Annotated in this window: 36 protein-coding genes, 2 tRNA genes and 1 pseudogene (1 of these 39 cut by a window edge); 11 read left to right on the top strand and 28 right to left on the bottom strand. The window is 64.0% G+C overall.

Annotation, left to right across the window (positions count from 1 at the left end):
• Positions 1-132: 132 nt before the first annotated feature.
• From D5687_RS11235 to clpA, 5 genes are all read left to right on the top strand, one after another.
• Complete coding sequence (locus tag D5687_RS11235) at positions 133-297, top strand: hypothetical protein (RefSeq protein WP_158611707.1); 165 nt, start codon at positions 133-135, stop codon at positions 295-297.
• Between the two features lie 8 nt (positions 298-305).
• Positions 306-1,064, top strand: a complete 759-nt coding sequence (locus D5687_RS01450) for an HAD-IA family hydrolase (protein WP_125197959.1) — start codon at positions 306-308, stop codon at positions 1,062-1,064.
• Positions 1,065-1,192: 128 nt separating this feature from the next.
• The gene (locus D5687_RS01445) at positions 1,193-2,260 is read left to right on the top strand and encodes a S49 family peptidase (RefSeq protein ID WP_125197958.1); all 1,068 of its coding nucleotides are present in this window, start codon (positions 1,193-1,195) and stop codon (positions 2,258-2,260) included.
• 126 nt (positions 2,261-2,386) lie between these two features.
• Positions 2,387-2,755 carry an ATP-dependent Clp protease adapter ClpS gene (gene clpS / locus D5687_RS01440; RefSeq protein WP_125197957.1) on the top strand — a complete coding sequence of 123 codons (369 nt, stop codon included), beginning with the start codon at positions 2,387-2,389 and terminating at the stop codon, positions 2,753-2,755.
• 151 nt (positions 2,756-2,906) lie between these two features.
• Entirely contained in the window at positions 2,907-5,195 is a 2,289-nt protein-coding gene (clpA, locus tag D5687_RS01435; RefSeq protein WP_125197956.1) for an ATP-dependent Clp protease ATP-binding subunit ClpA, read from the top strand.
• Positions 5,196-5,369: 174 nt separating this feature from the next.
• Here clpA and infA read toward each other — a convergent pair whose 3' ends face one another.
• Positions 5,370-5,588: a translation initiation factor IF-1 gene (gene infA, locus D5687_RS01430; RefSeq protein ID WP_058574334.1), complete on the bottom strand. Its 219-nt coding sequence runs from the start codon at positions 5,586-5,588 to the stop codon at positions 5,370-5,372.
• Between the two features lie 189 nt (positions 5,589-5,777).
• Here infA and D5687_RS01425 point away from each other — a divergent pair, with 189 nt between their 5' ends.
• On the top strand, positions 5,778-6,359 hold the full coding sequence (locus D5687_RS01425) for a nitroreductase (protein ID WP_125197955.1): 582 nt from the start codon (positions 5,778-5,780) through the stop codon (positions 6,357-6,359).
• Positions 6,360-6,461: 102 nt separating this feature from the next.
• Positions 6,462-8,177: a glutamine--tRNA ligase/YqeY domain fusion protein gene (locus D5687_RS01420; RefSeq protein ID WP_125197954.1), complete on the top strand. Its 1,716-nt coding sequence runs from the start codon at positions 6,462-6,464 to the stop codon at positions 8,175-8,177.
• Between the two features lie 220 nt (positions 8,178-8,397).
• Here D5687_RS01420 and D5687_RS01415 read toward each other — a convergent pair whose 3' ends face one another.
• A complete protein-coding gene (locus D5687_RS01415; protein WP_240031381.1) occupies positions 8,398-8,742 on the bottom strand; it encodes a high-potential iron-sulfur protein in 345 nt (114 codons plus the stop codon).
• A gap of 132 nt (positions 8,743-8,874) precedes the next feature.
• Entirely contained in the window at positions 8,875-9,219 is a 345-nt protein-coding gene (locus D5687_RS01410; RefSeq protein ID WP_125197953.1) for a DUF2007 domain-containing protein, read from the bottom strand.
• 114 nt (positions 9,220-9,333) lie between these two features.
• On the opposite strand from D5687_RS01410, the gene purM reads away from it, so the two are divergent.
• Both purM and purN read left to right on the top strand, forming a co-directional pair.
• Complete coding sequence (gene purM, locus D5687_RS01405) at positions 9,334-10,383, top strand: phosphoribosylformylglycinamidine cyclo-ligase (RefSeq protein ID WP_125197952.1); 1,050 nt, start codon at positions 9,334-9,336, stop codon at positions 10,381-10,383.
• The gene (gene purN / locus D5687_RS01400; RefSeq protein WP_125197951.1) at positions 10,383-11,048 is read left to right on the top strand and encodes a phosphoribosylglycinamide formyltransferase; all 666 of its coding nucleotides are present in this window, start codon (positions 10,383-10,385) and stop codon (positions 11,046-11,048) included. The genes purM and purN overlap by 1 nt, the downstream gene beginning before the upstream one ends.
• 111 nt (positions 11,049-11,159) lie before the next feature.
• On the opposite strand, the gene D5687_RS01395 is transcribed toward purN, so the two are convergent.
• The 16 genes from D5687_RS01395 to D5687_RS01325 all read right to left on the bottom strand — a co-directional run bounded on the left by D5687_RS01395 (position 11,160) and on the right by D5687_RS01325 (position 28,787).
• Complete coding sequence (locus tag D5687_RS01395; protein ID WP_125197950.1) at positions 11,160-11,555, bottom strand: hypothetical protein; 396 nt, start codon at positions 11,553-11,555, stop codon at positions 11,160-11,162.
• 83 nt (positions 11,556-11,638) lie between these two features.
• A complete protein-coding gene (locus D5687_RS01390; RefSeq protein WP_125197949.1) occupies positions 11,639-11,875 on the bottom strand; it encodes a YdcH family protein in 237 nt (78 codons plus the stop codon).
• Between the two features lie 126 nt (positions 11,876-12,001).
• A complete protein-coding gene (locus D5687_RS01385; RefSeq protein ID WP_158611706.1) occupies positions 12,002-13,441 on the bottom strand; it encodes an OmpP1/FadL family transporter in 1,440 nt (479 codons plus the stop codon).
• 87 nt (positions 13,442-13,528) lie between these two features.
• Positions 13,529-15,334 (bottom strand): long-chain fatty acid--CoA ligase, encoded by a 1,806-nt coding sequence (locus tag D5687_RS01380; RefSeq protein ID WP_125197986.1) that lies wholly within the window; start codon positions 15,332-15,334, stop codon positions 13,529-13,531.
• 540 nt (positions 15,335-15,874) lie between these two features.
• Positions 15,875-16,174, bottom strand: coding sequence for a HigA family addiction module antitoxin (locus tag D5687_RS01375; RefSeq protein ID WP_125197947.1), 300 nt, complete (start codon positions 16,172-16,174; stop codon positions 15,875-15,877).
• 19 nt (positions 16,175-16,193) lie between these two features.
• Positions 16,194-16,433: a DUF2442 domain-containing protein gene (locus D5687_RS01370; protein ID WP_125197946.1), complete on the bottom strand. Its 240-nt coding sequence runs from the start codon at positions 16,431-16,433 to the stop codon at positions 16,194-16,196.
• The gene (locus D5687_RS01365) at positions 16,414-16,650 is read right to left on the bottom strand and encodes a DUF4160 domain-containing protein (RefSeq protein WP_125197945.1); all 237 of its coding nucleotides are present in this window, start codon (positions 16,648-16,650) and stop codon (positions 16,414-16,416) included. The genes D5687_RS01370 and D5687_RS01365 overlap by 20 nt, the downstream gene beginning before the upstream one ends.
• Positions 16,651-17,667: 1,017 nt before the next feature.
• Positions 17,668-17,779, bottom strand: a tRNA-Ser gene (locus D5687_RS11230).
• Positions 17,780-17,954: 175 nt separating this feature from the next.
• Positions 17,955-18,587, bottom strand: coding sequence for a hypothetical protein (locus D5687_RS01360; RefSeq protein ID WP_125197944.1), 633 nt, complete (start codon positions 18,585-18,587; stop codon positions 17,955-17,957).
• Between the two features lie 155 nt (positions 18,588-18,742).
• Positions 18,743-22,270, bottom strand: coding sequence for a DNA polymerase III subunit alpha (dnaE, locus tag D5687_RS01355; protein ID WP_125197943.1), 3,528 nt, complete (start codon positions 22,268-22,270; stop codon positions 18,743-18,745).
• Between the two features lie 244 nt (positions 22,271-22,514).
• On the bottom strand, positions 22,515-23,351 hold the full coding sequence (locus tag D5687_RS01350; protein ID WP_125197942.1) for a ferritin-like domain-containing protein: 837 nt from the start codon (positions 23,349-23,351) through the stop codon (positions 22,515-22,517).
• On the bottom strand, positions 23,348-23,746 hold the full coding sequence (locus tag D5687_RS01345; RefSeq protein WP_125197941.1) for a winged helix-turn-helix domain-containing protein: 399 nt from the start codon (positions 23,744-23,746) through the stop codon (positions 23,348-23,350). The genes D5687_RS01350 and D5687_RS01345 overlap by 4 nt, the downstream gene beginning before the upstream one ends.
• Positions 23,747-23,989: 243 nt before the next feature.
• Positions 23,990-25,063 carry an ABC transporter permease gene (locus tag D5687_RS01340; protein ID WP_125197940.1) on the bottom strand — a complete coding sequence of 358 codons (1,074 nt, stop codon included), beginning with the start codon at positions 25,061-25,063 and terminating at the stop codon, positions 23,990-23,992.
• A 20-nt stretch (positions 25,064-25,083) separates the two neighbouring features.
• Positions 25,084-26,142, bottom strand: a complete 1,059-nt coding sequence (locus tag D5687_RS01335) for a microcin C ABC transporter permease YejB (protein WP_125197939.1) — start codon at positions 26,140-26,142, stop codon at positions 25,084-25,086.
• A complete protein-coding gene (locus D5687_RS01330) occupies positions 26,143-26,823 on the bottom strand; it encodes a hypothetical protein (RefSeq protein WP_125197938.1) in 681 nt (226 codons plus the stop codon). It abuts the gene before it with no gap.
• The gene (locus D5687_RS01325) at positions 26,820-28,787 is read right to left on the bottom strand and encodes an extracellular solute-binding protein (RefSeq protein ID WP_125197937.1); all 1,968 of its coding nucleotides are present in this window, start codon (positions 28,785-28,787) and stop codon (positions 26,820-26,822) included. Before D5687_RS01325 ends, D5687_RS01330 begins: the two co-directional genes overlap by 4 nt.
• A 109-nt stretch (positions 28,788-28,896) precedes the next feature.
• On the opposite strand from D5687_RS01325, the gene D5687_RS01320 reads away from it, so the two are divergent.
• Both D5687_RS01320 and D5687_RS01315 read left to right on the top strand, forming a co-directional pair.
• A complete protein-coding gene (locus D5687_RS01320; protein ID WP_125197936.1) occupies positions 28,897-29,688 on the top strand; it encodes an enoyl-ACP reductase in 792 nt (263 codons plus the stop codon).
• Positions 29,689-29,856: 168 nt separating this feature from the next.
• Entirely contained in the window at positions 29,857-30,576 is a 720-nt protein-coding gene (locus D5687_RS01315) for a DUF4395 domain-containing protein (RefSeq protein ID WP_125197935.1), read from the top strand.
• Positions 30,577-30,655: 79 nt separating this feature from the next.
• Here the strand turns inward: D5687_RS01315 and D5687_RS01310 are convergent, their stop codons facing one another.
• The 9 genes and pseudogenes from D5687_RS01310 to ffh all read right to left on the bottom strand — a co-directional run.
• The gene (locus D5687_RS01310) at positions 30,656-31,966 is read right to left on the bottom strand and encodes a dicarboxylate/amino acid:cation symporter (RefSeq protein WP_125197934.1); all 1,311 of its coding nucleotides are present in this window, start codon (positions 31,964-31,966) and stop codon (positions 30,656-30,658) included.
• Positions 31,967-32,018: 52 nt separating this feature from the next.
• On the bottom strand, positions 32,019-33,947 hold the full coding sequence (locus D5687_RS01305) for a SurA N-terminal domain-containing protein (RefSeq protein WP_125197933.1): 1,929 nt from the start codon (positions 33,945-33,947) through the stop codon (positions 32,019-32,021).
• A gap of 325 nt (positions 33,948-34,272) precedes the next feature.
• Entirely contained in the window at positions 34,273-34,545 is a 273-nt protein-coding gene (locus D5687_RS01300) for an HU family DNA-binding protein (RefSeq protein ID WP_125197932.1), read from the bottom strand.
• 451 nt (positions 34,546-34,996) lie between these two features.
• Positions 34,997-37,340: pseudogene (lon, locus tag D5687_RS01295) on the bottom strand (endopeptidase La); the annotation flags it as partial.
• Positions 37,341-37,567: 227 nt separating this feature from the next.
• On the bottom strand, positions 37,568-38,896 hold the full coding sequence (gene clpX, locus D5687_RS01290; RefSeq protein ID WP_125197930.1) for an ATP-dependent Clp protease ATP-binding subunit ClpX: 1,329 nt from the start codon (positions 38,894-38,896) through the stop codon (positions 37,568-37,570).
• A 115-nt stretch (positions 38,897-39,011) separates the two neighbouring features.
• A complete protein-coding gene (gene clpP, locus D5687_RS01285) occupies positions 39,012-39,659 on the bottom strand; it encodes an ATP-dependent Clp endopeptidase proteolytic subunit ClpP (protein ID WP_125197929.1) in 648 nt (215 codons plus the stop codon).
• Between the two features lie 79 nt (positions 39,660-39,738).
• Complete coding sequence (gene tig, locus D5687_RS01280) at positions 39,739-41,031, bottom strand: trigger factor (RefSeq protein WP_125197928.1); 1,293 nt, start codon at positions 41,029-41,031, stop codon at positions 39,739-39,741.
• 80 nt (positions 41,032-41,111) lie between these two features.
• Positions 41,112-41,196 (bottom strand) — tRNA-Leu (locus D5687_RS01275).
• Positions 41,197-41,305: 109 nt separating this feature from the next.
• Positions 41,306-41,557, bottom strand: partial view of a signal recognition particle protein gene (gene ffh, locus D5687_RS01270; RefSeq protein WP_125197927.1) — the final stretch only. The gene runs 1,104 nt beyond the window's last position; 252 of the gene's 1,356 nt are visible here — the last part of the coding sequence; its start codon lies beyond the right edge, outside the window; the stop codon is at positions 41,306-41,308.

The raw sequence follows: 41,557 nt of genomic DNA, 5'->3' as shown, positions 1-41,557 counted from the left end.
CCGGTCTGTCTCACTCTCATGCAAAGGTAAGATCAACCATTTAATCCGCTTACCCTCCGTGTGCACTGCCGGCATGCGGGCCATCCCATCGTCGGTGACAGCAAATACGGCGAACGCGCCCTGGACCGACCGTTGGCACGCCGCCGGCCCGAGCTGATGCTGCACGCCTACCGCCTCACCCTCACCCACCCGACCCACGGCGGCCGTCTGACCATCACCAGCAACCCGCCGGAGACCTGGCAGCCATTGCTGGACACCGCCGGACTAGCCTTGAAAAACCACCAGCCGCCCCGATAACCGCCTCCATGATCGACATCAGCAAACTCCTGACCCGCCCGGAACACCTGGCCGTCCCGCCCCGACTGGTCGTGTTCGACTGGGACGGCACGCTAGCCGACTCCACCGGCCGGATCGTCACCGCCTTTCAGGAAGCACTGACCTCGGTGAGCCACCCGCCCCTGCCCGACGAATCGATTCGCGGCATCATCGGCCTGTCGCTGGCCAACGCCATTATCGAACTGTTCCCCGAGGCCGAGCTGCGCTTCCGCGAGGCACTCGCCCAGGCCTATCACCGCTGCTACTTCGCCAATGAAGAACCGGTCGCACTCTACCCGGAGGCCGAGGCATTGCTCGAGGCCCTGACCAAGACCGGCTGCCTGCTGGCCGTGGCCACGGGCAAGTCGCGCCGCGGTCTTGATCGCGCCCTTGCGCAGACGGGAACGGCGGACTACTTTCACCACACGCTTACCGCCGAGGAGACGCGCTCGAAACCGCATCCGGAGATGCTCGAGGGTATCCTTGACTACACGGGCAGCGGTCCGACCGAGACCTGGATGGTGGGCGACACCGACTTCGATCTGCTGATGGCACGAAACGCCGGCACGCACGCGATCGGCATTACCCACGGCGCGCACCCACGTGAGCGACTGGCCGCGGCACGACCGGACTGGTTGATCGACCGGCTGGCCCAACTGCACGAAGGGCAAGGCCATGACGACCAACGCCCCGGGAAAACGGACGACACCGGCAACGCCGGGGAACCTGAGGCCCGTCCAGCCGTCTGATTCGGTCGTCGGGCTGCCAACTCACCCGGCCCACCTCCCCATAACGGCGAGGCGCCCGTACGTTTGATGCCACGATCTAGCGATCGCTTCGGGCAACCACCTTGGATGACAACGCAGGCAAGACCCGCATGAACCAGAACACACCGCCAGACGACGTGCGCATCGAGCCACCCGGAGGCCCGGACTTCGACCCCGGTGAGCCGCGGACCGAGGAAAGACCGCCGCGGCGCTCAAGGGCCGAGCCCTCGCCGGACTGGGCGCGCGACGCCCTGCTCGACATGGCCCGCCACGGGCTGGTCGAGCAGCGTCGGGCACGGCGGTGGAAGGTGTTCTTCCGCTTTGTCTCCGTCGCGCTGGTGGTCTGGTCACTGACCCTGATCACCCTGCTGTTCACGGCCGGGGATCGCAGCGCGCCCGGCCTCGCGAAACCCACCGCGGCGGTGATCGATATCAGCGGCCTGATCGCGGCGGGCGAGACCACCGAGGCCCGTCGTGTGATCCCGCAGCTGGAAAAGGCGTTCGAGGAAGATAACGTTAAAGGCATTGTCCTGCGTCTGAACACGCCCGGCGGCAGCCCGGTCCAGTCCAGCGCGATCTTCAATGCCATCCGTGAGCTCAAGCAGGAGTACCCGGACAAGCCGGTCTACGCGGTGGCCGAGGACATGGCAGCCTCGGGCGGCTACTTCATCGCCGCTGCCGCCGACGAGATATACGCCAACCCCTCCTCGATCGTCGGCTCGATCGGGGTGCGCATGGACAGCTTCGGCTTCGTCGATGCCATGGAGAAGCTCGGCATCGAGCGCCGTCTGCTCACCGCCGGCGAGAACAAGGCGCTCGGCGACCCGTTCAGCCCGAGCGATCCCGAGGAGACCGAGTATCTCCAGGGTGTCCTCGGCGAGATCCACGAACAGTTCATCGAGGCGGTGAAGACCGGCCGTGGTGACCGACTCGATGACGACGAGACGATCTTCACCGGGCTCTTCTACACCGGCGAGACCGCCCTGGAAATTGGCTTGATCGACGGCATCGACAGTGTGCGCGGCGTGATTCGCGACCGCATCGGCGTCGAGCACCAGATCGATCTCACCCCGCGCAGCAATCGTCTGGAAAAACTGCTGGGCGCGACGGCCGAGGAATTCGGCTCGGCACTGACGGGCGTCAAGAGCGAGCCGGCGCGACCGATGATGCTGCCCTGAGACACAGGAAGGTCTGCACGAATCCGATACCGCTCTGCGCGCCTTGATCACGAACGACTCACCAAGCCAGAGTGGCATCGGATTCGTGCAGACCTTCCTGCCCGCCGCTCGGGTTAGACTGTGGGCATGACTCAGACCCGCCAGACCCGCGTACCGTTTACTGCCGGCATCAGCGCCGGCCCGCAGACCACCTACCGCCCGCTGGAGACCGAGGAAGCCTCGGAACAGGCGGTCAGCGACGAGCCCCCCATGTACCGGGTGCTCTTGTTGAACGACGACTTCACCCCCATGGATTTCGTGGTGCAGATCCTGATGCAACTGTTCGGCATGACCTTTGATCAGGCCAACGCCGTCATGCTGGAAGTGCACCACTATGGGCGCGGGGTCTGCGGCGAATTCACCCGCGAGATCGCCGAGACGCGCGTCAGCCAGGTGAACCAGATCGCGCGTGAGCACGAATACCCGTTGATGTGCGTGATGGAACGCGCCGATTGAACGAGACGAAACTGGAAATTCCTCACCCCGTTGGCAACGCCGCAATCCGGCGTATCATCGGGACATGGGCAACGGCCCGGCTGCTAGCTGATGCCAGGCCACCCCAGGGAACCGCTGACTGGTTCCCTCACCAGACCGGAGGAGAGGATCGGTGCTGAGCAAATCCCTCGAAACCACTTTGAGCCGCGTGTTCGATCGAGCCCGGCGCCAGAACTACGAATTTGTCACCCTCGAGAGCCTGTTGCACACGCTGCTCGAGGATCCCGACGCGCGCATGGTGCTGGAGGGCTGCAACGCCAACATCTCCCAGCTCGCCATGGACCTCGAGGCGCACATCCGCCGCACCACCCCGCGCATCCCGGAAAACGACCCGCGCGAGACCCAGCCGACACTGGGCTTCCAGCGCGTGCTCCAGCGCGCGGTGATGCAGGTGCAGGCCGCCCAGCGCAGCGAGGTCTCCGGCGCGCATGTGCTCGCCGCGATCTTCGGCGAGCAGGACGCGCATGCCGTGCACCTGCTGCACAAGGCCGGCGTCACGCGCCTCGACGTGATCAACTTCATCTCGCACGGCCCCGAGGCCGACGACGAGGGTGTCGATGACGAGGAGCCCGAGATCAACCAGGCCGACGTCGAGGCTGTCGAAGAGCAGCCGACCGACGAGAACGCCTTCGAGAACTTCGCGATCAACCTCAACAAGCAGTCGGCCGAAGGCAAGATCGACCCTCTGATCGGCCGCAGCGCCGAGCTCGAACGCGTCCAGCAGGTCCTCTCGCGTCGGCGCAAGAACAACCCGCTGCTGGTCGGCGAGGCCGGCGTGGGCAAGACCGCCATCGCCGAGGGCCTGGCACGCAAGATCGTCGACGGCGAGGTGCCCGAGGCGTTGTCCGAGGCGACTATCTACGCGCTCGACCTCGGCGCGCTGGTCGCGGGCACCAAGTACCGCGGCGACTTCGAGAAGCGCCTGAAGATCGTGCTCAAGAAGGTCCGCTCGGTGCCCGACGCGATCCTGTTCATCGACGAGATCCACACCCTGATCGGCGCGGGCTCGGCCTCCGGCGGCTCGATGGATGCCTCCAACCTGATCAAGCCGGCGCTGGCCTCGGGTGAACTGCGCTGCATCGGCTCGACCACGCACCAGGAATACCGCAGCATCTTCGAGAAGGATGCCGCGCTGACCCGTCGCTTCCAGAAGATCGACGTCCCCGAACCCACCGAGGACGAGACCGTCGACATCATTCGCGGCCTGCGCGAGGGCTACGAGAAGCACCACCACGTGGTCTATACCGACGAGGCAATCGAGGCGGCGGTCAAACTCTCGACGCGCCACATCAACGACCGCCACCTGCCGGACAAGGCGATCGACGTCATCGACGAGGTCGGCGCGCAGTATCGCCTGCTCCACCCGCGCCCCGAGGACAACCGCATCACCGCCAGCGACATCGAGCGCGTGGTCGCCCGCATGGCGCGCATCCCGGAGCGCAGCGTCTCCACCTCGGATCGCGAGGTCCTGCGCCACCTCGACCGCAACCTCAAGATGGTGGTCTTCGGCCAGGACGAGGCGATCGCACAGATCACCACCGCGATCCGCCTGGCTCGTTCGGGCCTGCGCCCGGACAACAAGCCGATCGGCTCGTACCTGTTCGCCGGGCCGACCGGCGTGGGCAAGACCGAGGTCTCAAAGCAGCTTGCCAGACTGCTGGGCATCGAGTTGGTGCGCTTCGACATGTCCGAGTACATGGAGCGTCACAGCGTCTCGCGCCTGATCGGCGCGCCGCCGGGCTACGTCGGTTTCGACGAAGGCGGTCTGCTCACCGAGAAGATTCACAAGAACCCGCACTGCGTGCTGCTGCTCGACGAGATCGAGAAGGCGCACCCGGACGTATTCAATGTGTTGCTGCAGGTGATGGACAACGGCTCGCTGACCGATACCAACGGCCGCAGTATCGACTTCCGCCACGTCATCCTGATCATGACCTCGAACATGGGCGCCGAGGAAATGGCCAAGAACAGCATGGGCTTCGTCGCCCAGGACATCGGTTCGTCCGGAATGGAAGCGATCAAGCGCGGCTTCACGCCGGAGTTCCGCAACCGGCTGGACGCGATCATCCAGTTCAGCTCGCTCGGCACCCGGCAGATCGCCAACGTGGTCGACAAGCTATTGCTGGAGCTCGAGCAGCAGCTCGAGGCGAACCACGTCACCCTGCAGGTCGACGACGAGGTACGCCACTGGTTGGGCGAGCATGGCTACGACGTGGTGCTCGGCGCCCGGCCGATGGCCCGCCTGATCCAGGACAAGCTCAAGCGGCCGCTGGCCGAGCAGATGCTTTTCGGCGATCTTGCCGATGGCGGCAAGGCACGCTTCACCATGGACGAGGACGAGCCGGCCCTGATCGCCACACCCGCCGCCGAGTCCGTGACCGAGGAATCCTCCACGGCCTGAGGTCGGCAAATGGCCTGATTAACGACCAACGGCGCCCCATGGTGGGCGCCGTTTCTTTTGGTGGGTATTTTTTTCGAGCGCACAACCGCGCTCGCCCGGCTCACGCAAGGCGTGGCCGGGTGGCTCTGGGCCGTCGGGATCGGTGGCGACCGGCTCTTTAGAGCCGTCGCGGGATCAGCGGGAGCGGAAGGAGATGCGACCCTTGGTCAGGTCGTAGGGAGTCAGCTGCACCGTGACCTTGTCGCCGGTCAGGATGCGGATGTAGTTCTTACGCATGCGCCCGGAGATGTGGGCGGTCACCACGTGGCCGTTTTCCAGCTCGACCCGGAACATGGTGTTCGGCAGGGTGTCGATCACCACGCCCTGCATCTCGATGTAATCTTCTTTTGCCATAAATCCTCTAGCAGGTTGAAATGGGGCGTGATTATCGACGAAAACCGAGCTCGCGCCAAGAAAACGCCCCTTTCGAGCCACGCCCTATTTCAGAATGTTGAGACAGGTGGCCCGTTCGATGGCCAATCAAGTCGACCGGGCGCCATTATGAACGAAAATCGCCCAACCGGATATCGAGATCCCAATCCCATGACCGAACAGCATGATCTGGTGGACGCCCTGATTCACCGCCACTCCACGCCGCCGACCTGTCTGACCGGGCCGGCGCCCGACGACGACACACTCCAGCGCATCCTGCAGGCCGCCGAAAGCGCTCCGGATCATGGCGGACTTCACCCGTGGCGTTTCCTGGTAATCGACGGTCCGGCCCTCGATCGTCTCGGCGAAACCTTCGTTGAGGCGATGCGCCAGAAGGACCCCGACGCCAAGGAGGAAACCCTGGAGCGTGAGCGGGTGCGTGCCCAGCGCGCGCCGATGATCATCGCCGCGATCGCCCGTGAGGAACCGGGGCACGCCAAGATCCCCGAGATCGAGCAACTGCTCTCTGCCGGCATCGCGACCCACCAGGTACTGCTCGCCGCCCAGGCGTTGGGGGTCGGCGCCATCTGGCTAACCGGCCTGCGGGTCTACGACGAAAACGTCATGCGGGCCTTGGGCCTGGCCGAGAACGAGCGCCTGATCGGGCTGATCAATATCGGCCAGGTCAAGGAAGGCGCCCCGACGCGCGGCAAGCGCCGACGCAAGGCCGAGATCGAGCGCTGGGACGGCTGAACGACCCGCATTCGTCCCGGGACCGCGGCGGGCGGCCCGATTTTTCGTACAATGCCCGCTTCCTCAACATCCACCCGAGCCAGCCGAGGCCATCGAGCAAGCATGTCCGAATCCAACGAGCCGATCAGCCACTTCATCCGCAACCGCATCGACGCCGACCAGGAGAAGGGCACCTACGGCGGCAAGGTGACCACGCGCTTCCCGCCAGAGCCCAACGGCTACCTGCACTTCGGGCACGCCAAGAGCATCTTTCTCAACTTCGGCCTGGCGCGGGACTACGACGGCATCTGCCACCTGCGCTTCGATGACACCAACCCGGTGAAAGAAGAGCAGGCGTACGTCGATGCGATCCGCGAAGATATCGAGTGGCTGGGCTTTCGTGACCCGGCGCACGAGCACTTCGCCTCGGACTACTTCGAGACGCTCTACCAGGGCGCGGTCGCGCTGGTAAAAGCCGGGCTGGCCTACGTCGATTCCCAGTCGGCCGACGAGATGCGCGCCAACCGCGGCACGCTGACCGAGCCGGGCAGCAACAGCCCCTATCGGGATCGCTCGATCGAAGAGAACCTGGATCTTTTCACCCGCATGCGCGCGGGCGAGTTCAAGGATGGCGAGCACATCCTGCGGGCGAAGATCGACATGGCCGCGGCGAACCTCAACATGCGCGACCCGGCGATCTACCGGATTCGCCACGCGCATCACCACCGCACTGGCGACGACTGGCCGATCTACCCGATGTACGACTACGCCCACTGCGTGTCGGACGCCATCGAGGGGGTCACGCACTCGCTGTGCACGCTGGAGTTCGAGGACCACCGCCCGCTGTACGACTGGTTCATCGACAAGCTCGCCGATCTGGGCTTCTTCGAGCGCCCGCTGCCGCAGCAGATCGAGTTCTCGCGCCTCAATCTCACCTACATGCCGCTCTCCAAGCGCAAACTGATCCAGCTGGTCGAGGGCGGCCATGTCGACGGCTGGGACGACCCGCGCATGCCGACGCTCAAGGGCGCGCGTCGTCGCGGCTTTACCCCGTCCGGCTTTAAGCTGTTCACCGATCGCATCGGCGTGTCCAAGTCCGACAGCCTGATCGACTTCGGCGTGCTCGAGGACTGCATGCGCGAGACGCTCAACGAGTCGGCCGAGCGCCGCATCGGCGTGCTCGACCCATTGAAGCTCGTGCTGGTGAACTTCCCCGAGGATCACGAGGAAACCTGCTTTGCCCCCAACCACCCACAGAAGCCGGACTGGGGCAAGCGCGAGGTCACGCTCACCCGCGAGCTGTGGATCGAACACGGTGACTTCGCCCTCGACCCGCCGAAGAAGTACTTCCGCCTCAAGCCCGACGGCGAGGTGCGCCTGCGCTACGGTTTCATCATCAAGCACGTCGGCCACGACCTGGACGACGACGGCAACGTCACCTGCGTCTACGCCGAGTACGACCCGGACACCAAGTCCGGCACGCCGGGCGCGGACGCGCGCAAGGTCAAGGGCAACATCCACTGGCTATCGGCACGCGATGCGGTCGAGACGGAAATCCGCCAGTACGACCGGCTGTTCAACGTGCCCGCCCCGGGCGCCCGGCGCGAAGGTGACGAGCCGGACGTCGAGCGCGACTTCCTCGACGATCTCAACCCCGACTCGATCCACACCTTGTCGGTTTATCTCGAGGCACGCGCGGCGAACGCCGAGCCGGAATCAATCTACCAGTTCGAGCGTCATGGCTACTTCGTCGCCGACCAGAAGGAACACGCGCCCGGCCAGCGCCCGGTATTCAACCGGGCCGTGACGTTGCGCGATTCCTGGGGCCAGGGGAAGTAAGGCCGCCGGGCGGACGTGACGAACCGAAGGAGCGCCTTCAGGCGCGAAAGGCTCGGGCGGCAATTTGCGTGGTTTCGCGGCTGAAGCCGCTCCTACGAACCGCATCGTGATCGGTGCCTCAGGAGCGAAGATGCCCGTTTAGCACACAAAAAAAACGGCCCGGGACTCCCGGGCCGTTTTCTCGTTGCGCGGCCAGATCAGATGACCTGATCCGTCGAACTCACCCTTTCACGTAGGAACTGCACCAGCCGGTGCCCTTGACCGCCTTGTCGCGGAAGATGGAACAACCGCCCCAGCCGTCGCCCGCCGCATCGGCCCGGTAGAGTGCGCAATTCGCGCAGGTCTGACCATCCTTGTACGACGAGTGCTCGACATCGCTGGCCTCATGCTTGTAGTCCAGCGACTTGGCCATGGCGTCGTCCTCGGACAACTGCTCGAGCTCCTGCGCCTGTGCCGGGGCGATCGCCATCAGCGGGATCACGGCCGAAGCCACTGCCCCACCCACGAATCGCCGGCGCGATCGATCCATCGGCACGTCAAACTCCGATGATTGCTTATCCGTCATGTTTCCTCTCCCTTGGCTGGATTGACAGCACCTCGACTGTAGCGCGCTTCCCACCAGCAGGGAAACCATTTAGATAACGTTAACTTGTTAATATAAAAACGGTTCTCATTCTCCCGCCCATTCGTGTTTACTTCACGACATCCCCCAGCTCACCACCAGCATCACCACGGCGGCAATCACCAACCACCAGGCCAGCCGTGACGACTCCTCCGGTTCGTGCATCGCCTCATCGCTCGCCTGCTCCCGCTCACTTGACGGGGCGGGTTCTCGTTGTTCGTATTCGGCGATCACGCGCTCGGCACGGTCCTCATCACGCTCGTCGAGCAGCATCACCCGCGCGAAATCCTGCGGAGCCAACTGCCCCACCGCGCCCTGCTGATAGAAACCGGCCACCTCGGCCTCGATGCCCTCGGCATTCAGCATGCCGCAGACGATATGTGCCTCGAGGATGTCCGCTGCCCGATAGATGGTTTTCATTGTCGCTCCATTCAATGCGATTCGCACCCTTTCGACACCCGCCGAAGGGGGCGCCGGATGCCGAGATTGATGTAGACTACGCGCCATCTCAATCCAAGCGTCCAGCCTACCGCCATGTCCCAGGAAACTCCCCCGGAAAACACCCCCCTCACCTACCGCGATGCGGGCGTCGACATCGATGCCGGCAACAGCCTGGTCGAACGCATCAAGCCGGCGGTCAAGCGCACCCAGCGCCCCGAGGTCATGGGTGGCCTGGGCGGCTTCGGCGGCCTGTTCGCGCTGGACACCAGCAAATTCAAGCAACCGGTACTGGTCTCGGGCACCGACGGGGTCGGCACCAAGCTGCGCCTGGCGATCGATCTGGGCAAGCATGACGCCATCGGCATCGACCTGGTCGCCATGTGCGTCAACGACATCCTGGTCACCGGCGCCGAACCGCTGTTCTTCCTCGACTACTACGCCACCGGCCGGCTCGACGTCGACGTCGCCGCCCAGGTGGTCGAGGGCATCGCCAATGGCTGCGAGCAGGCTGGCTGCGCCCTGATCGGCGGCGAGACCGCCGAGATGCCCTCGATGTACGAGGAAGGCGACTACGATCTGGCCGGCTTTGCCGTCGGCGCGGTGGAGAAGGACCAGTTGATCGACGGCAGCAAGGTCGCCGCCGGCGACAAGCTGATCGCCCTGCCCGCTTCCGGCCCGCACGCCAACGGCTACTCGCTGATCCGCAAGATCATCGAACGCGCCCAGCCGGACTGGAACAGCGCCGAGGGCAAGCAACTGATCAAGCAACTGCTCGCCCCGACCCGCATCTACGCACGTGCCGTGCAGGCACTTGGCGAGCAGGTCGACATCCACGCGATGAGCCACATCACCGGCGGCGGACTGACCGAGAACCTGCCGCGCGTCTACCCGGATCACCTGGCCGCGGCCATCGACTGGTCGAGCTGGCAGCGTCCGACCGTATTCGACTGGCTGGCCGAGCAGGGCAACGTCGAGATCGCGGAGATGCGCCGCACCTTCAACAACGGCGTGGGCATGGTGGTCATCGTCGCCGCCGACCAGGCCGAGAAGGCCGTCTCGGCCATGCAGACGGCCGGCGAGAACGCCTGGGTGATCGGCGAGATCGTCGAGCGGGGTAACGGCGAGCCCGTCACCTACCGCTGATGGCAGCGGCGAACAAAGCGAGGCTGGTGGTACTGGCCTCCGGCAACGGCTCGAACTTCCAGGCGATCATCGATGCCTGCGAGAGCGGCCGGCTGGATGCGGAGATCGTGCTGCTGGTGGTCAACCGTCCCGGCGCCTACGCCCTCGAGCGCGCCGCCAGCCACGGCATCCCCAGCCGGCTGATCGACCACAAGGCCTATGCCGACCGCGAGGCCTTCGATGCCGCCATGGCCGAGGCCATCGACGAGGCGCGGCCCGACTGGGTCATCATGGCCGGCTTCATGCGCATCCTCACCGATGGCTTCGTCGACCGTTTCCGCGGACAGCTGATCAACATCCACCCGTCGCTCTTGCCGAAATACCCGGGCATGAACACCCATGCCCGGGCGCTGGAGGCCGGCGACCTGAAACATGGTGCGACCGTCCACTTCGTCACCCCGACGGTGGATGCCGGTCCACCGATCGTGCAGGGGCGCCTCGAGATACTCGACAACGACGACGTCGAGTCCCTCAAGCAGCGCATCCATGGCGTCGAGCACCGCATCTATCCGCTCGCCATCGACTGGCTGGTCAAGGGCAAGATCGACTTCGACCGCGCCGCCGCCCAGAAGAGCCCCGCAGTGGTCGATGCCTCCGGCGCGCTGATCGTCCCGCCGAGTTCGTAGGCCGCGTTCCCGGCGAACGACGGTAAAGAATCCTCGTAGGAGCGGCTTTAGCCGCGATAGGGCTCGGCCAATGCCCCTTTTCGCGGCTAAAGCCGCTCCTACAGTGGATCATCAGCGCCCTGCCCGGCCGACCAACCACGGCATCGCCGCCATCAGGAGCAGGCTGAGTGCGTAGACCGTTCCGGCCAACGGGTCACGTCCGCCCAGGTATTCCGCCAGCGTCAGTCCGCGCAGGCCGAGCACCAACGCAACCTCTGCGAGCAACAACCAGCCCACGGCCAGCAGGCCGGTCGCCAACCGTGTCGGCAGCGTCGCGGAGAGCGCGAACCGGCGCACCGTCCAGCGGGCAGCCAGCACGATCACCAGCCACATCACCGGCATCTCCGCCAGTTCCGCTGCCCTTGTACCCAGCCACGGGGCCAGCCAAAGCTCCCGCAACACGCCAAGGGCGAATCCGGCGGCGAACACCCACAGGAAATAGACCGTGCCTGCCTTGAGTACCCTCATCGCTTTCCTGCCCTGTGGCCGTCAAAAGAAAAGGGCCCACCTGAACCAGGCGGACCCTTCGGCATGGCCATCGATCGGTTCGATCAACCCTTGAGCATGCCGTAGAGCTCGTCCTTGAGCGCCAGGCGCTGCTTCTTGAGCTCTTCCATGTGTTCGTCGGTGACCGGCTCGTCCTGCTTCTCCAGCCGCTCGATTTCCTTGGTCAGCTCGTCGTAACGCTCGAACTGCTTGTGGAAATGATTGTCGCTGGTCTTGAGCTCGTGAATCCGGTCTTTAAATTCCGGGAATTCATGTGCCAGATCGTGATGGTCTACCTGCATCGGTCACCTCTATGTCGGGGTAAAAAGACGGGCCGGAACGCCCGGCCGTCACAAGCCTAGATCATAGCGCTGAATGCGACAGGCGTCCTCCCAGCCGTTCGCTCGGAGATCGCCTGCCGGCCGCATTTAGAATCGCGCGTTGACCTGCAGGCCGAGGATGTCGACCTCCGCCTCGTACTGCCCCTGCAACGTGTCCGGAATACTCGATTCCGTGGTGTTGTTTATCGAGCTATCGTTCAGCCAGATGTGGGTGTAACCGACATCCACCGACCAATGACGGTTGATCGCGTAACCAAGCCCGATTGACCCCCAGGTACGGTCGGCATCCGGCAGGCGGGCGGTGCGAAATTCGGCACTGGGCACTGGGGTGGGGTCATAGGCGGCGCCGGCACGCAGCGTCCACCGCGGAGCGAACTCCCATTCACCGCCCATGGCGACGCGCAGGGTGTCATCCCAGTTTTCGGTCGTGACGGATTCGCGCCCTCCGCTCTGCTCAACACGCAATTCGTCGAAGCTCGACCAACCAGTCCAGAGCAAGCCGAGCGAACCGGTCACCGTGTCGCTGAACTGATGAGTCAGACTGGCCGACAGGCTGGCCGGGAGATCCAAACCGGCCTCGGCCGGGCTATCGGCAAATGCCGGATTGGCAGCGAGGGCGGCAGGCACGGTGTAATCCACATCGCCCTCGAGCTCATGATCGATGCCGGAGTGATAACTCAGGCCGACACGAGTGCGCTCGGTCGGCTGCCACAAGGCACCAATGGTGTACCCGACGGACCAGTCATCACCCTCGATTTCGACATGACCATCACTGCTGGGTTGCCCGGGGATAAGGCCAATTCCGGCACAAGTCTGCCCGGCGTTGGTCGGTGTGTCCCCTTGAGCGATGCGCCCACCCACGCAAGCCGCCCCACCATTAATGGCGGAAGTCAGCTTCGCCTCGGCCCGCTGGATATTCAGCGCCCCACCGATGGTCCACTCCGGCGTGACGTCGAAACTGATCGACGGGCTGATATCGATCACCTCGATCCGGCTTTCAATGCCGTGATACCGGCCGAGCCACTCCTCGTCATACTCGGTGGCGAGGCCAAACGGCACCGTCAGCGCCAGCCCCACACGGGTGCGCTCATTCATCTGATGAACAATCGACGCATTTGGGATAGCCGCCGACTCGCCCGCATCGCCCCCCAGACCACCAACGGTCGGCCCAAAGGCACTCTGTGAGCTTGCCCCGGCCTTTAGTTCAAACGACGGACGGATGTAATTGATACCACCGGACACGGCAGTCCCATCGATCTGCGTCATCGCCGCCGGGTTGCCGATCATCCCGCTCGCCTCACCATTGCCCGTGGCGAGGTTCGCGTAGGCCTGACCGAGATCGGTGGCGTTCTTCTCCATCAGCGCAAAGCCGGCGCCCTGGGCCTGACCGGCCATCATGGCCATCGACAGCGACACGGCGGTCGCGAGCGTCGTCTTGTGGATACGGTTCACGGTGTGACTCCTCTCTTTCCTTTGGTTTTTTCTATTAGATTTTTGTGACGGACAGGTCGCTTCTAGCGAGCGCACCGTAGGAGCGCCTTCAGGCGCGATAGGCTGAATTTTCCCCGCGGTTGTCGCGGAGCAATCGCGGCTAAAGCCGCCCCTACCATGACGCTAGCGCCCGGCGAACAGCTCGGCGATGTCCTCGGCGTGTTCCTTCTCGATCAGCGGTCGCTTGAGCTTCTGCGTGGGCGTCATCAGCCCGTCCTCGATCGTCCACGGCTCGGTGAGGATCTTCACGCGGCGGATCTGGGCATACCCGGGAAAGTCCTCCAGGCGCGAATTGACGCGCTTCAATACCAGGCGCTCGACGAAGCGGTCGGTGAGTGTCTCCGGGTCCTCGGGGTCCATGTCGAACTCGCGCATCAGCGCGGCGAAGGCCTCGGGCTCGACCACCACCAGCGCCGCCAGCTGGTGCTGACCTTCCCCCAGCACCAGCACCTGGTCGACCAGCGGGTCGAGACCGATAGCCGACTCCATCGCCGCCGGCGGCACCTTCTCGCCGTTGGCCATCACGATGATGTCCTTGAGCCGGCCGGTGATGCGGATGTGGCCGTCCTCGTCGATGGCCGCCTGATCGCCGGTATGGAGCCAGCCCTGTTCGTCGATGGCCACGGCAGTGGCCTCCTCGTTCTTCCAGTAGCCCTGCATCACCCCGGCGCCCTTGACCAGGAGCTCGTCGTGCTCGCCGAGACGCACCTCGACACCCTCGAGCACCGTGCCAATGGTTTCGGGGCGGTTGTCCTCGGGGCGGTTGACGGAGACCACGGGGCTGGCCTCGGTCAGGCCGTAGCCCTGCAGCACCGGCACGCCAATGCCGGTGAACACCGTCGCCAGTTCGGGAGACAGTGGCGCCCCGCCGCAGATGGCGTAGCGCAGCCGTCCGCCGAGCCGTTCGCGGAGCTTGTGGGCCACCAGACGATCGAACAGCGGCCAGAAGGCGGCCTTCACGGCACTGCCGCCCCGGCCTTGAGCGCGCTCGAAGCGGGCCGTGCCCACCGACACGGTGCGATCGAACAGGGTCTGCGCGACCTTGCCCTTCTTCTTCAGGGCCGAGCCGATGCGGTCGTAGACGCGCTCGTAGACCCGCGGCACGGAGATCAGCAGGGTCGGCTTGATGATGCCCAGATCCTCACCCAGCTGCTGCGCCGAGCGGGCGAAGGCGACGGTCGAGCCGCAGATCATCGGCAGGTAGTAGCCACCGGTGCGCTCGAGGGTGTGCGACAGCGGCAGGAAGGAGAGGAACAGGTCGTCGCCGGTGATTGAGGCGACCTTCGAGCAGGCAAACGCGTTTTCCAGCATGTTGCTGTGCGTGAGCATCACGCCCTTGGCCCGCCCGGCCGTGCCCGAGGTGTAGACGATCGAGGCCAGCGTCTGGCCGTCGGCCTCCAGGCGCACCGGCTCGCCGCGCGCGCCGAAGGTCCAGTCGGCGAAGGACTCCAGGTGCTTGTCCTTGGCGCCGTCCTCCACGTCGACCGGCGCGAGCGTGATGATGTGCTTGAGCGTCTCGAAGCCGTCGGAGACGGCCTCCAGCCCGCGCCACTGGCGCCGGCCATCGACGACAAGCAGCTTCGCCCCGGTCTCCTTGATGATCTTCGCCACGTTCTGTGGCCGGTCGTCCGTGTACAGCGGCACGGTCACCAGCCCGAGACCCAGGGCGGCCTGGTCGAACAGCACCCATTCGCGGGCGTTCTTCAGCATCATCGCGATGCGATCACCGGCCTCCAGACCGTCACGCCTCATCGCCGCCTGGATGCGCCCCACTTCATAGGCCATGTCGCCCCAGGTGGTGTCGATCCAGTCCTGGCAGCCGGGGTCGTACTGGCGATACGCGATCGCCTCCGGCGTGCGCTCGACGCGCTCGAAAAAAAGCCCGCTCAGGTTGACGGCCTGGGCAGGCGTGACGCGGTGATCCGCCAAGTGACTGGCGTGGGTCGGGTTGGGCGAGGACATCGTTTTCCTCCGGCTAACATCCTGATAGTGGCCGGAGTGTATCAGTGCCGATACACGAGGTAACGGCATAGAGTTTTATGCCCCATCAACGCCCAAAACCCTGTTGCAAGGCCATTTATCAGCCAATCGAAGATTCAGTGGTGATCCAGCGTCCTGGCACAGGAGGCAGGTTTCGCACGCCGGTCGCGTGGTGCAGCTCGAATTAATCGCCGTGCGCGGCGTGCGAGGGTCTTTTCTTGCTTGTCCAAGAAAAGACCCGAAAAGAAGGACACCCCACGGCTTGGCCCTTCGGGCCTTCGAGGCCGGACACAGTCCGACCCCGAAGCCTCACGACCGACGGCTGTCTCGGGGCCGGCTCGACGCGACGTCGTGTCGCGGCGAGCCTCGGAGCGACGTCCCTGTCGCTCCGACCCCGGCCATCCGCCGGCCGTGAGGCAAACCGAAAGGGGATGAAACCTTCGCTTCACGCCATGCAGAGATTTGGTGTTTCGGCACCTTCCGATCGAATCAGATGGCGACCGGATCGATCTCCTGGGTGACGCTGTCGCCACGCTCAATCTCGGCGCGACGCAACTCGTATTCCATCTGCAGGTTCAGCCAAAAGCGCGCCGTGGTGCCGAAGTAGCGCGCCAGGCGCAATGCCGTGTCCGCCGTCACGCCCCGGCGCTCGAGGACGATGTCGTTGATCCGGCTGGGCTGCACCTTCAGCGCCCTGGCGAGCGCGTTGGCGCTCATCTCCATCGGCTCGAGATAGTCCTCGCGCAGGATCTCGCCCGGGTGGACCGGGCGCATGCCGTTGCCAATCATGACGCCACCACGTATGCGATCAGCCCCGCAACAACCCCTTGACGCTGATGTCCTCGTCAAGCGCGGGCCAGTGAATCCCCTCGCCGTCTCCAAGAAGCTCGAATCTCTCGAGTTGCTTGCGATCAGCGCCCGCCAGCGAGGGGAACCATGCCAAGGGCACGCTGATTTTGCGGCCATCCACCAGCACGACCGTCATGTCGTCTTCACCGAACAACACCCGCTCGGCTCGAGGCTGCGCCTCAACCGCCAATGTGCTCATTCCAGGCCTCCAGAAAAGTGTCCTGATTCGTCCGAACGATATCCATTATGGTCCGGAGTTCATGGGACGGAAAGTGGCTCGAACTGGCGAGCGCAACCGGCTTAAGCCAGCATTTCGCCAAGAGGCGATCCCTCTGCACGTGAATATGCGGCGGCTCACCGTGCTCGTTGCTGTAGAAGAAGAATCGATATGGTCCCGATCGAAGCACTGTCGGCATACGCGTCCCTGCGTTAGCTACTTGGGCGATTACAGAATCGTTGCACAATTCCGACGCTCATCAATATGGCGTGGAGGAACGTTTCGCACGCCGTTTGCGGGGGATGGCACAAATCGTCCGCCGTGCCCGGCGTGCGAGGGTCTTTTCTTGCTTGTCCAAGAAAAGACCCGAAAAGAAGGACACCCCACGGCTTGGCCCTTCGGGCCTTCGAGGCCGGACTTTTGTCCGGCCTCGAAGCCTCACGACCGACGGCTGGCCAGGGAATCTCTGCACGAATCGATGGTGCCTCTGGCTCGCGGGTTTGTTCGCAATCGAGGCGCCGGACCGAAGGCGGGCTCATTGCCCGTCGAGGGACGGCAACGACGAGTGCGGGCTAACCCGCGAGCCCCGCACGGGCGGGCCGCCAAGGGCCCATCTGCGGCGTTGCGGCGCTTGCGAATGGCGACGGCCATTCACGGCGCACCGCGCCTTGCATATGGACCCTTGGAGGTCCCGCAGAGGCACCATCGATTCGTGCAGAGATTCCCTACGGGCCGGCTCGACGCGACGTCGTGTCGCGCTGAGCCTCGGAGCGACGTCCCTGTCGCTCCGACCCCGGCCAACCGCCGGCCGTGAGGCAAGCCGTCAAGGGGGAAGCCTCCGTTATCCGCCGTGCGGCACGCTGGCACCGACCCGTCTGCCTACACATCAAGGCAAGTACACCGCGTGAACACGCGGTCTATGCAAATCGAAGGGTGAGCCCCCTTACGCCTTGCCTCGCGAGCGGGGAATCGCAGGGTCGGGCTCGCATGGACGCGAGCCCGAGGTTCGCCGCGACACGACGTCGCGTCGAACCGACCCGTCCGCGCTTCCCCGTTCTCGAGGCTGATCGCGCCAGCGATCAGGCCCGCAGGGCCAAGGCGTCGGGGTGTCCTTCTTTTCGCCCCTTTTCTTGGACAAGCAAGAAAAGGGGCTCGCGCGCTTACGCACTCAGCCCCAACGAAGCCAGAAGTTGCAATGAGCGCGCGAAATCGCATTTGGTGTGGAGGGAAGGATTCGAACCTTCCTTACGCTTACTCTCCCAGCAAGCGACATATATCAACCCTACCCTGCCTTTCGATTGGGAGCGTGAACCAAGCCAGGTCTCCACAGAAGCGCCACACTTACCCAAACGCTTATCTCAACGATGATCGGGTTCTTCATAATCACCTCCATAAATGTGACATTAAACATTTTCGTGAAGATGGTTACGCCCCCAATCGAGACAGCGATAGAAGCCTCCATAGTCACTTGCAGCTGGAAGCCAGTTAATATTTCTTAGGGTATCAAATACCCTCTTTCGGCGGAATATGACCAAAGCTCGTTGCCAGATTTCGCTGAGCTGATGTTAGCGCCGGCCAAATAACATGAACCTTGCTCAGGCTCATATCCCTCAAGTCGTCTTTGTATTTATTTCTTTTCAAACTTACTTTGAAGAAAGACGCACTATGATCAATCGAATGCTCCTTGAGCCTCCATAGGACAACAAAGGCCTGTTTCGGCGTGAGGTATTTATTTTTTTGGTAGTACTTGAGGGCGTTACTCAAGATGCCATTGCTTTCTTTTTGCGAGACCAGCTCCAGAGCCCTAATGCACGAATCCAGCCTCATTTTATTTTTTATAGATTCAAGCTTTTTCCTCGCCATACCTTGATCAAGAAGTTCGCCATCTTCAAACACCTGAACATCGAACTTAAGTATGCAACTTGAGCCAACCCACAAACGGCCACCGGTATTGCGGTTCTCTATTTCAAAGTGGTATCGCAACTGCTCTTGGTCGCATAGCTGGCAAACCTCCTCGGAGTCTTCATGGTCTTCCACATTATCGGTAAAAAACCATTCACCGAACGCTTCAGGCAAGGTGCCCGCCAAGGAAAGTGGCAGGATATTGTCGGCGACTCGCTGCGGATAAGTGCTCATAGACCAGCCTCACTGCACAGTGACTTTGAACACCAAAACTACACAAAAAGCCTAGCCATGCAAATAATAAAAGACTGCATGACAACAAAGAGGTAGAGAGCAGAACGAAGATACTGCCCAGCTCACGGCACTATGAGAATGCTCATCCGGAACAATCAATGCCCACTGCGACCCGGATAATAAGCCGCCGCCCTGGTAACGGTATCCAGCTCCTCCAACCGCTCCATCAACGTCGCCTCCGGCGCCACCCGCCACTCATCGGCAAGACGAAACGCCCCCCGCCCCAATTCACTCTGCACCTCGACAATCACCGGCAGCCCCTCCGCCTCGCGGAACGGCTCGATAATGTCGAGCAACCGCTCGGTCGCCTCGATGCCGCAGTCGGGAGTGAGCGCGATGGTGACGCACTGCGCGAACCGCGCCCGCGCCTCCCCAAGCGTGTAAAGCCGCTTGTGACGAATCCGCAGGTTGCCGTTGAAAGAGTCAAAGGAGACGTCACCCTCGACGATCACTAGCTGGTCGCGGCCAACGCGGTCGGCCAGGGTCTCGATGTCGTCGCCCACCAGGCGCATCTCGCCGCGACCGTGGCCATCGTCCAGGGTGACGAACAGCTGCTTGTCGCCGCTCTGCGTGCGCATGGTGCGCTCGGCGACGCACAGCCCGGCCACCACCGCCGGCGTGCCGCGCACGAAGCCACCACCGGCGGCGGCCGCGGCGGCCTCGGCCTTGTCGGTGAGCGCGTCGAGACGCCCGGTAATGAAGCACGCGAGTTCATCGAGGTACTGGTTGATCGGGTGGCCGGTGAGGTACAGCCCGAGCATGTTCTTCTCGAGGCGCAGGCGCTCGTCGTCGGACCATTCCGGCACCGCCTTGATGGGACTGGCAACGGCGGTTTCCGGCTCGTCCATGCCGCCGAACAGATCGCTCATGCCGGCCTCGGCGGCGTTGGCCACCTGACTGGCCGCCTTCATCGCCTCGGGGATGTGGGCGTGCAGGGCGGCGCGTGAGGGCCCGAGTTCGTCGAGCGCCCCGGCGCAGACCATGGCTTCCAGCACCCGCTTGTTGAGCGTGCCGGCACCGACGCGCTGGCAGAAGTCGTTCATGTCGCGGAACGGGCCGTTCTCGGCGCGCTCCTCGACGATGCGCTGGATGACGCCCTCGCCCACCCCGCGGATCGCACCGAGGCCGTAGACGATCTCGCGCTCGCCGCCGGCGGCAAAGCGATAGGCACAGCGCTGCACGGACGGTGGGACCACCGCCAGCTCCATGCGCCGGCATTCCTCGATCAGCCCCACCACCTTGTCGGTGTTGTCCATATCCGCGGAGAGCACGGCGGCCATGAAGAACGCCGGGTAGTGCGCCTTGAGCCAGGCGGTCTGGTAGGCGACCAGCGCGTAGGCGGCCGAGTGCGACTTGTTGAAGCCGTAGCCGGCAAATTTTTCCACCAGGTCGAAGATGTAGCCGGCCTGGTCGACGTCGACGCCCTTCGCCGATGCGCCATCGAGGAAGATCTGGCGCTGCTTGGCCATTTCTTCGGCCTTCTTCTTGCCCATTGCCCGGCGCAGCAGGTCAGCGCCGCCCAGCGTGTAGCCGGCCAGGATCTGGGCGATCTGCATGACCTGTTCCTGGTAGACGATTACCCCGTAGGTGGGCTTCAAGACCTCCGTGAGCCAGGGGTGGAGGTACTCGACCTCCTGCTCGCCCTTCTTGCGCAAGATGAAGTCGTCGACCATGCCCGAGTCGAGCGGGCCCGGGCGGAACAGGGCCACCAGGGCGATGATTTCCTCGAAGTTGTCCGGCTGGAGCTTCTTGATCAGCCCCTTCATGCCCTTGGACTCGAGCTGGAATACCGCGGTGGTCTCGCACCGCTTCAACAGCTCGAAGCTCTTGGGGTCGTCCATCGGGATCGCCGAGATGTCGATCGGCTCCTCGCCGGCCTGCTCGCGGGTGGCATTGATGGCCTTGAGCGCCCAGTCGATGATGGTGAGGTTGCGCAGGCCGAGGAAGTCGAACTTGACCAGGCCCACGGCCTCGACGTCGTCCTTGTCGAGCTGGGAGGCCGGCGAGGCGTGGTTGGCCTCGCAGAACATCGGCGTGAAGTCGGTGAGCTTGGAGGGCGCGATCAACACCCCGCCGGCATGCTTGCCCACGGAACGCGGCAGGCCCTGCAGGGCGCCGCCCATGTCGATGATGGCCTGGACCTCCTCGTCGCGGTCGTAGAGATCCTTCAAGTCGGCCGAGTAGCGCTCGGGTTCCTTCTGGCTCTTTTCCGTGCGTCCGAGGGCATCGTCAAGCGAGACATCCATGCCCGGCTTGAAGGGGATGAGCTTGGCGATCCGGTCGACGAAGCCGTAGGGATAGCCCAGCACCCGGCCGACGTCGCGGACCACCGCCTTGGCGGCCATGGTGCCGTGGGTGGCGATCTGCGAGACCGCGTCGCGGCCGTAGCGTTCGGCGACGTAGTCGATCACCCGGTCGCGGCCTTCCATGCAGAAGTCGATATCGAAGTCGGGCATCGAGACCCGCTCGGGGTTGAGGAACCGCTCGAACAGCAGGTCGTAGGCCATCGGGTCGATGTCGGTGATCAATAGCGCCCAGGCGACGATCGAACCGGCACCCGAACCCCGCCCCGGCCCGACGGGGATGTCCTGGCGCTTGGCCCACTGGATAAAGTCCGCGACGATCAGGAAGTAGCCGGGGAAGCCCATCTGGATGATGACGTCCAGCTCGCGCTCGAGGCGCTCGCGGTAGGTCTGGTGGTCTTCCGCCGAGACGCGCTCGAGGCGTTGCTCCAGCCCCTGCGCGGAGAGCTCGCGCAGGTAGTCCGACTCGGTCTGCCCCGCGGGCGTCGGGAAGTTGGGCAGGAAGTTCTCGCCGAGTTTCAGCGTGACGTTGCAGCGCTCGGCAATGGCGAGGCTGTTGTCGATCGCCTCCGGGATGTCGGCGAACAGCTCGCGCATCTCGTTGGCGGTGCGCAGGTACTGGCGGTCGGAGTAGTCGCGCGGGCGGCGCGGGTCCTCGAGCGTGCGGCCCTGGTTGATGCAGACGCGCACCTCGTGGGCATCGAAGTCGGTCTGGTCGAGAAAGCGTACGTCGTTGCTCGCAACCACCGGCAGATCATTGGCGATGGCGAGATTCACCGCCGACTCGATGAGCGCGCCCTCGTTGACGCGGTTGGTGCGCGTGAGCTCCAGATACAGCCGATCGGGGAAACGCTCGGTCCAGAACGCCAGCGCGTCGTCGACGACGTGATCCAGCCCGTGGACCAGACCGCGGCCCAGATCGCTGTCCACGCCGATCAGGGCGATCAGGCCATCGCTCTTCTCGGGCGTGAGCCAGTCACGGTTCAGGCAGGGCTTGTCGTCGTGCTGGCCCTCGCAGTAGGCCTGCGAGAGCAGCTCGGTCAGGTGCAAAAAGCCGGTGTCGTTCTGCGCGAGCAGCACCACGCGCGACGGCGGGGTCTGCGCGTTCTCGTAGAGCAGGCAGTCCGCGCCGAAGATCGGCTTGATGCCGGCACCGAGCGCGGCCTTGTAAAACTTCACCATCGCGAACAGGTTGCCCTGGTCGGTCAGGGCGATGGCGGGCATGCCGCGTTCCTTGGCGTGCTTGACCGCGTCCTTGACGCGCAGGGTGCCGTCGATCAGCGAGTACTCGCTGTGTACGTGGAGGTGGACGAAGCTCATGCGGCCACCTCCCCCGACGCGAACGAGCCGTGCCCGCCCAACCTGCGGCGGCATGCGGAAGCCGGGACCCGCGCCGGCGGCGCGGTTCGCTTGCAGGGCAAGCTCGCACGGAACATCGCCATTACCGTAGGAGCGGCTTTAGCCGCGATACCCGCAGGTACCAATGCCAGACCATCGCGCCTGAAGGCGCTCCTACGGGCAGAGGCGGCAGGATCGGCTTGGTGACGCGTCATGCGAAAAGCGCTCATTTGCCCTCCAGCATGGCCAGCGTCTCGGCTTCCATGTCCTTGAGATCCTGCATCTCGCCGTCGGTAAAGCCGGCGGCCTTGCGGCCGACCTCGTCGTAAGGCCCGCGGATGCGCCCGGCCATGTACTGCTGCAACAGCTCACGGAAGGTGGTGCGCGGGTCGACGCGACGTTGTTCGCAGGCGTAGCGGAACCAGCGCGTGCCGATGTGGACGTGCTGGATTTCCTCGTTGTAGATCACGTCGAGGATGTCGATCAGCGGCTGGTCGTCGTACTGGGCAAGCTTGCGCTGGATACCGGGGGTCACGTCCAGCCCGCGGGCCTCGAGCACGCGCGGGATCAGCGCCATGCGCACCAGCACGTCGTGCTCGGTGCCGTGAACGGTTTCCCACAGGCTGGCGTGGGCCGGGAAGGAGCCGTACTCGTAGCCGCGCTCGCGCAGGTAGGCATTGAGCAACTCGAAGTGCTTGGCCTCGTCGCGGGCCACCGACAGCCAGTCACGGTAGAAATCCGCCGGCATCACATCGAAGCGATAGCAGGCATCCAGGCCGATGTTCATGGCGTTGAACTCGATATGCGCGAAGGAATGCGCCATCGACGCGCGGCCCTCCAGCGTGGCCGGGCCGCGCTTGGGCACGTCGCGGGGTGCGACCAGCGTTGGGCGCTCCGGGCGGCCCGGGTCGGGGACCGGTTCGACCGACGCCGGCGGGAGCGGCACCTGGGCATCCGGCATGGCCATCGCCTCGTCATGGAGCGCGCGGACGGCATCGGCCTTGGTCGCCGGATCGTTGTCGCGCAGGGCCCGGCCGGCGCGCTCGCGGAGCGTGTCGGTCATGCCCGCCCTCCCCGCTTGGCACCACGCTTCTGGGCGCGCTGGCTCAAGAAGTCGCGCAGGTCGTCCTCGAGTTGGCGATAGCGGGCGATCGCGGCCCGCCCGGTCTCGGTCACGGTGGCGTGACCACCGCCGGCGCCACCGACTTCCTTGGCGACATACGGCTCGTCTTCGAGCTGGTTGACCTCCTGGATCAGCGACCAGGCGCGCTTGTAGCTCATGCCCAGGGTGCGGGCGGCATGGCTGATCGAACCCAACTCGTCGATCGCCTCCATCAGCCGCACCTTGCCCACCCCCAGGTAGTGCTCGCCGGCCTCGTCGATCAGCCACAGACGGGCGTGGATGCCCGGGGCATAGGCCTGTCCGGGAAGGCGATTCTGGCGGGATTTCTTCGGCATGCGCGATCGATCCGTGACGGGGCGGATGGGGGAGAATTTCTGTGCCCCATGATACCCGAGCGGGCCGACCGGGTGGCAAGGGAAGCCCGATGAATTCGAGCCCGAGCGCATTCTGGCCGGGACGGCCGCGGACGCGGCCCGCTACCTCGCCGAAAAATATCGTAGGAGCGCCTTCAGGCGCGAGGGTCTGGTTTTGGCACCTGAGGGTTTCGCGGCTAAAGCCGCTCCTACGGCGGGCCCCGATCAGCCGCGACGGGTATCGAGCGCGTCGCGGGTGGCCTCGCCAACGAAGATCAACAGAACCAGGGTGCCCACCAGGACGAAGAAGGTCGAGACCGACAGCCACCAGGCGTCGATGTTCGACTTGCCCTGCGAGAGCAGCTCGCCCAGAGAGGGTGTAGACGGCGGCACGCCCAGTCCGAGGAAGTCGAGGCTGGTCAGCGCCAGCACGGCCCCGGAGATGCGGAATGGCAGGAAGGTAATCACCGGGGTCATGGCATTGGGCATCAAGTGGCGGAACATCAACCGGGGGCCCGACACCCCCAGCGCGCGGGCGGCACGCACGTAGTCGAGGTTCCGCCCCTTGAGGAATTCGGCGCGCACGTAATCCGATAGCCCCATCCAGCCGAATAGCGCCAGCAACGCCAACAACAGCCCGATCGACGGCTCGAAGATCGAGGCGAAGATGATCAGCAGGTAAAGCTCCGGCAGCGCCGCCCAGACCTCGATGAAACGCTGGAAAACGAGATCGGTCTTGCCGCCGAGATACCCCTGCACCGCCCCGGCGAGCACGCCGATCGCCGTGCCGATCACCGTCAACGCCAGCGCGAACAGCACCGAAATGCGAAACCCGTAGATCAGCCGTGCGGCGACGTCGCGACCGCGATCGTCGGTGCCCAGCAGATGGCGACTATTGGGAGCGGCCGGATTGGGCTCCTCGTTGTAGTAGTCGATGGTGTCGAAGGAGAACGGGATCGGAGCGCGAATCACCCAGCCCTCACGCTCGATCAGCTCGATGACGTGCGGATCGGTGTAGTCGGCCGTCGACGCGAAATCCCCGCCGAAGCGTGTCTCGGGGTAGTCGTTCCACAGCGGGAACAGCATCTCGCCCTGGTACTGGACCAGCAGCGGACGGTCATTGGCGATCAGCTCGGCACCAAGACTCAGGACGAACAGGGCGAGAAACACCCACAGGCTGATCCAGCCACGACGATGGCGACGAAAGCGCTTCCAGGCCCGAGCGGCCGTGGAGACCTGGCCCTCGGTGCCTGCGCCCTTGGCGACGGCGGTATCCGCTCCTGCATCGACGATCGACATCTAGGCTCCTTCCTCCCTCATCAGCGGACCGCCTCGAAGTGGATCCGCGGGTCGACCCAGACGTACACCAGATCGGAGAGCAACTTGCCGAACAACCCGATCAGGCTGAAGACGTAGAGCGTACCCAGCACCACGGGATAGTCACGCTGCAGCACGGCGTTGTAGGAGAGCAACCCCAGCCCGTCAAGCGAAAAGATGGTCTCGATCAGCAGGCTGCCGGTGAAGAATGCACCGATGAACGCCGCCGGAAAACCGGTGACGATCGGGATCAGCGCGTTGCGAAAGACGTGGCGGTAGAGCACCGTGCGCTCGGCCAGGCCCTTGGCGCGCGCGGTGAGCACGTACTGCTTGCGGATTTCTTCGAGGAAGCTGTTCTTGGTCAGCATGGTCATCACCGCGAAGTTGCCCACCACCATCGCCGTGATCGGCAGCACCAGGTGCCAGAGGTAATCCAGTATTTTCCCCATCAGCGACAGCTGCTCGAAGTTGTCCGAGGTCAACCCACGCAGCGGGAACCACTGCACGAAGCTGCCGCCGCCGAATAGCACCAAGAGCACCAGGCCGAGCACGAAGCCCGGGATGGCGTAGCCGACCAGGATCACCGTCGAGGTGATCGAGTCGAACTTGCTGCCGTCGCGCACCGCCTTGGCCACCCCGAGGGGGATGGAGACGAGATAGGTGAGCAGGAAGGTCCACACCCCGAGACTGATCGAGACCGGCAGCTTCTCGACGATCAGCTCGCCGACGGACCGCTGGTAGAAGTACGACTCGCCCAGATCGAAGGTCAGGTAGTTACCGAGCATATCGCCGAAGCGCTGGTAGGCCGGCTGGTCGAAGCCGTAGAACTCGCGGAACTGCTCGATCTGCTCCTCGCCCAGGCCTTGTTCCCCGCGGTAGAGCCCGCCGGTGAACTGCCCGCCGGACTCGGCCGCCGCGCCCTGCGTGCCGCCCTTCAACTGCATCATCAGCTGCTCGACCGGCCCGCCGGGGACAAACTGAATCACGGCAAACGAGATCAGCAGGATCCCGAACAAGGTCGGGATCATCAGGGCGAGGCGCTTGGCAATATAGGCGCCCATCTACTCTGCTCCGCCCCTGTCGTTGGGTCCGCTGTTCGGGCTGGCCGGGATGCGTGAGACCGGCGCCTCGCCATCGCAGTTCTCCACGCAGACCACGCGACGTTCGACCTGCCCGCCGCAGCCGACGTAGCACTGGTCGAAGGCGGCCTGGCAGCCGCAATCGATGTTGCATTCCTGGTCGATCACCGCCGCGCGAATCGCTTCGCGACTGGGCGCCTCGGGCGGTATCGGCGGGTCGTCGTGGAAGCGGTCGGTGAACCAGAACGAGGCCGGGTAGCCGTAGTAGAACGGGTCACGGTACAGCCCGAACTGCATGGCGCGGTCGAGCTGGTAGTACTGGCGCTCGCGCATGTAGACGCGCCGCTCGGCGTCGTACTGGCGCAGGGCCTGATCGAAGGCGGCATCCACCTGCGGGCCGATGCCGGCGATGCAGCTCTGCCGACGCGACTGGCAATCGGACTGGCAGGCCTGCATGTCGGTCTGGCAGCCCTGCAGGCAGGACAGCCCCGCCTGGCTCGTGGGTGGCAGGTAGCGCACCTCGGTGGCATAGCGCGGACCGGCGCAGCCAGCCAGTACCACGACGGCTGCCAGGGCCAACAGGGCCAACAGCGGGGCCATTCGCCCCGCACCGATCCAATCAGGCGAGTCGGTGCGTGACACCGGCCGGTCGTTTGTTTTCATGACGGGCTCCCTCCATTCAGGCTGCTCACGTCGTTGACCACCGGCCCCGGCTGGGGTTCGGCGTGTGTCTCCCACCAGGTCTGCATCACCCATTCCGCCCCACTGAAATAACGCGGCAGCGGCTCGTCGTGGTAGTCAAAGCGGTTCCACCACGCCAACCGATGCGCGCCGATGTACCAGTTGGGCACCAGGTACTCGTTCCACATGAGCACCCGATCGAGCGCGCGGCAGGCGGTAACCAGGGCCCCACGATCCTCGGCGTAAATCACCGCATCGATCATCGCATCGACCGCCGGGTCGTCGATACCACTGTAGTTCCTCGAGCCCTCACGTTGCGCCGATTCGCTGCCGAACATCTCGCGCAGCTCGTTACCCGGCGACTGCGACTGGCCGTAGGACACGACGGTCATGTCAAACTCGAAGCGGTTCATGCGCCGCTGGTAGAGGGCTACGTCGATGGTTCGGTAGGAGACATCGATGCCCAACCGACGCAGGTTGTAGGCAAACGGCGCGACGATGCGTTCGAAGCCGCGCTGCGACAGCATGATCTCGAAGGAAAATGCCTGACCGTCGGCGTTGCGCAACTTGCCGTCTTCCAACCCCCAGCCGGCCTGGGCCAGCAGTTGCTGGGCCTCGACCAGGTGCTGTCGCTGGATCTCGGGATTCGGCGCGAACGGCACCACGTGCGCCTGCTCGAACAACTCGGGCGGCAACTGCTCGCGGAATGGTTCCAGCAACTCGAGCTCGGTGCCTTCGGGTATGTTCCGTGCGGCCAGCTCACTGTTCGCGAAGTAACTCTCGCAACGACTGTACTGACCGTAGAACAGGTGCACATTCGACCAATGAAAATCGAAGGCGAGATTGAGTGCACGGCGAACGCGTCGATCCTGGAACAGCGACCGGCGGGTGTTCATGGCAAACCCCTGCATGCCGGCGTTGTTGCGATGCGGGATCTCGCGGCGACGGATGCGCCCCTGGTCAAACGGCTTGCCGTGGTAGGCGCGTGCCCAGCGCTTGGAATTGGTTTCATGGAAGACGTCGAACTCGCCGGCCTTGAACGCCTCGAGCGCCACCGTCTCATCCTTGTAGTACTTGAACCCCAGCGTGCGGAAGTTGTGCATGCCCTGGTTCACGCCGAGATCCTGCGCCCAGTAGTCGTCACGACGGCGATAGCGGATGTTGCGACCGAAGTTGACCGCCTCGATCTGGTAGGGGCCGCTGCCCGGCAACGGCGTGCGCGAATGCTCGGCAAAATCGACGTCGATCAGGGCATCCCGGGAAAACACCGGCAGTTCGCCAATGATCATGTGCAACTCGGGATTTGCGCGACGGAAATCGAACCGCACGTGCAAGGGGTCGACCGCCGTGGCCCCCGCCACGTCGGCCCAGTAGTAACGATAGCGCGGGTGCCCGGCCTCGCCCACCAAGGTCTCGAAACTGAACACCACGTCTCGGGCGGTGACCGGCCGTCCATCGACGAAACGCGCCTCGCGGTTGATGCGAAACGTCGCCGACAGGCCATCATCGGCCAGCTCGAGCCGATCGGCCAGCAGGCCGTAGACGGAAAACGGCTCGTCCCAGGCCCGCACCACCAGCGTGTCAAAGAGCAAGGTGTTGGTGCCGGCGGCGGCCAACCCCTTGAGCAGGAAGGGATTGAGCGAATCGAAGGAGCCGAATACCGACAACGTCAGGGATCCCTCGCGTGGGGCGGCCGGATTGACGTAATCGAAATGCGGGAATTCCACCGGGTAGGCAGGCGAATAGCCCAATCCCTCGGCAAAGCCGGCGGCCCTTGTCAGCGTCGGCAGGGTCGACATCGCGGCCAGGCCACCCAGCCCGGCAATCCGGCGCAGGAACGCACGCCGGTCGGGCAACAGGCAGTTTGTCCCCTCAACGGGGGGATCGGCCGCCTCGATACAATCGATCGGCCGCAATCTGGCGGCTGTGGGATGCTTGTTGCTCATCAGGCGAATACAATACGGTGAAAGTCGAACGCAGGCCAAGCATCACCGGGCGTTTTTACCCGCCCTCATCGATGCCGCCGCCCCCACCTTTGGAAAACAGGAGAGACCCATGGGATTCCTATCCGGCAAGCGCGCCCTGATTACCGGCATTGCCAACAACCGCTCGATCGCCTACGGCATCGCCGAGGCCATGCACCGCGAAGGTGCCGAGCTGGCCTTCACCTACCTCAACGACCGCTTCAAGCCGAAGGTCGAGAAGGCCACCAAGGATCTGGGATCCTCGATCTACCTGCCGCTGGACGCCACCGATGACGCACAGGTCGACGCGCTGTTCCCGGCGCTGGCCGAGCACTGGCCCGAAGGCGTGGACATCGTGATCCACGCGATGGCCTTCGCCCCGCGCGAGGCGCTCGACGGTGATTTCCTCGACGGCATGTCCCGTGAGGCCTTCGCCCAAGCGCACGACGTCTCGGCCTACTCGCTGGCCGCCCTGGCCAAGGCCGGTGAGAAGTACATGCGTGATGAAGGCGCCCTGCTCACCCTGAGTTACCTCGGCGCCGAGCGCGTCATGAAGAACTACAACGTCATGGGCGTGGCCAAGGCCTCGCTCGAGGCCACGGTCCGCTACCTGGCCGCCTCCAAGCTCGGCGAGCGCGGCATCCGTGTCAACGCGATCTCGGCCGGCCCCATCAAGACGCTGGCCGCCTCGGGTATCGGCGACTTCAAGGGCTTCCTCGACTACGTCTCCACGAATGCCCCGCTGCGTCGCAATGTCACCATCGAGCAGGTCGGCAACACGGCTGCCTTCCTCTGCTCGGACCTGGCCTCCGGGATCACCGGCGAGAACGTGCACGTCGATTCCGGCTACTTCATCACCGGCATGGGTCGCTGCGAAGACTGACCCGGCCCAGTCGGTAGCGACGCGAGTTCAGGGCGCCTTCGGGCGCCCTTTTTCGTTACCTCGCCCGCACGCACTGGCAAGACCGATAAAAACACGAGGTACGGCCGAGAAAACTTTGATTGGAAAAGAACATTTCCCACCACCAAGATCAGTTAACTAGGAATATCAGTGAATCAGGACATACTGGAGGAAACAGGGACGATGGATACCGGCATCCGCAAGGTCTTTCATTTTGGCGAACAGGTCGACGAGTACCCGGTCCGGGTCATCAACGAGCGCGAGGCGCGAGCGGCCGCCGGTCTGCTGGCGCTGTTCGCGGGGTTTGCCTTCGCCCAGGGGTTTCTCAGCGGTGATTTCATGTGGGAGCGCCTGTTGATCCTCGCCTTCACGGTGGAGTTCGGCGTCCGGGTGCTGATCAATCCGCAGTACGCGCCGTTCATGATCATGGGTCGCCTGATCACGCGCAACCAGGAGGTCGAATACGTCGGGGCTCCGCAGAAACGGGTGGCCTGGGGGATCGGCCTGCTGATCGCGGCCTTCATGATCTGGGTGGTGTTCGTCGAGGCGAATACCGGCCTGCTGAACCTGGTCGGCTGCTCGGCCTGCCTGTTGTTCCTGGCCTTCGAGTCGGCCTTCGGCATCTGTCTGGGCTGCGTGGCCTACAACCTGCTCACCGGCAAGCAGGCGCAGCTCTGCCCGGGCGGCGCCTGCCGCATCAAGCAGCTCGAGCCGATCCAGCGGATCAAGTGGTGGCAGGTAATCCTCGTGGTGGCCTTCCTCGGCCTGCTCTGGGCGATTCCGGAGTACAACCTATGGAACATCCAGGACAACGTCGAGGTAGACGACCGCAACTTCGACACCATCGACCTGGACAGCCTCGAATACTGAACTGATCCGGCCGAGGCTTGGCCCCAACGAAAAAGCCCGCCATCGGCGGGCTTTTTGCTGCGCATGGATTCATCCGACCTTAGCCGCGCTCGACGGTCCCGGCCAGTTCACCGGACTCGGCGCCCTCGTCAGGACGCGTATCCATCAGGATGCGGTCCTCGCCACGCAGGCGAGCGACGATCACCGCGCCGGTGGCATCGCTGTAGACGTTGACCGAGGTGCGCAGCATGTCCAGCAAGCGGTCGACGACCAGCAACAGCCCCATGGCCTCCAGCGGCAGGCCGAGGACACCGAGGATCAGGGCGATCGCGACCAGACTCGCCGACGGCACGGCAGCCACGCCGATCGACGTGACCAGGGCGAGGACGACGATCAACACCTGCATCGACAGCGACAGGTCAACGCCGTAGGCCTGGGCGATGAACAGCACCGCGGCACACTCGTAGAGCGCCGTCCCATCCATGTTGATGGTCGCGCCCAGAGGCAGCACGAACGAGGAGGTCTCGCGTGACACGCCGGCCCGCTGCGTGAGCGCCTGCAGGGTGATCGGCAAGGTACCGGCCGACGAAGAGGTGGAAAAGGCGACCAGCAAGGCCGGCCAGATCGCGCGCATGAAACGGATCGGCGAACGCCTCGTAACCAGCCACAGTACCAGCGGCAGGACCACCAAGGCGTGAATCGCCAGCCCCATGACCACGGCCAGGAAGAAGTCGATCAGCGGCAAGATTACCGACAGGCCGCTTTCGGCGATCACGCCGGCCACCAGCGCGAACACGCCGATCGGCGCGGTCTTCATCACCCAGTGGGTGATCTGGATCATCACGTCCTGCACGCCGGCCCAGAAGTCCTTGACCGTCTGCATCCCCGGCGAGGTCGCACGGGTCAGCGCGATACCGAACAGGACCGAAAAGAAAATCAAGCCCAGCATTTGCGCCTCGGCCCCGGCCTGGACGATGTTGGACGGCACCATGTCGCGCAGGATGTTGAAGAACTCGGATAGCTCCTTGCCCTCAAGCCGGCCGCTGACCTCGTCACCGATCGGCGGCAGCGCGACGGTTTCCGACAACGGTTGGCCGCCGGAAATCCCCGGCTGGAACAGGTTCATCACCATCAGGGCCGTGGTGACGGCCAGGGTGGTCGAGAACAGGTAGTAGATGACCGTGCGCCCGGCCATCATGCCAACCCCACCAGCACTGCCGATACTCGCGACGCCGGTAATGATCGACGCGGTGATCAACGGCACGATCAGCATCTTGAGCGCGTCGAGGAACAAGCCGCCGACGAAATCGTAGATGGCCAGCAACGGAATGCCGGCCGCCTCGGTGCCGAACACGGCGCCGAAAAGGAAGGCTGCCGCCAGCGCGGTCAGGATCTGCCAGTGCAAGGCCATGCAATCACTCCTTCTCGCCCACCACCCTCATGGCGGGCGTGGACGGCTGCCGTCAATCGAAGGCGTTTTCGCGAATCTGGACGTCTGCCTCGGCGCGCAACGAGCGCATGAAGGCATCGATCAGACGATTGGCCTGGTTGTTTTCCAACTGGCCGGCCAGTTGGTTGCGGGTCTCGGCGTCCAGTTCGGACGGCTCGCCGGCACGCACACCACTGAGAACGACCACGGCAGCATCGCCGTCGGACAACTGCGTGGTGGTCGTGCTGACCGCCTGATCGCCAGGCCGGGGCAGGCCAAAGGCCGCCGACAGGGCGTCGGCCGGCATCGCCTCATTGGCATCGCCTCGACCCACCCATTGCGCCGGGGTCCAGCTGGCCGCATCGATGTCGGCCACACGCTCGGCCGGATCCTTGCCCGCGACGAGATCGGACTCGATCGCCTCGGCCAGCTCGACGATTGCCGCCTCGACCTGCTCGGCGCGCCACTGAGCGACGACCTGGTCGCGGACCTCCTCGAACGGCATCGGCTGGGCCTCACGATGCTCCTCGACACGCAGGACCACGGCGTGGCTGTTGTCCAGGTCGACGAGCTGGCTGTTGAAGCGCTCCTCGAGCACCGCCTCCTCGAAGGCGGCCTCGCGCACGGCACGACGCTCGCCGATGCCGTCTCCCGCTTCCCGGCTGATCCAGTCACTGGTCTCGATCTCCAGACCGACGGCCTCGGCGGCCGGCACCAGACTGTCCGGCTGCTCGTAGCTCACGCTGGCCAGCTGCTCTGCGGCGTCGTAGTAGGCACGCTCGGCGGCGTCCTGCTTGAGCTGCTCGATCAGCTCGCCCCGCGCCTCTTCCAACGGAGGCACTTCGGCCTGACTGACCTCGTAGACCTGGATCAGGTGCCAACCGAAGCGCGTACGCACCGGCTCGCTGATCTCGCCCTCGCCCAGTTCGGCGACGGCACGGTCGAAGGATTCGGCAATCTCCCCTTCGCCGACGCGACCGAGGTCACCGCCACTATCGCGGGTACTACCGTCATCCGACAGCTCGGCGGCCTTTTCCTCGAAGGTGGTCTCACCCGACTCGATTGCCTCGCGAGCCGCCTCCAGGCGCTCACGCGCCTCGTCGACCGTGGCGGCATCGGCATCGCCGGGCAGCTGGATCAGGATATGGCGGGCACGACGCACGGCCTCGTCGGCCTGACGCTCACGATAGTCCTCGTAGGCAGACTGCAGGGCCGCATCACTGACCTCCTGGGAGGCGGCAAGCTTCTCCGGCGTAATTTCGACGTAGGCCAATTTGACCTGCTCGGGCCGCTGGAAGGCCTCGACACGCTCGTCGTAGTAGGCCTTCAGGGTCGACTCGTCGGGATCGTCGATGCCGGAGGCAACTGCCTGCCGATCGATACGCACCAGTCCGATCTCACGCGACTGATCACGCAGGGCGACCAGCTGGCGCACTTCAGGTTCGGTGACGAAGGCACTGCCGACCAAGGCATTGTCGAGGGTGTTGAACAGTAGGTCGCGTCGCACGTCGTTCTCGAACTGATCGACCGACATGCCCTGCTGGGCCAAGCGACGTTCGTAGGCCTCGCGATCGAACTGCCCGTCGCGCTGGAAGGCGGAGATGCCACGGATCGTGGCGGCCACCAGACCATCGGGGACCGTGTAGCCTTGTTCCCGGGTGAACTGGACCAGCAGGCGCTCGTTGATCATCTGGTCGAGCACCTGACGCTTGAGCCCCATCTGCTCGATCATCTCGGCGGTAACCTTCTGCTCGCTCTGAGCGATCAGCTGCTGCCGGCGCTCGCTGAAGGCCTGGTCAAGTTGACGGGCGGTAATCTCTTCGCCCTCGACCTCGGCTACCAGCGTGTCCTTGCCGCCACCCAGGTATTCGCCCACACCCCACAACGCGAACGGGATGCTGATCAAACCAACGATTACATAAGCCAGCCAGCCGCGAATCTTCTCGCGGATATCCATCAACATGTCTACGTCACTCCCGCTTCGGGTCTGTCTTGGTGGTGTGGGGCGCGGCCGTCAATCCGACGGCCCGATGATCGGCGCAAATCGAGCCGCATGATAGCAGGGGCGACGCCGCCAACCCATGCCACCGCTTATCTCAGGGGAATCGGACTCGGGCAAGCCCGGCGTTCGGTCGACCGACGGCCGCCAGGTTTTCGGGCGGGATCTCCATCCCACGTCCGTGCCTGCCCATGCGCCAGGCAAAAAGAAAGGGGCGTTGCCGCCCCTTCTCGTCGGGTGTCGGGCCGTCATTCCGGCCCGCATCCCGTATATATCCCGTTCGGATCGATCAGTTGACCGCGTCCTTGAGGCCCTTGCCTGCCTTGAAAGACGGCAGCTTGGATGCCTTGATGTTGATCGTCTCACCGGTGCGCGGGTTGCGGCCGGTCCGGGCCTCACGTTCGCGAACCAGGAAAGTACCAAAGCCAACCAGCGTGACCTGATCGCCTTTCTTCAGCGCGCCACCAACGGCATCGATGAAGCCATCCAGGGCACTCGCGGCCGCTGACTTGGAAATACCAGCGTTGTCGGCCATCGCATCGATCAGTTCAGATTTGTTCATACCTTGTCATCCCTTGGTGAAAAAAATGTCTGTTCGGGTCCCGGCTCACCGCGCGTCAGCGTCAGGACGCGGCGCAGCTGGCCACCGCACGGAAACAGCGAAAACAGTTATACAAGTGCGACCTTCGGCGTGTCAACACGCAAATTGCCCTCGCAGCGCGCATTCTGGCGCGACGGGTAGCGAGGCAAACCGCTGAATCCACCCGGCAACCCAGCGAACGTCGCAAGGCCCCGCAAACAAACCGCCCCTCCGTTTTTGGAGGGGCGGTGTGGTTTTCTTGCACGACGGGACGCCTAACCCGGACGCGGACCGGTTCGCAAACCCGACCGACGACGCGCCGGCACGGGCCGTTGCCTGACTTAGTGCGCCAGGTTCTTGCCCTTGCCGCCGCGCTTTTTCTTCTCGATCAAGCCCACGTCGCCGGACGGCGTGGTCTCGTTGGGCATCGGCATTCGCACGAGCGCCGCCTCGAGCACCTGGTCTATCCAGCGAACCGGGCGAATGTCGAGTTTCTTCTTGATCTGGTCGGGAATTTCGGCGAGATCCTTGCGATTCTGCTCGGGAATCAACACCGTCTCGATGCCGCCACGCTGTGCCGCGAGGAGCTTTTCCTTGAGGCCACCGATGGGCAAGACCTCGCCGCGCAGAGTGATCTCGCCGGTCATGCCGACCGACGCCTTGACCGGGATGCCGGTCAGGGCCGAGACGATCGCGGTGCACATCGCACTGCCCGCCGACGGGCCATCCTTCGGTGTCGCGCCTTCCGGCACGTGCACGTGAATGTCGCTCTTCTGGTTGAAGTCCGGGTCGATGCCCAGCGTATCGGCACGGGCGCGCACGACCGTGAGCGCGGCCTGGATGGACTCCTGCATCACCTCGCCGAGCTTGCCCGTGTACTTGAGGTTGCCCTTGCCCGGCACCGTGGTCGCCTCGATGGTCAGCAGGTCGCCGCCCACCTCGGTCCAGGCCAGCCCCGTGACCTGACCCACCTGATCGGTCTCTTCGGCGCGACCAAAGTCGAAACGCTGCACACCCAGGTACTTGTCGAGGTTCTTCGGCGTGACCGAGACCCCCTTCTTGTCCTTGGCTGTGATCAGCTCGCGCACCACCTTGCGGCAGATCTTCGCCAGTTCGCGCTCGAGGTTCCGCACGCCCGCCTCGCGGGTGTAGTGGCGGATGATGTCGCGGATGGCGTTGTCGCTGACCTTGAGCTCGCCTTCCTTCAGGCCGTTGGCCTTGATCTGCTTGGGCAGCAGGTAGCGTTTGGCGATCTCGGTCTTCTCGTCCTCGGTGTAGCCGGCGATGCGGATGGTCTCCATCCGGTCGAGCAACGGTCCCGGAATGTTGTAGCTGTTCGCCGTGCAGACGAACATCACCTCGGACAGGTCGATGTCGACGTCCATGTAGTGATCGGCGAATGCCTTGTTCTGCTCGGGATCGAGCACCTCGAGCATGGCCGCGGCCGGGTCACCGCGGAAGTCGGAGGCCATCTTGTCGATCTCGTCGAGCAGGATCAGCGGGTTCTTGGTGCCGACCTTCGAGAGCGCCTGCACGATCCGGCCCGGCAGTGCGCCGACATAGGTGCGACGGTGACCGCGGATCTCGGCGTCGTCACGCACGCCGCCCAGGGCGATGCGACCGAACTTGCGGTTGGTGGCCTTGGCGATCGACTGGCCCAGCGACGTCTTCCCCACGCCAGGAGGGCCAACGAGACACAGGATCGGACCGGCCATCTTGCGCACGCGGGTCTGGACCGCGAGGTACTCGATGATCCGCTCCTTCACCTTTTCCAGGCCGAAGTGATCGGCCTCGAGCACGGCCTCGGCCGCCTCGAGATCGTGCTTGATGCGTGTGCGCTTTTTCCACGGCACCGCGACCATCCAATCGAGATAGCTGCGGACCACCGAGGCCTCAGCGGACATCGGCGACATCATCTTGAGCTTGTTGAGCTCGGATTTCGCCTTCTCGCGGGCCTCCTTGGTCATGCCGGCCTTCTCGATCTTGTTCTCGAGATCGTCGAGCTCGTTGCCACCGTCCTCCAGATCGCCCAGTTCCTTCTGGATCGCCTTCATCTGTTCATTGAGGTAGTACTCGCGCTGGCTCTTCTCCATCTGCTGCTTGACGCGGCCACGGATGCGGCGTTCGACCTGCAGCGTGTCGATTTCTGACTCGATCAACATCATCAGGCGCTCGATGCGCTGATGCAGGTCGATGGTCTCGAGGATCGCCTGCTTTTCTTCCAACCCTAAGGCCATGTGCGCGGCAATGGTATCGGCCAGGCGCGAAACGTCATCGATGCCCGACAGCGAGGTCAGCACCTCAGGCGGGGTTTTCTTGTTCAGCTTCACGTAGCTCTCGAACTGGTTGAGCAGCGCGCGGGCCTCGAGCTCGACCTCGCGCTCATCGGTCTCCGAGGTGGACTCAATCGAGTGAACCTCAGCGGTCAGATGCCCGTCGAGTTCATGCACGCGGTCGAGCTCCACCCGTTCGATGCCCTCGACCAACACCTTGATGGTGCCGTCGGGAAGCTTGTGCAACTGCAGGATCGAGGCGAGCGTGCCTACGCCGTGCAGGTCACCGACACCTGGATCGTCGTTCTCGGCGTCCTTCTGCGCGACCAGCAAGAGCTGCTTGCTGCCCTTGACCGCCTCGTCGAGGGCGGCGACCGATTTCGGCCGCCCAACGAACAGCGGGATCACCATATGCGGGTAGACGACGACATCGCGCAGTGGCAGCACGTCGACCTGACGCGGCGAGCCCGAGATGACGGCAGAGGATTGTTCGCTGTGACTCATATAGGGGTATACCTGTAGCGCCGTGATGGCGGTGTATTCGGATGATCGGTCGCGTCAAAACACGCGGTCGGAAGTCAATGGGACGTCCCCGGAACGTATGACCGGAGAATAGCTTTTCAAGCGCGCCCTGTCAGGAAACCGCCCCATCCTGAGCACAATCTCGCGCGCATACGAAAACACCCCGGACAAGCCGGGGTGCAGGACATGCGACAAGGACAACCATCGGATCAGCGATCCGAGGAGGCCTTGTCGTGCTCGGGGGCCGTCTCGTCGGCATCAGCGTCGGGCTTGGTGCCCGACCCTGTCTTGCCGTAGACGAGGTAAGGCTCGGACTCGGCGCGAACCACCGCGCCGTCAACCACGACCTTCTCGACGTTGGACAGTGACGGCACCTCGTACATCGTGTCGAGCAGGATGTGCTCCATAATCGTACGCAGGCCACGCGCGCCAGTGTGCCGCCGGATGGCCTTCTTCGCGATCTCGCGCAGTGCGTCCTCGCGGAATTCGAGCTCGACGTCCTCCATCTCGAACAGACGCTCGTACTGCTTGGTCAGCGCGTTCTTCGGCTCAGTCAGGATGCGGATCAGCGCGTCCTCGTCGAGCTCCGTGAGCGTAGCGATCACGGGCAGACGGCCGATAAACTCGGGGATCAGGCCGAAGCGGGTCAGGTCTTCCGATTCAATCTGCGTCATCAGCTCGTCGGTGGCCTTCTGGTCAAGCTCGGACTTCACTTCGGCCGAAAAGCCGATGCCGCCCTTCTCGACGCGCTGGCGAATGATCTTCTCCAGACCGGCAAAGGCCCCGCCCACGATGAACAGCATGTTGCTGGTGTCAATCTGGACGAACTCCTGCTGTGGGTGCTTGCGCCCACCCTGCGGCGGCACCGAGGCAGTGGTGCCCTCGATCATCTTCAGCAAGGCCTGCTGCACACCCTCGCCGGAAACGTCGCGGGTGATCGACGGGTTTTCCGACTTGCGGGTGATCTTGTCGATCTCATCGATGTAGATGATGCCGTGCTGGGCCTTCTCCACGTCGTAGTCGCAACGCTGCAGCAGTTTCTGCAGGATGTTCTCGACGTCTTCGCCGACGTAGCCCGCCTCGGTCAGCGTGGTCGCATCGGCGATGGTGAACGGCACATCCAGCACGCGGGCCAGGGTCTGGGCCAGCAGGGTCTTGCCCGAGCCGGTCGGGCCGATCAACAGGATGTTCGACTTCGACAACTCGACGTCGTCATCCTCGGACTCACGGCGACGTTCACCGAACAGGTTCAGGCGCTTGTAATGGTTGTATACCGCCACCGCCAACGCGCGTTTGGCGGTCATCTGGCCAATCACGTACTCGTCAAGTGCGGCGACCAACTCGTGCGGGGTCGGAAGGCGCTCCGGACCATTCTCGCCCTCGGCTTCCACTTCTTCGCGCAGAATGTCGTTGCAGAGCTCAACGCACTCGTCGCAAATGTAGATGTTCGGACCAGCGATCAGTTTCTTGACCTCGTCCTGGCTCTTGCCGCAGAACGAGCAGATCAGATCCTGCGTGTCTTTCGTCTTCTCAGCCATGGCTGTTCTCGTCGAACCTCGTGGGTCGATGCGGCCGAGCGTTACCCGGCTCGGCCGATCGACTGAATGGGGTCGCCGCCGGCAAGCGGTCGCAGACGGCCTTGATTAGTCTGGATCAATCCGCCTTGCCGGCCTTCCGACGGCTGGTAAGCACCTTGTCGACCAGATTGTAGTCGCAAGCCTGGTCAGCCGTCATGAAGTTGTCACGATCGGTATCGCGCTCGAGCTGCTCGAGGCTCTGACCGGTGTGGTGCGACAGGATGCCGTTCAGGCGCTCACGCAGCTTGATGATCTCCTCGGCGTGGATCTTGATGTCCGAGGCCTGACCCTGGAAGCCGCCCAGCGGCTGGTGGATCATGATGCGCGAGTTGGGCAGCGCGTAGCGCTTGCCTTCCGCCCCGCCGGCGAGCAGGAACGAACCCATGCTGGCCGCCTGGCCGATACACAGGGTCGAGACGTCCGGCTTGATGAACTGCATGGTGTCGTAGATCGCCATGCCGGCGGTCACCACGCCACCGGGCGAGTTGATGTAGAGGTGGATGTCCTTGTCCGGATTCTCCGACTCGAGGAACAGCAGCTGAGCGACGATCAGGTTGGCCATCTGGTCCTCGATCGGACCGACGACGAAGATCACCCGTTCCTTGAGCAGGCGCGAGTAGATGTCGTAGGCGCGCTCGCCCCGGGAGCTCTGCTCGACGACCATCGGCACCAGGGCATTCATTTCCGGTTGGCCGCCATGGTGGCTTTCAAACGCCTCTTTCATTCATCACCTCGGTATAAACGGTTCGGCCGCCTCGAGGGCGGCCAGATTCCAGTCAGCTTTCGAACGACTCGGCCGGAACTCAGCCTTGCGGGTTCATCAGTTCCTTGAAGGGAACCTTCTTCTCGCTGACCTTGGCCTTGCCAAGGATATGCTCGACCGCCTGTTCTTCAAGGACCACGGTACGAGCATTGCTCATCATCTGATGATCGCCCTTGTAGTGGGCCACCACCTGCTCCGGCTCGTCGTAGGCCGCGGCGATCTCGTTGATGAAGTCGTCAACGCGCTCGTCTTCCGGCTTGAGATCAGCTTCCTTGACCACTTCCATGATCACCAGACCCATGCGAACGCGCTTTTCAGCCTGCTCGCGGAAGAGCGTCGGGTCGAGCTTGGAGGCATCCGCCTGCGGCATCTGGTTGCGGACGAACTGGTCGCGCATCGACACCGACTCGTCGTCAATCAGCGTCGAAGGGACGTCGAACTCAAGCGACTCGGTCAGTGCCTCGATGGTGCGGTCCTTGTTGCGACGACGGATGGTCTGCTTGAGTTCACGCTCCATGTTGTCGCGCACGTCTTCGCGCAGCTTGTCTGCCGAGTCGGCACCGAACTTCTTGGCGAACTCGTCGTCGACCTCAGGCAGCACCTGCTCTTCGACCTGGGTGGCCTCGATCTCGAACTCGGCGGTCTTGCCGGCCAAGTGCTCGGCCTGGTATTCCTCGGGGAAGTTCACCTCGATGGTGACCGGCTCGCCCGGCTTGATCCCCTTCAGGCCCTTCTCGAAGTCCGGCAACATCTGCCCTTCGCCCAGAATCACCTCGACGCCTTCGGCCGAGCCGCCCTCGAAGGCCTCACCGTCGATCTTGCCGACAAAATTGATGGTGACCTTCTCGCCCTTGCGCGCCTTGTGACGGACCTTCTTCCAGTCCGCGTTCTGCTTGCGCAGGGTGTCGATCATCTCGTCGACGTCTTCCTCGGCCACTTCACTGGTCAGGGTCTCGACCTTGAGCTTGGACAGGTCACCCAGCTCGATCTCAGGGTAGACCTCGACCGCTGCGGTGAACTTCAGCGGCTCGCCCGCCTTGTTGTTCTCGATCGACTCGATGCTCGGCTGCCCGGCAACGCGCAGGTCGTTTTCCTCGACGGCCTTCTGGAAGCTCTGGCCCATGACGTCGCCAATGACGTCGTCGCGGACCCGGCCGGCGTACTGCATCCGGATGACCGACAGCGGCGCCTTGCCCGGACGGAAGCCGTCGATGCGGGCGCGGCCGCGCATGTCCTTGAGACGCTTCTCGACCTGCTCGTCGATCTCGTTGGCGGGGACCTCGATCGCCAGGCGACGGGTCAGGCCTTCGGCCGGCTGCAATTCAACCTGCATGGATGCGATACCTCAAAAAAAGAAAACAAATGTCTGGATGTCGATCGTCCCGCCACGGGTGGCAGGACGCCTATCGGGTCTGGTGCGAGAGGAGAGACTCGAACTCTCACGCCGTCAGGCGCTGGTACCTAAAACCAGTGCGTCTACCAATTCCGCCACTCTCGCTGGCTAGGAAACCATGGCAACAATGCCGAGTTTCCGACGATCAAAGCCGGGCAGTATACCGGAGCCGAACGCACGCCCAAAGCGCACCGCTCGGTTCCAGCACCCGCTGTCAGAACGGCAAGCCCGGCATGCGCCCTTTCATGGAGCGCATCATCTTCTTCATGCCGCCACCGGAAAGCTTCTTCATCATGTCGCGCATGTCGCGGTACTGCTTGAGCAGACGATTGACGTCCTGAACCTGCATGCCCGAACCGTTCGCGATCCGGCGCTTGCGCGAGCCCTTGATGATGTCGGGCCGCTGACGCTCGCCTGGCGTCATCGAGTCGATGATCGCGATCATGCGCTTGATGTCCTTGTCGTC

The organism is Guyparkeria sp. SCN-R1 (assembly GCF_003932495.1).
Taxonomy (GTDB): Bacteria; Pseudomonadota; Gammaproteobacteria; order Halothiobacillales; family Halothiobacillaceae; genus Guyparkeria.
Note: the sequence above shows the minus strand (reverse complement) of the source record. Positions and strands in the feature narration are given on the sequence as shown.

Coding starts and splice junctions, on each gene's coding strand:
- D5687_RS01450 (WP_125197959.1), top strand. CDS start 306: ATGATCGACATCAGCAAACTCCTGACCCGCCCGGAACACCTGGCCGTC.
- D5687_RS01445 (WP_125197958.1), top strand. CDS start 1,193: ATGAACCAGAACACACCGCCAGACGACGTGCGCATCGAGCCACCCGGA.
- clpS (WP_125197957.1), top strand. CDS start 2,387: ATGACTCAGACCCGCCAGACCCGCGTACCGTTTACTGCCGGCATCAGC.
- infA (WP_058574334.1), bottom strand. CDS start 5,588: ATGGCAAAAGAAGATTACATCGAGATGCAGGGCGTGGTGATCGACACC.
- D5687_RS01425 (WP_125197955.1), top strand. CDS start 5,778: ATGACCGAACAGCATGATCTGGTGGACGCCCTGATTCACCGCCACTCC.
- D5687_RS01420 (WP_125197954.1), top strand. CDS start 6,462: ATGTCCGAATCCAACGAGCCGATCAGCCACTTCATCCGCAACCGCATC.
- D5687_RS01415 (WP_240031381.1), bottom strand. CDS start 8,742: ATGACGGATAAGCAATCATCGGAGTTTGACGTGCCGATGGATCGATCG.
- D5687_RS01410 (WP_125197953.1), bottom strand. CDS start 9,219: ATGAAAACCATCTATCGGGCAGCGGACATCCTCGAGGCACATATCGTC.
- purM (WP_125197952.1), top strand. CDS start 9,334: ATGTCCCAGGAAACTCCCCCGGAAAACACCCCCCTCACCTACCGCGAT.
- purN (WP_125197951.1), top strand. CDS start 10,383: ATGGCAGCGGCGAACAAAGCGAGGCTGGTGGTACTGGCCTCCGGCAAC.
- D5687_RS01395 (WP_125197950.1), bottom strand. CDS start 11,555: ATGAGGGTACTCAAGGCAGGCACGGTCTATTTCCTGTGGGTGTTCGCC.
- D5687_RS01390 (WP_125197949.1), bottom strand. CDS start 11,875: ATGCAGGTAGACCATCACGATCTGGCACATGAATTCCCGGAATTTAAA.
- D5687_RS01375 (WP_125197947.1), bottom strand. CDS start 16,174: ATGATTGGCAACGGCATGCGCCCGGTCCACCCGGGCGAGATCCTGCGC.
- D5687_RS01370 (WP_125197946.1), bottom strand. CDS start 16,433: ATGAGCACATTGGCGGTTGAGGCGCAGCCTCGAGCCGAGCGGGTGTTG.
- D5687_RS01365 (WP_125197945.1), bottom strand. CDS start 16,650: ATGCCGACAGTGCTTCGATCGGGACCATATCGATTCTTCTTCTACAGC.
- D5687_RS01360 (WP_125197944.1), bottom strand. CDS start 18,587: ATGAGCACTTATCCGCAGCGAGTCGCCGACAATATCCTGCCACTTTCC.
- dnaE (WP_125197943.1), bottom strand. CDS start 22,270: ATGAGCTTCGTCCACCTCCACGTACACAGCGAGTACTCGCTGATCGAC.
- D5687_RS01350 (WP_125197942.1), bottom strand. CDS start 23,351: ATGACCGACACGCTCCGCGAGCGCGCCGGCCGGGCCCTGCGCGACAAC.
- D5687_RS01345 (WP_125197941.1), bottom strand. CDS start 23,746: ATGCCGAAGAAATCCCGCCAGAATCGCCTTCCCGGACAGGCCTATGCC.
- D5687_RS01340 (WP_125197940.1), bottom strand. CDS start 25,063: ATGTCGATCGTCGATGCAGGAGCGGATACCGCCGTCGCCAAGGGCGCA.
- D5687_RS01335 (WP_125197939.1), bottom strand. CDS start 26,142: ATGGGCGCCTATATTGCCAAGCGCCTCGCCCTGATGATCCCGACCTTG.
- D5687_RS01330 (WP_125197938.1), bottom strand. CDS start 26,823: ATGAAAACAAACGACCGGCCGGTGTCACGCACCGACTCGCCTGATTGG.
- D5687_RS01325 (WP_125197937.1), bottom strand. CDS start 28,787: ATGAGCAACAAGCATCCCACAGCCGCCAGATTGCGGCCGATCGATTGT.
- D5687_RS01320 (WP_125197936.1), top strand. CDS start 28,897: ATGGGATTCCTATCCGGCAAGCGCGCCCTGATTACCGGCATTGCCAAC.
- D5687_RS01310 (WP_125197934.1), bottom strand. CDS start 31,966: ATGGCCTTGCACTGGCAGATCCTGACCGCGCTGGCGGCAGCCTTCCTT.
- D5687_RS01305 (WP_125197933.1), bottom strand. CDS start 33,947: ATGTTGATGGATATCCGCGAGAAGATTCGCGGCTGGCTGGCTTATGTA.
- D5687_RS01300 (WP_125197932.1), bottom strand. CDS start 34,545: ATGAACAAATCTGAACTGATCGATGCGATGGCCGACAACGCTGGTATT.
- clpX (WP_125197930.1), bottom strand. CDS start 38,896: ATGGCTGAGAAGACGAAAGACACGCAGGATCTGATCTGCTCGTTCTGC.
- clpP (WP_125197929.1), bottom strand. CDS start 39,659: ATGAAAGAGGCGTTTGAAAGCCACCATGGCGGCCAACCGGAAATGAAT.
- tig (WP_125197928.1), bottom strand. CDS start 41,031: ATGCAGGTTGAATTGCAGCCGGCCGAAGGCCTGACCCGTCGCCTGGCG.